Raw genomic sequence first — 57,671 nt, 5'->3', positions numbered from 1 at the left:
CTCATCGATCTGGTTGTTGTTGTCATCTTTACCTTCATTGATTGGAATCGAGAAAGTACCACAAGGTGACTTAAGTGCGTAAGAAAGTAGTGCAGTCTTCTGACCTTTGATGTCGAAGTAACGAACTTCTTCAAAACCAAATACGCCTTTATAGAAGTTTGCCCATGTTTCCATTGTACCTTTGTAAACATTGTTAGTTAAATGGTCGATACGAATGAAACCTTTGTCTTCAACAATGTTTTGCTCAGCTAGGTCTTCAAAATCATTTTCGAAGATAGAACCTTTATCACCGAATACATCGATGAAGTAAATTAGGCTGTCACCAATACCGTAAATAGCAGGGTATGGTAGGTCTTTGTTTGCAGAATCAGTTGCAGGTTTTGCACCACGCTCTACGGCAATTTCAAACGCTTTTTGTGCGTCTTCTACACGCCAGCCCATTGAGCAAATAGCCGGACCGTGTGACTTAGCAAACTCAGCAGAGAAGCCGCCACGCTCGTTATTTAGTAAGAAGTGGATCTCGTTCTGGTTGTAATGAACGATGTCTTTACCTTTAAACTTTTTAAGTTTAGAGAAACCAAAATCAGCAAAGATTTTGTCCATGTAATCTGCGTCTGGGGTTGCGTATTCAGTAAATTCGATACCTACAAGGCCAAGAGGATTATTTACTTCACTCATTGTCATTCTCCTGCATTAAGCACTGGATTGCTTGTTGTAATTTATGCAGTGGATAATTAATCAAAATGACCTAAAGTGAAAGGTTTTCACCGCAATTCACTGTTAGCCGTTTTGTAAATTTGACTGCACATTTGGTGCTGTTTTAAGACAAAATGGAAATCGACAATTTTTTTAGATTGAAATGCAGTAATTGAACAGAAAATCGGGTTAGTGTTTTGTCTAGTTTATGAGTTTTATTTTTTATAACTTTATGGTTTATATTGAATTTAACTTTTTTGACACATTTTTCAATACACGGATCTGTTGCTGCAGGTCTTGGTCGTGTGTGCTGCATATCACAAAATGATGTAAATTTATCTTTACGTTTTGAAGCTGTGAAATGAAAAAGCCGCACTATAAAGTGCGGCTTTTAGTAAATTTTATTTGCGGTTTATTGTCTTTCACCGCTCACTTCAAGCTCTTTTTCGAGGTAGTGTGCTTGTGTGTGTGGTTCGTTGTCGCCTTCTGCACCGTGCATCCAATCAACCAACTTATTGCTTAAAAGGTACATTGCCAAAGCTGAGATCAGTGCTGTTGCACCTAGGCCGATGAAAATACCCATTGCGTTATTCATAGCCTCTTGGCCTTCGCCAATGAACGAACCGACAAATCCAGCGATTTTGTTAGCCACGGCGGTACACAGGAACCAAATACCCATAAGTAAAGATGCGAGGCGAAGTGGCGCTAGTTTACTCACCATTGATAGACCGATAGGAGACAAGCACAATTCACCGAGCGTATGGAATAAATAGAAAAGTACTAACCACATCATGCTGATCTGCAGAGTTCCACCTGGTGCCGCGCTTTCTGTCATCAAAGCAAACATCATGGTTAGGAAGCCCAGAGCCAAAAACACCAAGCCTATGGCAAACTTAACTGGCGAATTGGGCTCGCGTTTATCTAGCTTTAACCAGATCATCGCGACAATAGGTGCAAAGATGATGATGAATATTGAGTTCAAAGATTGGAACCAAGATGCTGGGATTTCAAAGCCCATTAATACTCGGTTAGTGTAATCATTGGCGAACAGGTTCATTAGACCACCTGCTTGTTCAAAGCCCATCCAAAAGATGATACTAAATACAGACATAGTAAAGATCACGCGGATACGGTCTTTCTCAATTTTTGTTAGAGGCTCTTTAGTACCAGACTCTGACTGTTGCTGAGATAATTTAGCGGATGGTACAACACCAATGTCGCCTAAGTATTTTTTGCTCAGTAGCATTTGCATAACCACAGAAATGACCATGCCGACACCAGCTGCAACAAAGCCTGCTTGCCAGTTGATCTCTGACGCAACATAACCCGCAACGATAGGGCCTAATGCACCCCCTAAGTTGATACCCATATAGAAGATAGTGAAAGCACCATCACGACGTTTGTCGCCTTCCTCGTATAAATCACCTACCATGGTGGAAATGTTAGGCTTGAATAAGCCATTACCGATACACAGTAGTGTTAGGCCAATATAAAAGACGTTTTCTTCTTGACCGGCCACAACACTGTGCGGAATACCCATAATAAAGTGGCCTGCGGCCATTAAGATGCCACCAATAATGATGGCTTTGCGTTGTCCAAGTACGTTATCTGCTAGCCAGCCACCAAACAGGGGCGTTAAGTATACGGCCATTGTAAAAGTACCGTATAAACTCAATGCATCGGCATTGGTCCAACCAAAGCCACCGTTTTGTACCTGAGCTACTAGATAAAGTACTAAAATTGCACGCATGCCGTAGTAGCCAAATCGCTCCCACATTTCCGTGCCGAACAGTAAGAATAGGCCTTTAGGATGGCCTAAAAACTCACCTCGATTAGGTAATGAATTCATGTTTTGTTCCCAAACTTAGTCATAATGTGTTATTTGGCCTTTAATTATTAGCGGTCATTTATCGTTATTTCCAACAAAAAATCACACTTGCTTTGAAAGGGAGGCCAGTCCCCAAAAGCTCTACGCATGTAGTCAGTAATGACTAACTATGCAATAAAAACGCGTCAGTATACCCAGCGTAATGGCATTGGGGAAGCCTTACCAGATGGCATTAGTTGACTTAAGGCATAAAAAAACCAGCCAACAGGCTGGTTTTGAGAACCGATAAATATTAGCGGCAGTAATTATCAACGAAGGTCAAGTCATTAATATGGGCAGGGCCTTGCATAAGCTCGGTGGCAACCGCTGTGTTTGGATTGAGCGAGTAAATTTTCGCATTTTGTCCATTTTGTCGGCCTGCAACATACAAGGTACCGTCGTCAGAAATTGCCAAACCAGATGCCCAGTTTACGCCATGCTCGCCGATCTTACTTAAGCTCATATCTGCGGTATCAAGGGTATATAGTGCTTTACCTGTCAATACATACAAAATGTTGTTGTCAGCAGAATAGGCAATATCACCGTGGCTGAAGTCATCACCTGCATATTTCAATTTTCCAAGTACTGTTTTTGCACCCGTTTCTAGATTGTAATCATACATGTAGGTTTTGCTGGTCGCGCGCAGATGCATGCCGTCATCGCTGATCGCCGAGCGGTATATTGGCCATGAAGTGGCATTTGCAACGGCAGTTTCTACATTGCCATCTAGATCGAGTGACCATAAAGTAGAAGCTTTGGTTTGTTTGTCATTTTGTTCCATGAAATACAGCACGCCATCTTTACTGGCGATATTAGACGCTGTGTGTGAAACGCCAGCCACTTTGCTATAAGTCATGGTATCTAAATTGAAGTTGAAAATGTAACCGTCGCCTGCGCTACCATAGTTGTTTATACCAAATAAACCTGTGACACAATCAGCGGTCACTGACACATTATCAATTAATGCGCCATAAGAGTCAGACTTACCACTACCAGAAAATGCCAGCACACTTTGAGCACTGTTAGCAGTTACAGTGACAGTCACATGCTGCCAGCCGCGACTAGTGCCATTTAAACTTGCAACAACTTGTCCATCCCAAGAAACAGTAGCTTGGTTTGTTTGGCTATTGTTGCTCACCCGGGGTGAATAGTAAAAGCTTACAACGTAGCGTTTTCCAGCTTCTGTTGCGATGGACTGGTACGCTGTATAGTTGCTCGTTGAGTCGAGCTCGAGATATTGTGAGCCATTTTGTGGTGCAATTAATCCGAGGCGGTCAGTTTGGATCTCAAAGCGAGCACCAGCACGTTGCCAGCCAGGTAGATTATTGAAGAGTTTCCAAGTCCCTGAAATATTTCCTGATTGTTCGAATGAACCATTGGTAATTAAATTCGTGTCAGCCAGCGCACTCTGGCTTGATGTCAATGCAGCAATAAATAATACAGATGACGAGGATAGCTTCATACTTTACTCCCAACTTACTTACCAAACATCCATTGTTAGTAAAATGTTAAATTCAATTCATTTCTTCTAATCTTATTTTCTTAGTTTTATACCCTCAGGTCAATTAAAATACAAAAAATGACTGGAATTTATTATTCCTTAAATTTAATTTTAGTCTAATTTAATGTAAAAGTATTAGTTTTTACTTCCGGTGAACTTTTTACGTTTCTGTTGCAGGGCCAACCAACCCGGTTTTTGGCTGCGGTTAAGTGCAGCTAAAACTGCAATGGCTTTTTCCAAAGTAATTCGCTGTGAAGCTATGTCTTTATATACCTGTTGCGCAGTTTTTTTGCGTTTAACCGCTGCGCCAGCATCTAAAAAGGATTCGACGACTTGCAAGACAAAACGGGTCACTCTATTTTGCTTAATATCTTCGACCTCTTTGTTTGACTGAGTGTCTTTTGTTTGTAATCGCTCTTTAAGGTGGGCTATTTCTGCCTGACTAAATTCATTTTGTGCATGAGGCAATTTACTTAGCTTGGCCAGAAATGCATTGAAATAGTCGTGTTCTATAACGCCGATGCGCGATGTCTGGGATAATTTGAGCAGTCCTTGGCGAAATTGAGCTTGGCTAATATGATGGCTGAGTAATTGGTCGCAAGTTTGGTGAAGATGATGCCACTTTTGCCAGGCGTATACATAATTTAGTCCGGCACCTTTGATATTTTGCATGCCTACTATGAGTTGGTGTTGGCCGTCTATTCCAAGCTGTGCAATTTTTTGCGTCAGTTCATCAGCACTGATGTAGGGGTTTTCAATTAAATGTGTACGTTCTAACAGGAGTTGAATTAGCTTGTCGCTAAACGCTTTTTCGTTTTGACTCAGATCTTCTATGGCAATTAATTCTTGAGCCATGTACCAGCTATCTAAGAGGGCTTTAAAGTGCTGACGCTGACGCTCGCAGCTTACATGTTGTTCTAGAAAAGCGATAACTTGCGCTTTATCTTGCAATGTTTGGATTGTGGATTGGCTGTTGGGCAGCAGGGCTGCGAATTTTTCACACAGTGTGTGTTCTGATACTAAACACTTAAACTGCTCTAAAAGTTTAGTTAAATCTTCTTTATCATTGTTTGTGATAATGCGAGTGATGCGCGAGTGCACAGCTTGTTTGAAGTATGCGAGAAAACCATCAACATTAGTGCCAATCACCACGATATGGTCAAAGGTTAAATCTTCAACCAGTATCTGAGCGAAGACTTTGGTTCGAGCGATGCGATCATTTCGATTATTGATCAACGCGACGGTTTGTACCGTTGGCTGTTGACTCAGGGTAAACAAATTTAGGCGTCGCCAGTTCTCTATGGTCGCGAGCCGCTCATTGGCAGACATACTGTTGACGAAGGACTGCGTGATGTTACCTATTGGTGCCTGTTCAAAATGCTGTAAAACGCCAATGTCAGGGACAATCCTCTCCGCTGTTTCTTTAAACACATAATCCTTGTTGATGCCAATATATTGGGCCATTTTACAGACCAATGCGATGTTATCGGGGTGCTCTTCATAGGGGTACAAAGCGCGAATATCATCGGTAATTTGAAAGCCATCCCCCCAATGCACTTGAATTAGAGTGGAGTTTTTTTGTTCCGCCGATTTGTTGAGAATTGGGAACATGCATTGTTCGGCAGTAAATACTTGTGTATTTGAGCCGATAAATGCAGACATTTCATTGGCTACGTCGATACCTGTGGGGCCTAAAATATCTTCGTGGTCTGGATAGGCATTGGTGATAGTGGCAAAGTTGTCATTCATCCAGCGCCTTAAAATTCTGACGTATCTTGGCGTAAGCCCCATGCATTCCCATAAAAACACATCAGCTTTGACTGATTTGGCAAATGCCAATACATCGCTTTGCTCCCAAATACTGGCCTTATCGAATGGTCTAAACAATGGCAGCTCGTGTTGCTCCCCATTGCTGGTTGTATAAATCATCATGGCTTCACAGCCCGTGGTTTTGGTGATCACCTTTAGCGCTATGCTGCTAAAAAGCGCGGATTTTAGGCGCTCAGTCCCTGATTTTCCTCTGGTTCCCCAGCCACCAATTGAGATTGGAATGTGTTTTCGGTTGCGCTGAATATCCTGGCTTACTTTTATATGGCGAGACCAAAAATAAGCCATAAAGGCACAGACAAAAAATACCAGCTGGCCAATGCTGTTTTGGTAAATTGAATATAAGTACTCTTTGAAGCCCAAGCTAATATTAATCAGCGCAGTGGTGATTGAGGAGCGTGCAAATAGTTGGCGAATACCGCTTTCAACTGGAAACTCAGCATTGAGCGTAGAGCCATATTCATTAAACTCAATTTTAAAACCAAGCTGCCGAATCGTTTCAATGTAATTTTGCTGTTCAATTTCTCCGCCTTTTCTCAGTTGATCGAATGACGCAAATTTGAGTGAAATATGCCAGTATGCGCGCAGCCTTTTGAGCAAAGAATCTGGACGAGTGATCGTCAAAATACCATCTGGTGTGTAACTTTTTGCTTGCGTTGGTAAGTGGTCTTGACTCAGTATCGAGAGCAAGTAATCAGGCAGTGGTAAGTAAGGACGCGCGGAATGCTCGTTTAAATGGTAGAGCGCTTCCCCTGGCACATTGGTTTCACTGATCTCAGCTGTGGTGCAACTAGGAACATGTAACTCAGCAGAGGGCTTTTTAGCTTTAGTATGACTATAGCTTTGCCTTTTGTCCGTGCTAGGTGTAAAAAACTCATGCCATATTCGCCAAAACCTGCGGCCCTTCATGGTACCTTCATGGATCTGCCATGATTGGCCTTGTTTGTAACCATTAAAACCGAGCTCTGACTGCGCTATAAAACTCAATGCGCGGCCAATCTCATCCAATCCGGCGTCGCTATGTAGCGAGATCGTTTGTTTAGCGGCTAATTGGTCCTCAATATCTACGATAAGTTCCTGAATATAAAAACTATTGAGTTGCTCGCGCGTCCGCGAAATAAAACGCCTTACCGCGAGATTTGGCTCCCGCTCTAATTGCGTGTTGAGGACATCGATAAAGCGCTCAAATATCGCATCTGGTTGCTCAGTCTCAAGTTGCATATTGAGCATGAGTCGAGCACTTTGCTCCAATATAATACGTTTGATCTCAAAGCTTTCTTCACTTTGCAAGCAGTGCTGCCAATGGCTAAATGCAAAGTTGTTTTCGCTAAATCGCGCCGCGGTTAATTGTTTGATAAGCGTAAACCGAATGGCGTCAGCAGTTTCATCGGCAAATCTTTGTTCTAACAGTTGAATTGCAAAACTGTCTTCATAATAGGGGATGAATTCGATTGTTGCTTGTCTTACTCTAGGGTAGGGGTGGGTGGCGAGTTGCTGCAAAAGCTTTAAGTCTGAATTTGTCAAAGTGCGTTGCTGAACCAATACTTTTGGCAGGGCTATCAGAATGAATAGCTGATCATTACTTTTGGGCTTTTCAGGAAAGTCATTAACAGACTCAGCCACTTTAGACCACATAAAGCTGCGAATAAATGTAGGGCGCTGGTGTATAAGAATTTCTAAAATATCTATGACAGCAAGGTAAGGCGTGTTTTCAGCCTCTAACAATTCTATAAGCTGTGCGACTAAATCCGCATCCAGCTCAGGATCGGCGCTAAATTCGTGGATCAGGGAAACTTGATTCACTAGCGCACGGATCATGCCGTGACGAATATGAAAGCTGTTGCTATGCGCGAGCAAATGAATGAAAAATGGCTGCAAATCTAATTTCTGCCAAGCTGTGTTTAAATCATCTTTACTCGAACGAAGGTAACGATTCGTCAATGCCCCTAACTTGGCTATCAAAAACTTTAAATCCTGTTCTATTTCAGAAACCTTGGATTGATAGCGGGAAATGACCGCTCCCTCATCGAACCAGCGAGCAAAGGCTAACTTATCTTTTTGTAACTGTAAGCGTGTTGCCCCTAGCTGCTCCGCATATTTTAAAATATGCAGTTCTTTCTCCGCTTTTAATTCCGCTTTATTAAGCCTTTCAATGAAGCTCTTGTAATCGGCATCAATCGCCTGAAGTTTGCTGTGGTAATTTTCAATTTTATGACGTAAAAAAGCGATGGTTTGTAAAAGCTGCCAATAAGATGTTTGTTCTTGCTCAGGCTTGTTTTTAACCAGCTCCCATTCAGCTAGTTCATCGACAAGAGTTTGGTATTTGTGCTGATACAGGTTGAGCCAAAATCGCTCTGTATCGGCAAATAAGAGGTCTTGTAATTGTCGTTTTAAGGTTTTATCTGCCATTAATGTCTTGCTCTAGGAAATGGGTTAGTTGCAGAGATTCAAATATAATTTCGTCGTGAGCAAACGGCGCGAAGCCGGTATTTTGTAAATTGCCTAAGGTGACTTCAAAGCGCACGTTGTGGTTGTTTCTAAACCAGTCCTGCGTCCAGTTTAAACTTATCCACCCAGCCGTTTCTTCGCTAAAATCGAAAAGCGTCTGCCAACTGATTGAAGTTAAGTACTGCCACGTTGCATTGGGACGATGTTGATCGGCAAAGACATAACTGCTGCTTAATCCAACGCTGAAAATATGACCTTCATAATATTGTTGCCAGTTGCCACTGAGTGTTGCGGTATCTAAGCTAGTCCAGTCTTCGTTAGAAACGGTGCTAATTTGGGCACTGAATTGGCTATCAACCCAAGGTTGATATCGGATCCGGTAGCCCCCCTGCCAGCCGTGCATGTGCTGAGCACGGTAAAAGTTATACATATCTTGGCTGATAAGTGGGTCATCCAAGTATTCTTGTTTTTCGATACTGGTGTAATAAAAATAGGGTTGCCACCACCACTGATGCCGAACAGAAACATCATCTCGCCAAATCTGACCGATTGTTGCATCAATATGTGAAGTTAAGTGACTTTCATTGTTGAGTTCAGCCTCTTGCCAGCGGTTGTACATGCCTGCTTCTACGAACCAAGGGGTGTCGTCATCCAGCCAGTTATAAATGCCGTTTAGAGCGAAAGATTCGTAGCGTAAATTGTTTAGGCGGTATGCGCCTTCTAGCCTGTACCAATTTTGCCGATAACGATTGCGCAATCTGATCCCGAAATCGAGACGGTGTGCAGTGTCTATTGGCTCGCTTGTTTGAAAAATGCCATCTCTGTCATAACTCATAAAGCCTTCAATATGGGTCTTATTGCCATTAGCATTGATCAGGGGTGTATTAAAATGTTTTGCTAACTGTTCAAAGTGCAAAGTTGGGCGCGTTAATTTAAGCGGCGTAACCGGCGGGGCCACTGCAAGCTTTTGGCGATTTGCATTGAGTTGCCATGCAAACAGGCGGGCTAGATTTGCGTAGTGGTGGGGGATTTTAATGGTGCCCGCAGGATAAAACCCGATTTCTTCTTGTCGCTGTTTGTCTTTGAACTGTTCTATCTTAACCAAAGCGTCATGGTCAAGTTTAGCGATGATTGGCTGCTCGCTGGTGGCATAGTAAAACAGCTGTCTTTGATCCAGTTCAACACTCTGCCACTGTGTTCCTTTGAGCACCTGAACTTCAACCTGCAAAACTTGTGATAAGTAAGGGTTAAGCCAACGGATTTTGACTATCCCATCGCGCAGCTCAGCTTGCTCTAGGCCAAATGGACTTTGCGTGTTTGAAACAGGCCATACAGTATTGTCATTGGCTGTTTCTATCGCGACTAATGTGGCGGCATTGGAAATTAACTCAGCATCAGAAAAATAGAACATTAATCGTATTTGCATGGCTGATAATGCGCTGAAATCTAGAGAAAGCGTGTGATAAGGGCGAATGGTGATCCCCTTTGTTTCTGCATTTGTGGCAGTGTGACGACTCAGTTGCTCAGCAATACTACGTGTTTCAATGGGCGTTAGGTCAACAAGTTGTGTTCCGGCATAATTGAGATATTTTTGCACCGGCACCCAGTGACCATAACTGTGCACCCGATCGTGAAGTTGAGAGAGTGAGGGTGGCACATTGAGCTTGTTTAGTTTGGAAAATAGCGCTGTAAATTCGTGATCCTTTAACGAATTTTGCTCTAGTCGATACAGACTATTATTAAGTAGCTTGGTAAACGCTGCCGAATTGTAAGTGTTGGTAGTGTGCAACAGTTCCAAAAAAGGCGTGCCAAACGCAAACTCGCTAAGTTGCTGCGATGAATATGGATTAAAGTAAGTCGAGTCAAATATTTGCAATTGGACAAAGGTTGTTTCTTTGCTGCTCAATGTGAGGGTTTCGCCTGCGCGCAAAGAAATTACACTATTGGATGCCACTGACAAAGGCGCTTCTATAGGTGTATGGACGGATGTTGTGGATAACACGTCACTATATATTGGCATAAAGTGCAGCTTGGAACCTTTGTCTGCGTGTAGCCAGCTAATGGCGTGTTCACCTGACTTTAATCCATAAGTGCGTGCACTAACGTTTACATTAATATCAGAGTGAGCCGTGATGGTTAGAGGTTGCTGCTCCAAACGGTACGCTTTGTATTCCGCTGTTTCGGCAGTCAATTGCACATGTTGAGCGTGTGTAATGTCATACCTAGGCTGTATATCCAACAATTGTCCCCCATATGAAGCATAACCGAGTCGATCATAGAGAGTGCTATCGTTTGAGTTAGTTTGGCGTTTGTCGTGATCCAACCATAGTGTTTCTAACAGTTTTCCCTGTGCCAACAATGTGCTTGTTACCAGCTTTGCACAGCCTTTGAGCTGTTGCTTCAATGCACATAAGCCTTGAATATTAAATATTTGGTTGGTTTGTTGGTATCTACTTAGCAGTCTTTGCGCGGCGAAATCACTTAATGCTCTATTGTCTTGTTGCAGTAGTGCTGCTAAATAACGCAACACGGCGTTTTGACGGTTGAGGCTGGTGAGAATGTCCAACCTCAATTGCCATGCACGCAGTTGCACATTAGGGAAAGGGCTATCCAATAAAGCTCTTAACTTTGGCAGTGCCTTTGTTGGGGATTGTTTCGCCAGATATTCAACTTCCCCTAATTGATACATCCAGTGGCTTTGACTGTGTGCAAGTGCGAGCAAAGGAGGGGGTTGTGCTGTTGTTTGCAATTTAAAGTTAGATAGACTGTTTAAAAAGCTCTTTGCTTTATCTGCTTGAATATGTTGCATGAGTGTCGCAATAGTGGGGCTTTTAAGTGTCAAAGGGCCAGGCTGAGCGTAAAGGAGCTCGTTATTGGGTAAAGGCAGCAGTGTGCGCACTTGTATGGCGATATCGACCTTGGCGTCACTGGCAGAAAATACAGTGACTTCTGTTGCGCTCATATCAATATGTAGATTAAGCGGTACAAAGCCTTGTTTGGGGAGCACTTTAATTTTATGACGTACTTTTTTAATATCAATAACAAGCTCAGTCGGTCTGTTTGACCTGACGTAAAAAATGGTATTTTCGCTGACTCGCGGTTCATCGCTAATGTTATACGTCAAAGATTTTACAAGGCGGTTATATTGCAGCATTCCTGTTGTATGGCTTTGCATTAGCCGCTGCTTTGCTTCGCGCGGCGCTTGATAAATCGCCACGAGCCTACGGTGAGTGGTCAATGGTTTATTGGTATTGCTTTGAGGTGTTAAAAACGTGCCAGTAGAGATAGTACTAATGAAGTCTTGGTGGCGTCTGAGTGCCAAAGCGCTTGCATGTTCAGGGTTAAATTGCGTGATACTCGAAATGTCATGGTCAAAATAAATTTGGTGAAGCGCGCTATCTAAGTTATTGACCCAATATGGATTGAGCAGTTTCTCTTGCTGTTTTATACCCGCACCTTGATCATATATTCCACGGTGCATTTGTTCGAGCTTGACCCAAGTACTCGAGCTACTATGTAAAGTTAAATAGCTGTTTGCGGGGACTGCGATATAATCCACATTCGCTACCCCTAATTTATGGTGGATAAACTCCTGAGCCTGTGCTTCAGAAACGTTTATGATGCTTGCTGGAATTCCATTGATCAAGGCCTGCACTTTACCTCCTTGACTTAAGTCATGGAGGTTTCGATGCACTGTCAGTTTTAGCTTTTTTGCTTGCTCAAAATACACCTTAATACTTTGCGATTTATTCAACGGGTAAATAGTCGTATATTCTTGTGCTAATGCGATGGTTTTTCCTGGTAAAGGCAGAGCCACAGCACGACGAAAGGGGTCTCTGTGAGCATGTTGAAAGCCACGCCATAATTCAAACTGACCATCTTGTTGTTGGTTGATGACTTTTATCACTCGCGGTCGCAAAGAGGCATTTAGCTGACACATGTTTTGTTGGCAGATCCACTGTTGCTTGTTTATTTGCATGAGCGCACTGAAGGTTTGACCCTGCCAAAAAGACAGAGAATCCAACGTCTCTAGTGTGGTCGAAAGCCATTGCCCTGCAGGCAAAAATAGATATTTGGCCTGCTCATGATTAAGGCTGATGTCTGCTGCGCTTCGCGTGAGTTGATAGGTGCCAGCGTCATACCATCGTACATCGGCTTGCAAGTTTGCATTTTTTCCGAATGCCTGAGTGATAAATAACCCGCAAACTAATATCAGCGTGAGTAAGAGAGGCATAAATTAAATTGCTCCATACTGGCTGATTGAGAGATAAGTTTTGAGCGCATGGGTTTGCTGATTTCAATATGGATAAACCGGTGCGGAGCGAGCCCTATTTTGTGTAATACATTTTTGGTTCCACCGAGTTCAAAGACGTCTTTTTGATAAACAAAGGTCTGTTCACTTAGTCCCAATAAACATGTTTGTAACTTAGCGAGTTTTGCGTTGTAGCTTCTGCCTTGACTCAATATAAAGTCGGCTTTTTTTCCTTGTGCGGATTTACGCTTTTTTTGATTAAATCCATGCAATTGAAATATAGAAGCATTAGGGTGCATAGAGTGAAAAGCTTGAACGGCCGCGACATGAAGCCCGCGTTGTCGTTTTGAGTAGTCCATGGGTTGACTGTCCATGCTTTCGCTATATCTGTGGTAGGTATTGTAAACCATCATATTACATGTGGACTCAAACAGTGTCTGACCAATTTGAAGCGTGTGTTTGTCGTGAAACTGATGGGGAATCGAAACAAAACAGGGTTTGCCCGCTGGCTGGTACACCAATGCACCCCCTCCATTGACAGCAGTTGGCGATATTAGTGCATGTACGGGGCGTTGTTGCGACCCCTGTTGATGATATTCCCAAGGCGCGATTGTATGGGGCTGAGAGAGCCAATTGCTTATTTGTTGCCACTGTATCTCTGCCGTGGCAAAACAATGCAAGCTGGCGCTGCCAAGCAGTACTGTGACGATTTTATGTATTTTCATTCTGCCACCATTGGGGGGTAAGTGGTTGTGCGCTATGTTCTTCTAAAATACTTATCCACATCTCATCTTCAGCCGATATCGCAAATTTTTCAAGTGTTTGCATGTCTGTTCCGATTTTGATTGTAATGGGCGGGTAACTGACAATATCGGTCGATTGCGGGTGAAGCATAAATGCCTGTTTGTTTGTGGGGATAAGTGCATACCTTTTTGTCGCAACAGTGTACTCATTGGTGATACCTGCATGGTATTGCCCACTGAGTTGTGTATTGATAACTAACGGAGACCGCTCAACTCGATCAGCTGGATATGTGAATGGTTTAATAACGATCGAAAGAGGCTTATCTTTGCCCTGATAGTCCATAGAAAAGGTATCACCACGATTAATTTTATATAGACGTGATTTAATAAAGTGGCGGTTGCTGCCCTGATTTGTAAACAGCATAGTTGTTTTATTCGTGTTGGAAACTAACTCATTGCTCAACGTACTCGCAGTGGCATCAAATTCAACATATTTGGGTTTTTTATCGGTTAGGGCAATCACCTTTGGTGTTTTTAACTGCGTATCGTTGTTGAGAGTTATGGCATCGATGCCGTCAATTTGACTAAAATGCACTGGAGTTGGCTCGCTGCTAGGTTCAAAGTAGTTAGGCGGGCTGAAAATGAGCGCAGTGTTTGAAATAGGGTGTTGGTCAAACAGTGCTTCTGAAGCGTAATCAGTATCTTTAACAACAGGCAGAGGCGGTGCTTCAAATAAACGCACTTTTAAGATCTGCTGCAATTCAGTGAAGACAAATTCATTGCTGGCTTTTTGCGCGAACCAGGCACCAATTTCGGTAAAGTTGCTCAATGGGTTCTCACACAGTTGCTCGCATACAACATTTTGATAATGAAATTCTCGGCGTCGGCTTTGCAGTTTAACCGCTAAACTACCTTGGCTTGAGATACTGATTTTTGCGGTGTTGTCAGGCAGTCGCAGATAGTACTTTTCACTTTCGTTGACAATGAGTCGCAAGGTTTCAGGAGTTATCAAGCGATCGAATTGGGAAACTCGGGACTCCAAGTCAATTTTATGGCGAGCGAATACTTGGCCCTTTTCGTCATACAATGAGAGCAAGGCTTGTGTATCTTGTGCGTTTAGCGCACGTATATCCATCACCACATCGCTGCCCCCTGCGACGGTGTAATTAGCAGGGGTATCTGGTGTCAATATGTAATAATAGCTATGCAAAGCTGCAACGGATTGCTCTGACTGATACCAATGTGTGAGTGCTGGTAGACTGGACTGAATGGTTATCAAACCGGGACGAATGTCGTCAATTTGAAAGGTGTTATCGAAGATTAACCTTGCTTGCAATTCGTAAGGGGCGACTTGCTGACTTAAGTCATGCCAAGTTAGGCGCAGAGTGCTCAGCGGCACGGTACTATTAAATTGCAGCGGTTCGTTGTTTTTCACTCGAAATGTTGCGGTTAAATTGGGGGCAGAATAAAAGCTATCTAGATCCCATTGCTGTGCGGAAAAGTCATAGGTAATCACATTATAGGGTAGCGTTTCGTACAAGATGTCGCTGACAAAATCAATATTGGGGATCCCTTGCGGTGCAAGTTTCGTCCAGTCATAACTAACTGCGTTGGTAAGCTCATCTGTGGTGAGAGCATTGCCACCTAGGGTGTGGTAATTCAACATTCGCTCACGCCAATCTACAGGCAGCTTCAACCATATTTGTTGGCTGTCATCTATATCTGTGGGAGTTTGCGCATGTAACCTAACAACGACACCTCGCAATGTATCCTCTTCAGGGATCAGTTTTAATTTGATTTGGCTAGCGTCAGGATAATTTGATACATCGATATAAAAAGACTGCCCCGACGCGACAGACAAAGCTTTTCGGTCTTCAATGATTTGCTTGACTTGCTGTTCTTGCGCTGCCAGCACCAATTTTGATGCGTGATGGTATGTGTGTTCATCTAATAGTCCCCCTTGGCTATTAAATAGTTGATATTGGACAGCGTAATTGACAGGTTCGTCAAAAGCTTGTTGACCATCAAAAATAGCATTAGAAAGTAATCGTATGGATCGAGTTCTAGATGAAGAAAAGTTGAATGAAATATATTTGTCGTTTGGTAACCAATGAACCACAGAGCGTGTTTCGTCTTCGCTGCGCTCCTCCAGCTGCTCAGCAGAGGTTAACCACAAAACCCCATTAAAGCTAACCCACAACATGATAATCAGAAGTACTAAAGTAATGACCAAGTGCAGTATTTTTTTAATCCAATACATGCTGTAGCCTCCCTGACGCATAGTTAAAGTCGTTGATGGTCAGCACTTTATTGCTTGTGGGGGTGTATATTGCCAATAACTTATTGCGCAACTTAATGGTGAGTGCGAGTTGCTGTGTTTGCTCTATTCGAACGGCCTGCAAGTGACAATCTGAGTGCCTTTTGCAAAACTCAAAGAGCAGAGGCAGGTGCTGATCCTGCGAGTATTGCTCGGCGAGCGTACGAATATCATGGGTGATAGAAGTTGCAGACTCTAACAGCCAATCATTTGGGCTCAGTACGACTGTGTTGAGCGGCTTAATATAAGGCTGCGCGGATACTGCGAGCAAACGTTGTAGTAGCGCTTGTTCAGAAATAGCGAAGTGCTGTTTAAAGTCTGACGCTAACCACAGTGTGGCAAGCTCACTAACTGGGCTAAATAGCCGATAACCGGATTGCGGTGAAGTACCAATTTCAAGCCCGCGTGTTTCTACTTGTCCAGCAACAATTTGGGTGTTGACTCCCAAATTTTTCAACGTGTGCTGTAACTCCTTGAGGGTGTTGTTTTGTTGCTCATCGGGATGAGTAAATTGGAATGCAATTGCGCTGGGCCTGATATATGAGGGGGCGCTATGGCTACGCACTTGCAGACTAAGAATTGGCTGGGCGGAAAAATAACGAAGCGTACCTTGATGAATTACGTTGAATAAGCTTCTGACATTCGCTGGAGCCATAACATTTGCTTGTTCGTTGGCATAAGGGTGAGCACCTGCGATGAGCAGGGACTTAGCATTGGTGCTGGCAAATAGCTTACCAGAAAACTTGAGGGTGTTACTTTCAAACAAGGGCCTAGGTACTTGGATATTTAACATTGCATCTGGGTGCATGTTAATGACATAAAGTCCTTGCCCTTGTTGGTAGCTTTGCGGTGTATTCAAAGGAGCAAGTACAATGTATTGCGCTTGCTCATTGTCAAGAATTTGGATTTGATAGCCCATCATATTGGCAATATGGTTGATGCGAGCTAAGCGGTTCAACTCATTTTGATCAAATTCTCTATCTGATTGCTGCTCAACAAGATCATATAATGGGCCGAGGATTTCAAATTCCCAAAGGGCCGCCTCATTGTTGGTCAATTCTTGATATTGGTTACTGCCTTTGGCACTGATGTGCGGAGCAAAAGCGTCGATGATTTCATCAAGTTCTGAGTCAATAAATGTGACGGCGACATCTGTGCCAGTACTGGCACTTAGCACCACTTCAGACAAGAGGTTTGAGTAACTCGGCCCGTCAATATAGGCTTCGACCATTTTGCCATTAAAATCGGGAGTTGGCAGGCTGCTACTATGCAGCATCCCAAATTGGCCGCGCTCGAAGCCCATCAAATTAGTTAGCTGACGCTGAGACAGTGATGTTGGTAGTTGATTAAAAATCCAAAACTGGCTTTGCACTCCAAATGGACTCAATTGCAGTTGAGTTCGGGTATATTGATTAACCGACCGTATTTGCAGTACTTCAGGCTCGTCAATCACCGTAAAGAATGCATTGTAAAAGGGACTTTGCTGAGACACTTGTTGTGTTGCAATAGAAGGGGTGAATTGTGTACCCAATACTAGAGCGTTACTTTCTAACAATTGAAACAACAGTCCTGCGGCATCGCTGGCTACGCGCTCACTTGAGGGATATGGCACACTGATAACATGAGATTTGCTCGGTGTTTTTGAGAGCACATAAAAGCCTCTAACCATGTTTGTATTGGTATCTCTGATATATAAATATTGTTGGTCTTCAAATAGAGAGAACTGGGCCTGTGAGAGCAGGCGCCTCGCTAGGCGAATATTCTCCTGCTCTTGCCTATCGCGATTGAGTACTCTGATAGCGCTAATGAAGCTTTGAATAGACTGCGCTTGTTGGTATTGACTGATCGAAACATGTTCGCTTTGCTGTGTGTATAAATAGCTTTTATATGCGCTAATTTGTTGACTCAAAGCAACTTCAGTATCGCCATTGGCATTTAATTGTTCTGCTGGTGTTGTAAAAATAGCAGGGATAAACATTATTAAAAAGCCGGTCGTAATGGCAACTAACCCTCCGACAATTGATGTTTGAAAAGTGGCACGTATAACTAAACCTAGAGCATTTTTTTGATATATTTTTAAAGCGAGCAAGGTTGAAAGCATGTAACCAAATGCAAATGTGTCGGTGACTTTTAATGTTGGGTAATAATTTACCACAACATAATTTAAGACGATTTTGTATAAGAATCCGATATTAAAAAAGAACAGTAGTAACCTTGCACCTTCAAAATTTGCATGGCGCAATTTTGTGAAGGTCAATATTGACCCGCCCAATATCAAGATCACAGCTGTTTCGGCGAAAGACGTAAGTAATTTAGTTGGTTGCATCAATTGCAGAGCAAGCAGCGCGGGCAGCATGATACCATTAAATTCCCAGCCATATTTGATATTGGCCCGGGACGCAATAAAGGCGGTTATCACCAAAATAATATAGGCTTTAGGTGCTGCCACGATGGATGCTGCTACTGCTTCGTACATAATAGCAAGGTTGGCAATACTAAAGTTTGTAAATGGCATCAAAATAAAACGAACTAGCAAATAGGTTACAAAGAGCTGGATCAAGGTAACTCGCATGCCATATTTGAACCCTCCATTCCACATGACATTGGCGGTCAATGCAATGATGACCAAGCCGAGACTGTATAGCTGGCTTGAGTAATCAAACGTGATATCCCACTGAGCCAGATACATTGCTACCAGTGGCCACAGCAAGGTATCCATAACCACCCTAACTAAAATACTAATAAGAATGATGGCGAAAAAACGGTCTCGACCAAACATTTCGCCAAAACCAAACCTTTCCATCAAGGTTTTGGCACTAAAAAGCATCACGGCGTAAACTACGATGGCCTCAATAATGATGACCACGGCAGATACAGGTGTAACTATGAATAGGGGGACGAGATAACCCGGTACGACAAGCCCGGTAAGGGGAAAACCAAAACGCAAATTAAGCATACAAACGACAGCAATACCAACCCACACAGTGGTAATGACGGACTGTCCTAAACCACTACCATTGGGAAATAGCTGTAGTACCCAATCCATTAAGGTTGCGCCTTAATATCGTGGCTTTCTAGCTCACTGATAGGTTGGATCATTTCGAGCTGTTTTATCAGCTGAGCAGGGTCTTCCAGTTGCTTAATTAAAAAAGAAATATCAATAAATTCAAACAATATACCACCAACTTCGAAAGGCTCGCCAATACTGCTGGTGGTACGTGCCGCGCGCAAAGATCGTATGCTTAAGATGAAAGTTGCCTGACCGAGTTGTGCGGGCATGTATAGTTCACCTTGTTGTAAAGTGATGTAGCGTAGTTTTCCTTTGGCTTTTTCACTGTCGAGATGAGTTACGCGCTCTAGTAAATCTAGCGCCGTCATTTCAAATAGCGACATCTCATTGTGTTTTGCGATTTCCTCAATTCTTTGATTCGTTTGTACGACTTGGCCAAAAAGATTAAACATGATGGCTGCTGTATGGATCTGATTGAAAACGTGTTCAAGTGTCGAGAGCTTTTGCTCCATGTCACCGATAGATGACTTAACTTGCTGGCTTAACGGCTTTTGAAGCGCTAACGTTAGCGCTTTTGTAAGCGCACTGGTATTGGCTTTTTGTTGATTTTCAAAGATGCGAAAGTGGAAAAGTAGCTCTCCGATTTGATTGGCAAAGCGGTTCACGTTTTGAATAAATCGTTCTTCGTCAAAATACTCGTTGGGTTCTACCGTCATGGCCCAAAAACCACGTATATCTCCTGCATACATTAACGGCACCACATACTGAGCTTCAGACTCAGTTAACTCATTGAAAAAGGGGCGTGTAATATGTAATGCGCCAAAAGCTTTAATGGCATCAGAGTAAGGAGGGCGCTCATAATCTCGACGCATTTCGTGAATATCAGATAAACTACAATTGATAGCGCGGATCTCGTGAAGCCTGTGATCCCCCTCGGTACGCGCTAGAAAAATTGAGCGTTTCAATGCCAATTGTTGGTTTACCAAGGTGATAATGGCATCCCAAGGGCTGCTTTGTGCACTAAATGCCTGCGGTAGATACCTGCCCATCATTCGCTGCTGAACATTGCCAATGATGTCGTTCAATTCAATCTCTTCGGCCCACTTTCGAGAGAAAAAGACCCAGAGCAAAGTCACCAAATTGGTAAATATAATTTGCCCGCTCGGTAAAAAATAATTGAAGAATCTGACACATACATAGGCTGATAGAATACAGCACACGATCACCACGCAGGCAATCATCAGTCCTGTACTAAAGCTACACCTCTGGTAGGTGATGAGCAAGATGGCCAAAATGAGCAATTGCATCACAGCTGCATATGTGGTCGGTGTCAACGTGACTAAGGTTTGCTCTAAAAAATTATCTGCGATATAAGCGTGAAGATAAACCGGATCTCTGAATGTATCAATTTTTGGCGCCCTTACAGGCAGCGCAAAGTTCAATTGGTATTGGGAAACCAAAACGACTTTATCTTGCAGTTGGGTTAAGAAAACATCATCAGATAGCAGCCTGTCTGAGCTGAATTTGGTTAAAGCTTGTGGAGCAAGTGAAAAATCAAGCAACTGGCCTCGCGCCCGATATTGCTCGCCAAGTATAGCTTGCCAAACACTTTTACAATGGCTGGGAGCTTGTTGAATGATAATTTCATACCCCAGCCAAGATTCCAGTGTTGGCAGGCAGTATCTTGGATCTGCGTAGGGGAAGTAGACATTGTCAAAAGACAATTGTTGGTTTCCGCCAACGTGGCTAAATATGACAATTGCTTTTGCTTGTTGCTCCCTGAGCTTAGAAATGAGTGCTGTTTGCTCCGCCAGCAAGTTATTGGACTCGATCACCACAACTTGTGTATTTTGCCTGTTCAGGTTTTGGCTAAATTCAAGGTAAATAAGCGCATTTAATTTGTCTAACGTACCGGTAAACGTGATCAGTAACGTCAGTGCGCACAGCAGCATAGTAGACCAAAAAGTCTTTTGTCGTTTGATTATAAAAAACTGCTGCTTTATCGACATATTGAGCAACCTAGTCAAGTGTCGAAAATTCGAGAGATAACGTGACTTCTTGTTGCGTTGATACTCGTAAAAAGTCTAGGCCATGTATCTCATTGGCCTGCCAGATATTATTATCTAAAAGGAGATCTTTTTGCCATGAGATAAGAGCTAGGTCGTCTAAAATGAGGGTGGCTTCTCCGTTTTGTGGTGGTGTGTGCAAAAACGCAAGTTTTACGGCGCGTGCTGGGAGCTGTTCGGGTCCTAAAGTATTGTTGTCGCTCGGTAAGGAAAAGCTGTGTTCAAACATTTGCCAGTTGTATTCTCCCGGCTCCGATATGCGAATTGTTTGCTCAGAGAATAATAAATTGTCTTCTGAGGTGGTAATAGACAACTCAGCATCAAGCGCGCCTGCATTGAGCCCTTTGTTGTAACCTATCAAAGTCATGTCATGATAGGCTTCAATGGTTGTCTCACTTGGGGTAATAGGCATAGTTCTAATGGTGTGCTTAAACGGCATACGTAAAGGGCGGTTGTCAAATTGCGTTCGTACCATACACATGCCTTGTTTACCATTACGTGCTCCAGTTAGACACGGGGTAATATTCTCACTGTCATTTTCCCAGCGTGATACTTCACCAAATGTGTCATCATTATCCCAGTCCTCAAAGTCTCCAAATAACATCAAATCTCTACCTAGTTTTAGTGTTACGGACCCTGAAGAGGATACCTTAGTTAAAAAGGCCTTACTCGGTACAAATTCTCTTAAATCAACGGTATGCAGTCCAGGTTCAAGGGTGATTTGAGCTGTTTCAGATGGCTTTGGTGCAACACTGTTGTAGAAGTCGATATCAGCGTAGCCTTGTCGGGGGACGACAGATACACCACCTTGTGAGAATTCACCCAACCTCCTCATTAAATAATCACTTAAAAAACCCGTGACTAACTTGGGCTGGTAGTCTTCGAGATAGATAGCGTAAGCCCGAGCTCTGGTGGTCTTTGGCTGAGCCTGAGGGGATACCTCTAACGTGACGGCGACACCAAGTAAGGTTTCAATACGGTTTTGTTCAAAAACAAAATTACCAAGACCAAGTAATACAGGCGTGTTATTAAGTAAACTAAAACCCTGTGCTACGTGGGGGTGATGAGCAATCAAGAGGTCTGGCTGAACTTCGCTAAGTAAATTGAATCGGTTAGTGATGTATCGTGTGGGTGCATAGGAGTACTCGTCGCCACCATGTAGTTGTGCAATAGCAAAATCACTTTTTTCAATGGCTTGCTCGACAGCTGCAACGGCTTGACTGCTGTCAGTGAGATCTGCAGCCCCCCCTTTTTGTACTTCAGCAACATAATTAATTGGATTGTCATCGCCTGTGATTGAAGTGGCAGAAACGAGCCCCAAAGACATGCCTTTAACGGATGTGATGAGTGGTGCAAATGCCTCGGTGCTGTTATTTCCTACACCGCTAAATAGCAAACCAGCTTGTGAAACGTATTCTACGGTATCTTCAAGACCTGATTGCAAATAATCATAGACGTGGTTATTACCCAGTGCGACATAATCTACACCGATTTCAGTTAACCCCTGAAGTGTTTCCGGTAAGGAGAAAAATGCAAATTCTTTGGTTGGGTGCACGCTTATAGGGGTGCTCAATATTGGGGTTTCTAAATTAACAGATGAAAAGTCAGCTTGCTCAACTAATGGCTTAATATACTTTGTAATTGCTACTGCGTCTTGGGCGGCTGTTTGCGCCCTAATTAGTGCCCCTTCGACGTCTGGAAGGGAGTTTCCCATGGTGACTAAGGATGGATCCATATATCGTCTACCAAACATGGTATCACCCGCAAAAAACAATGTTATGGCATCTGTAGGTTTAGTTTTTAGTTGTAATGTGAGCTGTTGATCTGACGATAAAAGCTGCTGAGTGATTAGTAACGGTTCGAAACCTGCCTTAGTAACTGCGATACTGTAGTTACCCGGTTTAAATGAAGGCAGAGAAACCTGACCATTATCGTCACTCAGATAGGACACACCTGCAACTACAATTGATGCGCTATTCACAGCAGTTCCGTTGGTGTCTGCAATCGTGATTTGCCATTGCGCAGTTTGGCTTTCTTGTTTGTCTTGTTCTTCTTGCTCAGCCTGCTGTGATTCGGTTGGCCCAGTTTCGTATGGGTCTTCAACAGAACATGCACTAATGAAAATGGTTGTTAGAACTAAGGCTATTATTTTTGCTTTCATCGCTTCTCCCACCATTTAATTTAACATTGTTTAGTTATTTAGTATTATAAAATGTAAGGCAAACGGCATGCAATCATTTATCATCAATTAAATGCTATGTTTATCATGTAGTTATTATAGGTCATTATTATTAATTCTGATCAGGAAAATATCTGTCCAAAAATGTTTACAATTTGCTAGGCTGATGACTATTCTTAGAGTATGATCCGCTCAGAGGTAAAAAACCGTTTTGAGGAACAGATGCGTTTAGAGATTCATTGCGCCGACCGTATTGGTATTGCACAAGAAATACTCAATATATTGGTGAACTATCGAGTAGATTTAAAGGGGATTGAAGTCGACTCGGTAAATTGCCGTATGTATGTTAGCTTTCCACCCATTGAATTTGAGCAATTTCAGAAAATCATGCCTGAAATTAGATTGATCGATGGCGTTGAAGATGTGCGAACAACGGCCTTTTTGCCGTCTGAGCGTGAGCATAATGAGCTAAATACGCTACTGAGTGCATTGCCTGATGGTGTTATTTCAATCGATGCTAAAGGTGGAGTTAGGCATTGTAATGACGCAGCTTGTAGAGATTTAAACTTATCACTCGATGAAGTGATTGGCAGCAGTATTAATGTGCTATTGAAAGGGTTTAATTTTACAAGGTGGTTGGAAGGCAATGAAGTGCTTGGTCAAACGACCCGTGTTGAAGTTGCCGGTGAAGATTACATCGCCGATATCTTACCTATTTCTGTTCCCCAAGGCACGGAGAGCGATGTACTCGCTGGTGCCGTGATCAATATAAAATCTCAAAGTCGTTTAGGTCAACAAGTCAGTGCTTTTAGACGATATGGGCAAGAAAGCTTCGCGACTATTCACAACCAAAGCACAGCGATGAGACGAGTGGTGCGAGAAGCGAGAAAGATGGCCCAGTTGGAAGCGCCTATTTTGATTACTGGCGAAACGGGTACAGGTAAAGAGCTGCTTGCAAGGGCTTGCCACTATGCCTCAAACCGTTCGTTAAAGCCGTTTATTGCGTTATCTTGTGCGTCATTGCCAGATGATGTTGCAGAGTCTGAACTATTTGGTTTTGCCAGTTTTGACGATCAAGTTCCCTCAAAACGTGGTGTGTTAGAGCAGGCTGATGGCGGCACTGTATTTCTCGACGAAGTTGGAGAGATGTCTGAGCAATTACAAACTAAATTGCTTCGCTTTTTACAAGACGGCACGTTTAGAAAGGTTGGTGATGAAAATGAAGTTAAAGTGAATGTTCGGATCATTGCTGCAACTCAGAAAGATTTACCGGCTATGGTGCAAGAAGGCGGCTTTAGAGAAGATCTCTATTATCGAATCAACGTATTGACGCTAGAGATTGCGCCATTAAGAGACCGTAAAGCGGACGTTAAGCCTTTGGCTGAGCACTTTATTCAAAAATATGCGCAGCAAAATGGTCAAGCAGTGCCTTCTTTACACCCAGAGTGCTTAGAATTTTTAGAGCAGTACCCTTGGCCGGGTAATGTTCGTCAACTCGAAAATGCCATTTATCGTGCCGTATCTTTATTGGATGACAAAGAGTTACGCATTGAAAATATGCAACTGCCGACATTTACACACGACTTAGGTTATTTAGAGTCAGATTTTGAAGGGACGTTAGAGCAGGCGGTGAAACGTTTTGAAGCAACTTTACTGAGAAAGTTGTATCCTGCTTACCCAAGTTCTAGGCAGTTAGCCAAAAGGTTAGGACTTAGCCACACAGCAGTTGCTAACAAACTGCGAGAGTATGGCATTAATCGAAAAACTGTGAAGGTATAAACTGTATGTGGGTACTTACTTTTTAGTACCCATATTTCTAGTCACGCCGTCCAACCTGACATATTTAACACCGGATTCCTCAAAATACACATCGATGCTCACATTGTTTCTACTTAAAAAGTAATCCACTTTATTGAGTGTCAAAATGTAGTTCCCCTTTACTGGGGAGTTGAAAGATCTCTTAGCCAACTTGAGTGTATTATCCCCGATTTTCCATTCAAATGACTCGATGTAACCCGCATTGAATTCTTGTATCCACACTCTTGTTTCATCTTTACTGAGAGTGAGTGCAATCGAATAGGACTCAGGTAGTTGAGACATTGAATAGGCTTTTTTCCCGATGCGAAACTTTTTATTCGTTGCTTGCCACCCGAAACCAAAATCAAAGTTTTTTGATATGCCAGTTGGGTATGTGACTACGCCTTTTCCAGTCAAATCAAAGTTAGCCAAAACACTGCTGCTAAAGCTAAACGTAGTTAAAAAAAGACCAAGTTTGAATATATTATTCATAAATAAATACTTATCTTAAAGATAATTAAAACTTAATTCAGTTTGTTAAATATAGCAAATTGCTATGAATTTAACATATTGTCGAAAATATCACTGAACATGCTTGTTGCTAATAAGTGCTATGATACACTGGCGCTACAAATTACTGGTTAGACCAATTGAAGCATGAATTTATATTTTCGGTTACTCCTATTGTTTTGGAAAATTAGACAAAACAAAAGCCACGAAGGCATGTTAGAACCTACAACAATTGATTTTAGGGCTTTACCAAGTGACTGTGACATCAATTTACACCTTACTAATTCGCGATATTTAGCGATGATGGATCTTGCTCGAACATGGATGACAGAGCGATTAGGTTTGCTGGGAAAACTGCTAAAAAGGAAGTGGTTTCCAATTGTGAATGCCACTGCAATAACCTATATCCGAGATATAAAGCCGTTGCAAAAATTTTCAGTAACGACACAAGTTGTTGGCTGGGATCACAAATACTTTTATATAGAACAAAAGTTTCACTCAGAAAGAGGGCTGCATGCTATCGCATACGTACGGGGTGTATTTAAGAGTAAAAAAGGCATCGTTTCTGTTGAGGATTTACTTGAAGTCGCTGAATTCAATGGAGAGCAGCCTGAGCTTCCCAACGAAATAGTGCATTGGAAAGAGATGTTAGAGCAAAAAAAAGTGAACAATAAAAAGGCCACTTAAGTGGCCCAAGATTGAGAATTTATACCTGTTCACAATTAAAATTTGTACTTTGCGCCAATCATTGCGACAAATGGGTCGATTTCGACATCTGATGTTAACGCTTGTTTGCCGTCAGCATAGACAGTAGCATCTGTGTCTATGTCCATTTTCGATACCATGACATGTAAGCCCCATTTTTCATTGATTTCGTAGTTTAAACCAAGCTGTAATGCCAATCCGAAAGAGCTGTCTAAGTCTACTTTTACATTGTCAGTACCAAGTGTCTGTTTTAATGCTGCTGTTGGTTCTTCATCAAAAAAGACAGTGTAGTTTAAACCTGCGCCAATGAACGGGCGCAGTTTCGCGCTGCTGTCAAAAAAGTGATACTGGGCTAGCAGGGTGGGTGGCAATTGTTTAATTTTTGCGATGTCATTCCCAGCTAAGCCGCCAGCACCTTCAACAGTGTGAGAAAATGGCGTAGCAGCAACTAACTCAAATACAATATTGTCGTTATAGTGATAGTCGAAAGTAATACCTAACTGAGTATCTGAATCCGCTGCAAGTCCAAGCGCTCTGTTTTCATTGATAGCCGATGCTGAGTCAATAGGGTTAACATGAATAGCACCAACGTTGACGCTAAACTGAGCGTGAGCTAAAGGTGCTGTTACTAATAAAGTTGAAATCAAAGCAGCTGTTAGTTTATTCATTTTCATCTCCTGAACCTATACAAGGTGGCTCTTGTTTAATGGCTTCATAGTAAGGGCTTTGGAGGAAAAAAAGCTGTTCTAGATCAAGTTTGACTTTTCATATTTCAGAAGGTTTTGAAAGTTTGATTTGGATTAAGTTTTCTAGCTGAATTACCTTGAAAATTAGCAATAAAGTATCGCCCAATAGGCTATGAGTCCCTATTTTTCTCTGTTTTTAGTAATAAATATGCAATTAACTCGACATAATCTGGACACTTTGAGCACGTTTAATGGAGCAAACAGTCGATTGGTTATTCAATATGCCTCAAGTTCTTCAAGACAGTCAGCAAGCTCATTTTCCCGTTGTAGATATATTGCAACAATTGATCCGAGCTCGATCAGTAACCCCAAACGATGCAGGAACCTTGGCTTACCTTTCACAACAATTGTCAAAGCTGGAGTTTGAGGTCGTTGTTATTGAATCCAACGGCGTTAAAAACTTGATTGCGCATAGACGTTTTGGAGAGGGCCCTACATTAGCGTATTCGGGCCATGTTGATGTTGTCCCAGCGACTACTGATGGTTGGATTGTCGACCCGTTTTCCGGGGAAATTGTCGACGGTATCGTATATGGTCGCGGTGCGGCCGATATGAAAGGCTCGATTGCCGCGATGCTCAATGCGACGAGGTCTTTATGTGAGTCTGAACTAAATTTCAGTGGCACATTGTATTGGCTGATCACATCTGACGAAGAAGGTGAAGCGACGGATGGCTCAGCGTTAATCGCGGAGTATTTAAGACGCCAAGGTGTTGCACTGGATGCCTGCTTGGTTGGTGAACCTACATCTCATAAGCTGGTGGGGGATACCATTAAAAATGGCCGGCGCGGCGCTATTTCTGGCAGATTTATCGTGAAAGGGAAGGCTGGACATGTGGCTTACCCCGAATTAGCCAAAAATGCAGCGCATATTGCGGGAGAATTGGTGACGAAATTAGCCCAATTGAATTGGCCAAAGGATGTGGCTGGGTCAAAAACGACACTGCAAGTAACTGGACTTACCGTACCAAATATTGTTGATAATCTCGTTCCTGCAAGTTGTGAAATTACATTCAATGTTCGTTATAGTCATAGTTATAAAAGCGATGAAATATGCCAAAGGTTGGCAGCAGTAAGCGACACTGTAAACGCGGAAGTAAGTGTTGCTTGGGAACGTCCATGTGAGTCATATTATACGGGTAAACAAGCGCACAATTGTTTTTTGTCTTTGATTGAAACTGTTATCTCTGAAGAGCTGGGTAACTATCCGACATTGAGTACTGCTGGTGGTACATCTGATGGCCGTTTTTTTGCCAATGAAAATACTCAGGTAGTTGAGTGTGGCGTCAAGAATGAATCAATCCATCAAGTGAATGAGCACGTGCCTATCACAGATCTTGTGACGATTGAACGGATCTATGAGCGAATATTGACAGCATACCTATCACAAAAGCAAAGTGATGGCGAGTTAGTTGTCGACTCTAACTGAATCTAACTCCTTGATTAGTTGAGCCTTCATTGTTTTAAGAGCGGCTATTTTATCTCTGGCTTCTTGTAGCTGCTCGCTAGGTAGATTTGCTTGGATCCCTCGCTCAAGCAAGTTATTAATTCTTGCAACTTTTTTATCTACAGCTGCGATAAACTCATGTTTTAGCTCATGCTCCTTTGCCAATAAATACGCGTTGTAACTTTGATGATCGTCTAAGTCACCACTGTAGGAGGTATTGCTCTGTGGTGGTGATTGAACAATGGGGGGGATATATACGTCACCTTCGGTAATGTCAGATATGGCAGGCCCTCTGGGTGAGCTACTCAAAGGTGAGTCTTTACTACTTAGGTGAATTAGGGAGAGGTCTGTTTCGTTAACCATTGGTGTTTTAGTTTGGGCTGAGTGAGCAGCCGGTAAGGCCTTCGTTGAAGGGGGGCTTGCAATGATGGTAACTTGAAGCGCTGATATCAGCGCCCAAGTTCCGATAAGGATTACGAACAGTAAAAGGCCGCATAAGATCAATTGTATCTGTTTCATGTTTTAGTCTTTTCTGAGTGTAACCACTGATAAAAAAGGTGTGTATATGCGGTTTTGGCTTTGTGCTGAGTGATATGTTGCAATGCGCGGTAGCGGACCGTTTCACTGTCTTTTACATGATACGCGAAGCTTGGTTTCGTGGTATATATCAATGCCCATTTACCCTGAGGTGTGCGGATAGGTCTGGACAATTCATCTACCTGATTATTAAATGCCACTTGTGCCAACCACTTTTTCGGGTGGTGGCGACTGATCTGCACAAGATGCTGAACGTTTTTGGATGTACTAAAGTGGTTGCGTAGGCCACTATTTAACAATATCTGCCGAGTGTTGTTTCGACTTGCATTGCTGTATGTCGCCATTGCGTCTTGTTGATTCTCAAAAATTGCTGCGAATGCAGAAATATGCTGTAAGTATTTAAACTCTTTTTTATGAGTGATATAAAATTGAGCTATTTCGTGATCAGAAACATCTGATCTGATATTGTCAACGTAATCGCTTCGCTCGCCGTGCAGTTGAGATTTAACGCCTAAATAAGCTTGGATCGACGGCCTCAGCAACTCACCAAGTGCGAGCAGGTTAAGTCGAGTGAGAGACAATTTTTGCTCAGCGAGCAGAGGTGCAGCCTTATTCTTCAATTGATGAAAGCTGATAAGATCTTCAACGTCTTTGCTTAGCAGCCCAATATCCCCTTCATGCAATGAAAATCTACCTTGCATAGATTGACTTGCCAATATGTCATCAAGGGTGATTTTTGGTTGTTTACTCATTGATATCTGACGCCACTTTTGTCTTTGCTGTTCAGTATATTGTCCATTATTAGGGTATGGGCCCAATAGTGATTTTAGTTCTTCAGCTGACAATGATATTTGAAGTGCTTTTCGTTTCGTATGTGTAAGCTGTGGAAATTTATGCAATAACATAGAGCTTATATATCTACGTACATGATATGCATTGTCAAAACCTACGGATGCATGCCTATCTAACAAAGATAAGTTTAGTTTACGTGCGTGTGATAGGAGAAACTGGTTTTCTAATAGCCTAGTCTTAAGGCTTGTTTTAGATATTTGCCTGTCTTGTGCTTGGTACAAGCTGTGCATTAATGCAAGCTCTGCTTCAGTAATGTGGTCGAGTGCTGAGAAGCAGGGTAAGCTAACAAAGCTTACCCATAAAAAGATAGCAAAACGCATTAACGTGCCACCATCGCATGATTAAGTAGGTGGACTACCATCGCGATTGAATGGGGGATCACCATTTTGGCAGTATTTAACCTGTCATAATGATCTTTGGAATTGAGCACTATGCCACCTTGCGCGTATGAAAAAGCGCCGCCTTCGGTCAGTAGTGGACGAATATCGGTATCTTTTGCATTTAATGCTGTGAAACTTTGCATTGCTTGCTTAACTAATGCCATATCGTTCAGGTTTTCTTGGTCGTAATAATCTTTTACCCATGACTCCCAATCTGAATGGTTGAGATCTGAGGTAGTCCATGTATGGTGAGGCTGTAGTAGATCCGTTGTGTGGAAAACAAAACCTAAAATTTGCGGGTTGCCAGTTTTTAGATAGCTCTGATACCAATATTGCCCAAGATTATCGATTGGCTGAAAAGGCATTTCTTCAAAGTCGTCATACATGTTGTAATGTGAGTGTCCGTCGATACGGTAATTTTTTTCAGTGATCCCGTAGCTGTTGTATTCGCTGTCGTCGGCACTGAACCACCCAGTTTCTCCACCTGGGCCGTCATCGAGGTAATCTCCCTTCAGCCAGGTTGCTGCCATATTATCGATGGCTCCCCAAACAGTGAGTTTATCGTAGTTGTAACCGCCAAAGTCATTACCATGTTGGTCAGCGCCTTGGGTGTGGTTTTGAAAGTGCCAGTAACTGGTGTATTTGACGATACTTTCTGCTACCCCCCAGATCGGAGCTTGGACACAGTCTCCTGTGATCGCGCCGCATAAAAACGTGTCTTCAAAGTCGTCGACGTCATAAGCAGCCTGTCCCATCAATTCGCCAAGTTGAGTAATACTCATCCCTTTTGATTGGGCGAATGATAGCAGCTTGCGATATTCTGTCGTTTGTGGATTTTGTGCCATATAATTAACAGCATCAATAACAATCCGTTTATGTGTTTCTTGGCTAAACCCATAAGCATTTCCGGCACTAGCCATAAGTAAAGAAACTAAAAGGAGTTTTTTCATTTTATTTCCGTATTGAATAATTACTCGATTGTGAGAGTGCGCATTTAAAAATGTGAAGATGACAATATGATTAAAAAAATGTTAATTGCTGGGTTTTAAATTGTTTTCTTGTTGTATGAGAAGTGCTCAGGTATGATCTGGTACTGAATTTAGGCACAAATGCTAAATAAAGATAATAAGTAATGAATAATATAATTTCTGTGTTCCTTGCACTTTGCATGGTGATTATGGGGAAAGCACATGCTGAGCCTTGGTATGATGAAGATGACTTTGAATGGCAATTGAGTTTAGGCGCATTCTATGTCAATACCAAGCTACCAAAGCTTATTGGCTCCAAGCATGAATTCTCTTCTCTTGCACCGTTAATCGATGCCAAGCTTCAATATAAAAAGTTTTACTTGAATACACATTCAGGCGATTTTTTTGGGGGTTCTGACCTTGGGTATCAATTGGTTCAGGAGGAAGAATGGGGGCTGGATGCCATATTTGGTAACTATCAGATCCCGTTTTCTGAAACTGGTTATTACTCTAATGAAGACGATGTTGTTGAAGAGTTAAGGGGCGTAAAATCACGTAAAGTCGATCAGTCTATTGGCCTTGCCTATTATCGAAATATTGGCAACTTTTTAGCTGTTGCGGAGTTGGTGTACGATGTACTTGGTGAATCCAATGGCTGGGTTTTTCATGTCGAGGCGACGCGTAACTTTGAGTTAAGAAACTGGGACTTGTGGCTGAATTTTGGTGCCAATTATTACTCTCAGAATTTCAACAACTATTTTTACGGTGTATCTCCTTCTGAAGTAAATGATTACCTGCATGGGTTTACGGCTGGAGACGGCGCAACAGTATTTGTCCAGACGCAAATTAACTACCCAATTGCACAAGATTGGGTATACAGCGCGGGCGCTTCAGTGTTAATAGGATCTGGCGGGGTAAAAAGTAGCCCCCTAGTTGACTCAAACTATGCACGGGTTTTCTTTACTGGAGTGAAGTATGTATTCTAGATTCACTTGGGTAATTTGGGCATCGCTGGCTACATTGACGACTGAGTCAATAGCCAACGACAAACGTAAAGGGATATTGCATGCTTCACCAACAAAATGTGTTGCGCTAAACCAAGGACGTACCTGTTATGCTGATGTTGTATTTGATATATCAGCGCCTGAAGCAGGGGATTATTGCCTTAGAGAGAGTGAATCTAAACGCATTTTACAGTGTTGGGCTAATACAGATAGTTTCAGTTATACGCTAAATTTTGGATCTGTTGAAAGTGTCAGTTATGAACTTATTGCTAAAGCTCAAAGAGACGTGCTGGCAGTAACCACCATTGAGGTCAATTGGGTTCATAAAGTGCGGACTAAAAAGCGTCGATGGCGTTTATTCTAGTTGGATGCAACAAGGTCATGCTTTAGATAAAGCATGACCTTAGTAAATTAATTACATTGCTCAATCAAGCCACGCAAATGTGTGCCAATGTCTTCGCTTTTGGTCTGACCTTGCTCTAGTAAAGTACTAAACTGAGTTTGTAGTTCAGCCAAATCGTATGTACTTAACAGTGTTTTCAAGTAGGTCACAGTTTCCGCGCCTGCTTTTAGCAATTCAGGGATACTTTCTAAGCTGATTTCTTGCTCAGTTAAACTCGCGATAGAATTTGCAAGCTCCGCCACGCTTGCACCATCTTGCAAGGCGCCTTCAACTTCCACAAGTGCGCCCATTGGATCGCCATCAAGTTTGCTGGCAACACAGCTGGCCATTGTTCCTGCTTGAGCGCTGTGCGCCATTGCTTCCAATCCATGTTCACGGATCTGCTCAATAACGGCTTGCAACTCTTGGTTTTCTGCTAAGTATTGCGCTTCAATTTGGGCTTTAGAGTCTTCAAATACATCACAGCCTGTGGTTAACAATGCACTCAAACCCAATAAAATAGCGATACGTTTCATAAACTCACCTAAATTAACCTAAATTAGGGTCAGTCTACTGATTCCAAGTTTGATTGTCACCTTCACATCAAGAATGACTAATTTGTCTTTTTTGCCGAACTTGATCTAAGTAAACAATATTTGACATGCCAAATAGTTCCGATTTGAGTACGTTGGCGATAATATGCAGTGCTCGCTTCCAAGCATTTCTCACTGCAAGTGTAAATTGTTTGCCTAAATGGACCTTTAACGTGTCTAAAAAGCAATTGCACAAAATTCTAATGTCACAGGCCGATGGGTGAAGGGACTTAATGGTGGCAATATTGCCGACAATGTAACTACAGAGCTCCTTTTGATTCGCCATACGGATAAGACTTTGCTGAATAAATGCCCTAAGCTGATATTCAATGGCTAAAATTTGTGACTCAGCACTAGGAATGACCATTGACATTGGATGCATTTTTAAGCGGTGGTTAAAGCTCACGCAAAAACAGTGAAAATTTGGTTTGATAGTCGCAAATGACTGACTTAAAAGCTGATATTGATAAGGTGAAATACTCATAATCGCTCCAATTACGATTAGAGCGGATCCGTGCTCAAGTTTTTAATCAACTCTGTTTCGCTATCACTCAAACTGATACAGCAAACAAAACAAAATAAACTTGGGTGACTACCTATGATGCGTGTTTTGTGTTGTACGAAAAAACCGCATTTGATTTGAGTATAGCCAGTAGACTTTTATGATTGCAAACTTATTTATCAATAATGCAGAAATACAAATATTGTAGTTCTGCATATCATCTAATGCTTATTTGATAGTTGATAGTAACTTAGGATCGGTTACCAGCTGTCTGACACCGTGTGCATGATCTTCTTCAAAGACGTTGTCTTCACACCACTCGGCGAGACTATTGATGTCGATTTTGGCACAAGCTGGACGAACACTCCAAGTAACTTGTAAAGGAGAGCATTGTTTATCGTTGTAACTTGGTCCCGTTGTAGACCCTAAAAACTCAACAGGTTTACCGGTCGTATTTGGGATATGTTTAGGCTGATGATAACCATCAACAATATTACCGTCGTAGCTCAAGTCATTGAAGTCTAGTGCATCTTCATCATTTACAACTAGGAAAACTTGTGTTTCTACGCGTAAGTCAGGGTTTGCACATTGATCATTAAGGCAAGAGCCCAGTCCTTTACCTGGTTTGACATCACATGAACTGTGTACCCAATGTACTTCGATGGTATCTCCAGGTTTTACGTTTTTACAAACTTTTCCTTTTGGCGCTTTTAACTCTGCGGCTGTTAGGCTTGATGTAGCATTACACTGGTAACCACCATATTTACCGTCACCTGCAAATACAGAGAAGTCTTTTGCTTTGTGCTCTGCATTTTTGTGGAAATGAATATTACACAGGTTCATTTGTGAAGAAGGAGGCGCGAGGCTAAAGATGCGTTTGTTTTCCCCGTAAAGGTTGTCGATGTCCCGTGGTGTTTGTGGACCGGCGCTAGCGCATGTGTTTGCAGTTGCAATACCACTGAAAAACAAAGTTGATAACGCTGTCAAAGTTATCTGGAATGACCTTTTATTCATTTAATTGTCTCCGGATTGTAAGAAAAGTGAAGTATAGAGCAAACTAAAACGGGTACAAGTGATGTATGTTAATGATTGTTAAAGAAGTACTTAATCAATTCTGAAGATGTTTAGGTGTGTCTAATTTATCTAGTTAGTGGTTGCGTATTAATGGAACAATCTCTATAATACACGCCAATTGAGCAGCATATCGCTGCATGTGGACGCGGGATGGAGCAGCTTGGTAGCTCGTCGGGCTCATAACCCGAAGGTCGTCGGTTCAAATCCGGCTCCCGCAACCAATATTAAGAAATTTGATTATTTCTTATTAGGTCGCGCATTCATGGTAATGCGCGTTTTGCGTTTAAGCGCAAGCTTAATTTAGGCTGGTACAGCCCGCAACCAAGCACGGCCTTTGGCCACACAGTTTGTTTTTGGTGTGACGCCCCGCTTGGTTCGGGGCGTTGTTGTGTCTAGTGCTAGATAATAGCAATTTAGGCCCAAGAGCATGCAGCTGAATTGATGGGGCCATGAGCCCTTTTTTTGTTTGTATGGAGGTAATTTGTGTCAAAACTCGAGCAAGATTTAACCGTTATGCTAGAGCCTGCTGTTGAAGCGTGTGGTTTTGAGCTGCTCGGTTTAGAGTTTGTGCAAGCTGGTCGTCATTCTACACTGAGAGTGTACATCGAACATGAGAATGGTATTAATGTTGACGATTGTGCAGAAGTAAGTCGCCAAATTAGTGCGATTATGGATGTAGAAGATCCCATTACAAATGAATACAACTTAGAAGTGTCTTCACCGGGTGTGGATAGACCATTATTCAAACAAGCTCATTATGAGGACGCGCAAGGTGAAGAAGTGCGTTTGCGCACTAAACTTCCACAAGATGGTCGCCGCAACTTTAAAGGCGATCTAATAGCAGTTAAAGGCGACATGATCACGCTGACTGTCGACGGGCAAGAGCATCACATTATGCTAAGCAATGTCGAAAGAGCTAATATCATCGCCAAATTTTAAGATTAAGTGCGAAGGACCAGGGCAAGCGAGGCAAAACCTATGGCAAAAGAGATCTTGTTGGTTGCAGAAGCTGTATCCAATGAAAAAGCAGTCCCAAGAGAGAAAATTTTTGAGGCGTTAGAGTTCGCACTGGCGACTGCTACAAAGAAAAAACATGACGGTGAAATTGAAGTACGTGTTTCTATTGATAGAAAAACGGGTGAATATGATACATTCCGTCGTTGGCAAGTAGCTGAGCCATTAGAAGATGGCTCACTAGAGCATCCATACTCTGAAATCACCCTTGAAGCTGCTCAGGTCGAAGAGCCAGAGTTGCAACTAGGTGACTACGTTGAAGAGCAAATTGAATCAATTCAATTTGACCGAATTACTACCCAAATGGCTAAGCAAGTTATCGTGCAAAAAGTACGTGAAGCTGAGCGTGCATTAGTTGTTGATGCATACAAAGACCAAAAGGGTGAACTGGTAACCGGTGTTGTTAAAAAGGCATCGCGCGATACCGTTGTAATTGATTTAGGCAACAACGCTGAAGCGGTAATTTACCGTGAAGATATGCTACCTCGCGAAAGCTTCCGTCCTGGTGACCGCGTTCGTGGATTGCTATATGAAGTGAAGCCTGAAGCACGCGGCGCACAGTTGTTTGTAACTCGTTCTAAACCAGAGATGCTGATGGAGCTATTCCGCATTGAGGTGCCGGAAATCGGTGAAGAGATGATCGAGCTCAAAGGTGCAGCTCGTGATCCTGGTTCACGTGCCAAAATTGCGGTTAAATCAAATGACAAGCGTATTGACCCGGTAGGTGCATGTGTTGGTATGCGTGGTGCACGTGTACAAGCTGTTTCGACAGAATTAGGCGGCGAGCGTGTTGATATAGTATTATATGATGACAATCCAGCTCAGTTCGTTATTAATGCAATGGCACCTGCAGAAGTTGCGTCAATTGTGATGGATGAAGATTCACGCACGATGGAAATCGCGGTTGAAGCAGATAACCTAGCACAAGCGATTGGCCGTAATGGGCAGAACGTACGTTTAGCTAGCCAACTAACTGGTTGGGAACTAAACGTAATGACAGTTGAAGATATGGAGCGTAAAAACGCCGAAGAATCTGATAAACTTATTAGCCTATTTACAGACAACCTAGATATCGATGATGACTTTGCAGAGTTTTTGATTAACGAAGGTTTCTCAACTCTTGAAGAAGTCGCATACGTACCAGTTGCTGAATTCCTAGAAATTCAGGGACTAGACGAAGAAACTGTCGAAGAGTTACGTAAACGTGCAAAAGATGCATTGACGACTAAAGCACTTCGTGATGAAGAGTCTTTAGAAGGTGCTGAACCTGCTCAAGACTTACTAGACCTTGAAGGTCTTGATCGCCACTTAGCGTTTGTGATGGCGAGCAAAGGCGTAATCACCCTTGAAGATTTAGCAGAGCAAGGTATCGACGAATTAGTTGAGATCACTGAATTATCTGAACAGCAAGCGGGCGACTTTATTATGGCTGCACGCAACATTTGCTGGTTTAGTGAAGAGTAGTTTATTAACGGGAGGTAACGCATAACATGGCAGAAGTGAGCATAGAGAAACTAGCCGAGAACATTGGTACAACTGTTGATAAATTACTGCAGCAGTTAACAGATGCAGGGATCACCAAAGCCAAAGGCGATCAGGTAAGTGAATCTGAAAAAGCCAAGTTGCTAGACCATTTGAGTAAGCAGCATGGCGGTACAGGTTCAGATGGCCCTGAGCGTATGACTCTTCAGCGTAAAAGCAAGAGTACCTTAAGTGTTACTGGTTCTACTGGTAAAGCTAAATCGGTTCAGGTAGAAGTACGTAAAAAGCGCACTTACGTTAAAAAGAGCGCAATCGAGCAGCAAAAAGAGCAAGAACGCTTAGCTGCAGAGGAAGCTGCGCGCAAAGAAGCAGAATTGAAAGCTCAACAAGAAGCTGAGCAACAAGCGAAAGAAGAAGCTGAACGCAACGCCCAACAGGAGGCAGAGCGAAAAGCCAAAGAGGAAGCTGAGCGCAAAGCTAAAGAAGAAGCCAAACGTAAAGCAGAAGCAGAACGTCAAGCGAAAGAACAGCAGAGTAAAGAAGTGGATAGCGCCCAACAAGAGCAAGAGAAAATCGAAGCAGAACGTCTTCGTACCGAAGCAGAAGCAGCAGCTGTAAAAAAAGCTGAAGAAGAAGCAAATCGTCAAGCTGAAGAAGCTCGTCGTCTAGCAGAAGAGAATGAAGCACGTTGGAAAGCTGAAGAAGAAGAGCGCAAACGTCGCGAAGCTTCTGCAGATCACCATATGACTACTTCTACCTATGCACGTGAAGCAGAAGATGAGTCTGATGCACGTGAAGAGAAAAGTGCACGTCGTAAGAAAAAGAAAAAGCCACAAGCGAAAGGCGAAACTAACGCACAACAGTCACGTGGTAAAAAAGGCAAGCTTAAAGCGCCTACATCTCTTCAACATGGCTTCCAAAAGCCTGCGGCGGAAGTTAAGCAAGAAGTGCGCATTAGTGAAACAATTACAGTATCTGAGCTTGCATCACGCATGGCTGTGAAAGGTGCTGAAGTTGTTAAAACACTAATGAAGCTTGGTGAAATGGTAACAATCAACCAAGTTATTGACCAAGAAACTGCTCAGTATGTTGCAGAAGAAATGGGTCATAAAGTTGTTCTTGTTAAAGAGAACGAACTTGAAGAGAAAGTATTGAGTGACCGTAGCGACAACGAGAGCGTTGGTCCACGTGCACCAGTTGTTACTGTAATGGGTCACGTTGACCACGGTAAAACGTCAACGCTTGACTACATTCGTAAAGCGAAAGTAGCAGATGGTGAAGCCGGTGGTATTACGCAGCACATTGGTGCATACCACGTTGAAACTGATGGCAACATGATCACGTTCCTAGATACTCCAGGACACGCGGCGTTTACATCAATGCGTGCACGTGGTGCAAAAGCAACAGATATCGTTGTACTAGTTGTTGCTGCTGACGATGGCGTAATGCCACAGACGAAAGAAGCTGTACAGCACGCAAAAGCTGCTGAAGTACCGCTTATCATCGCTGTAAACAAAATGGATAAAGAGGGCATCGACCCTGATCGCGTTAAAAACGAGCTTGCTCAATTGGATGTTATTCCAGAAGAGTGGGGTGGTGACACGCAGTTTGTTCATATCTCAGCGAAAACTGGTCTAGGTATCGATGACCTTCTTGAAGCTATCTTGATGCAAGCTGAGCTATTAGAGCTGACAGCTCCTCAAGAAGGTATGGCACAAGGTGTTGTTATTGAATCTCGTCTTGATAAAGGCCGTGGTCCAGTTGCAACTGTACTTGTACAGGGCGGTACGCTTGAGCAAGGTAACATCGTTCTATGTGGTCTTGAGTACGGTCGTGTCCGTGCAATGAGAGACGAAAACGGTAAAGAAATTTCACAAGCTGGCCCATCAATTCCTGTAGAGATCCTAGGTCTTTCTGGTGTACCTGCGGCAGGTGATGAAGCAACAGTTGTTAAAGATGAGCGTAAAGCGCGTGAAGTTGCACTATACCGTCAAGGTAAGTTCCGTGAAGTGAAGCTTGCTCGTCAGCAGAAAGCGAAACTTGAGAACATGTTTACAAACATGACTGAAGGCGATATCTCTGAAGTTAATGTTGTTCTTAAAGCTGATGTACAAGGTTCAATTGAAGCAATCTCAGATTCACTTACTAAACTGTCGACTGACGAAGTTAAAGTGAAGATTGTAGGTAGTGGTGTAGGTGGTATCACTGAAACAGATGCAACACTTGCAGCAGCTTCAAATGCAATCATCGTTGGTTTCAACGTTCGTGCGGATGCGTCTGCGCGTAAAGTGATTGAAGCAGAAAACCTAGATCTACGTTACTACAGTGTTATCTATGACCTAATTGAAGAAGTGAAACAAGCAATGGCTGGTATGCTTGCGCCTGAGTTCAAACAAGAGATTATTGGTCTTGCTGAAGTACGTGACGTGTTCAAGTCGCCTAAGATCGGTGCAGTAGCAGGTTGTATGGTAACTGAAGGTATTGTGAAGCGCAGCGCGCCAATTCGTGTACTACGTGAAAACGTGGTTATTTACGAAGGTGAGCTTGAATCACTTCGTCGCTTTAAAGATGACGTTCAAGAAGTTCGTAACGGTATGGAATGTGGTATCGGTGTTAAGAACTACAATGACGTTAAAGTTGGCGATCAGATTGAGGTATTCGAAACTGTTGAAGTACAGCGTTCACTGTAATTCTAACAGGGTCTAAACCTTGAAATGGGGGCGTTAGCCCCCATTTGTGTTTGTGTTTTTTAGATTTTTATAACATAAAAATCAATAGCTTATTAAAAGTGGTGACAATGAGAGAATTTTCTCGTACGGATCGTGTTGCACAGCAAATTCAAAAAGAAATTGCGGTTATTTTGCAACGAGAAATAAAAGATCCAAGACTTGGTATGGTAACTGTATCTGCAGTTGAAGTATCTCGTGATTTATCTTATGCAAAGATCTTTGTAACTGTATTAAACAGTAAGAGTGATGAGGATACAAAACAAAACCTCGCTATTATGAACGATGCGACTGGATACATTCGTTCGATCTTAGGCAAGCGTATTCGTGCGCGTATTATGCCAGAGCTAAAGTTTGTCCTAGACAACTCACTGATGGAAGGTATGCGTATTTCCAATTTAGTTGATGAAGTGATTCGTTCAGATAAAGAAAAGCGTGGCGAAGATACTGACTCAGCAGAAGGTGGTGAAGAGTAATGGCCCGCCGTAGTAAAGGTCGCCCGGTTGATGGCATTGTACTTTTACACAAGCCTCAAGGGATCTCATCGAACAAAGCTCTGCAGCAGGCCAAAGGCATCTATTTTGCGCAAAAAGCCGGGCACACTGGTGCTTTGGATCCGCTTGCAACGGGCATGTTGCCAATCTGTTTTGGTGAAGCAACCAAGTTTACTCAGTTTTTATTAGATACGGATAAAACATATGTTGTTCGTGCTCAACTAGGTGAACGAACTACTACATCAGACTCCGATGGTGAAATTGTTGAGACTCGCTCAGTTGACATTACCCAAGCGCAATTGGAGCAGGAGGTCGCGAGCTTTTTAGGTGAATCAGACCAGTATCCTTCTATGTATTCTGCGTTGAAATATCAAGGTCAGCCACTATACAAGTATGCTCGTGAAGGAATTGAAGTACCGCGTAAATGTCGAAAAATCAACGTTTATAGCATTACGCTTGATGAATATGATGTTGAAAGCCAACAAATTCAAATGACTGTGCATGTATCAAAAGGTACTTATATTCGCACTATCGTTGATGATTTAGGCGAGAAACTGGGGTGTGGTGCACACGTTATTATGCTTCACCGTAGTGGCGTAGGTCATTATCCAGCTGAAAAGATGATCACCATTGAAGCTTTAGAAGAAAAGTTACAACAAGCTAAAGATGATGAGGTTGAGCCATCTACCTATATTGACGAGCTGTTACTGCCAATGGATACAGCACTTGTTGATCTACCAACGATCACTTTAACTAAAGAGCAAGGTGTTGCATTTAGCCATGGCCAAACCGTTGTTGTAGGCGAAGTACCTGAGGGCGTAATTAAGGTTATGGCCGAAGATACCTTTATTGGTATCGGTGAACGTAACAAACATGGCCACCTTAAAGCAAAAAGAGCGCTATCGAGTGCACAATAATTTTGTCAGCGGCATGAATTACTGATACAATGCCGCCGCTTTGTCGCTTTGGCTGAATTAGTGATCGGCTAAAGCATTAAATTTATTTAAATTGGAGTTTATTATGTCACTAAGCAACAAAGAAAAAGCAGAAATCGTAGCAAAATTCGCTCGCGCAGAAGGCGACACAGGTTCTCCTGAAGTTCAAGTAGCGCTTCTAACTGCTGATATCAACAAACTACAAGGCCACTTTGCTGACCACAAACACGACTTCCACTCTCGTCGTGGTCTACTACGTAAAGTTAGCCAACGTCGTAACCTTCTTGATTACCTAAAAGGTAAGAACGTTGAGCGTTACGCTGCGTTGATCAAAGAGCTTGGCCTACGTCGCTAAGAATTTGATGAATTGTTGGATTTTTATCCGACAATAAAAAAGGGGCGACTTCGCCCCTTTTTTTGTGCGTGTACTAGCAGTATACTTACCCTCGCTCAAGCATAGTGCTGAGCAAGCGCCGATACTTCTGCCAATTGTAGTGCTTAAGTAGATCTATATGAGTACCAAAGTTTTTTGGGTGTTCTATTTAAGACTGTAATTGGTTGTTGTTGGCGTTTTAATATATTTTTTAAGGAATATTTTTGTGCAAGCAATAATTAAAGAATTCCAATTAGGTCAACATACAGTGACCCTGGAAACTGGTGCTATCGCGCGTCAAGCTGACGGTGCGGTTTTAGCAAGCATTGGTGATACTTCAGTACTAGTTACTGTTGTTGGTAAGCGTGAAGCTGCGCCTGGTCAGGACTTCTTCCCTCTTACTGTAAACTATCAAGAAAAAATGTACGCAGCTGGCCGTATTCCAGGTGGTTTCTTAAAGCGTGAAGGTCGTCCTTCAGACTCAGAAACATTGACTGCACGTCTAATCGACCGTCCTATCCGCCCTCTATTTCCAGATGGTTTTGTAAACGAAGTTCAGGTAATTGCGACGGTTGTTTCATCGGACCCTGAAATTCAACCTGATATGGTTGCGTTGATCGGTACTTCTGCAGCACTAGCTATTTCTGGTGTGCCATTCAATGGCCCTATCGGTGCAGCTCGTGTTGGTTACATCGATGGTCAATATGTACTTAACCCAACTGTAAAAGAGCTTTCTGAAAGTAAGCTAGATCTAGTTGTAGCTGGTACTGAAAATGCAGTATTGATGGTTGAATCAGAAGCCGAAATCTTAACTGAAGAAGAGATGTTAGGTGCGGTTGTTTATGGTCACGATCAATCTCAAGCTATCATCAAAGCAATTGAAGAGTTTAAAGCTGAAGCTGGCAAACCAGCTTGGGAATGGACTGCACCTGAGAAAAACGTTGCACTTGCAGACAAAGTAGCTGCAATTGCAGAAGAGAAAGTTGGTTCGGCTTACCTTATTACTGACAAAGTAGCGCGTAAAGAGTCTCTATCTGAAGCAAAAGCTGAAGTAATTGAAAAGCTAACTGCTGAACTTGCTGAAGGCGAAGAGCTAGACGAGCAAGAAGTTGGTAAACTATTCAGCTCTTTAGAGAAGAAAATCGTACGTGGTCGCATCATCGCTGGTGAAAAGCGTATTGATGGCCGTGAACCGGATATGGTTCGTGCGCTTGACGTGATGACTGGTGTACTTCCGCGTACTCACGGTTCTTCAATCTTCACTCGTGGTGAAACTCAGGCACTAGTAACTGCTACTCTAGGTACTGAGCGTGACGCACAAATGATGGATGACCTAGTAGGTACTCACAAGCATCACTTCATGCTTCACTATAACTTCCCTCCATTCTGTGTAGGTGAAACAGGCTTCATTGGTTCTCCAAAACGTCGTGAAATCGGCCACGGTAACCTTGCAAAGCGTGGTGTTCAAGCGGTAATGCCAAGCCTTGAAGAATTCCCATATTCAGTACGTGTTGTATCTGAAATTACAGAATCTAATGGTTCATCTTCAATGGCATCTGTATGTGGTACTTCACTTGCTCTTATGGACGCAGGTGTACCTGTTAAAGCATCTGTTGCTGGTATTGCTATGGGTCTAGTTAAAGAAGGCGAAGACTTCGTTGTTCTTTCAGACATCCTTGGTGACGAAGATCACCTTGGTGATATGGACTTCAAAGTTGCAGGTAGCAGCGCGGGTGTTACTGCACTTCAGATGGATATCAAGATTGAAGGTATCACGAAAGAAATTATGCAGATTGCTCTACGTCAAGCGAAAGCAGCTCGTATGCACATCCTGAGCGTAATGGACCAAGCAATTGCAGCGCCTTCACAAGAGCTTTCTGAATTTGCTCCGCGTATTTATACAATGAATATTCCACCGAAGAAGATTGCTGATGTTATCGGTAAAGGTGGTGCTACAATTCGTCAGCTAACTGAAGAAACTGATACGACGATCGAAATCGAAGATGACGGTACAGTTAAGATCGCTGCAACTAACGGCAACAGCGCTAAAGAAGCGATTGCTCGCATTGAAGCGTTAACTGCTGAACTAGAAGTTGGCACTATCTACAACGGTAAAGTAAACCGTATCGTAGACTTCGGTGCGTTTGTAAATGTTTTACCAGGTAAAGATGGCCTAGTTCACATTTCTCAAATCAGCAAAGAGCGTGTTAACAATGTTTCTGATCACTTAAAAGTTGGTCAAGAAGTTAAAGTTAAAGTTCTGGAAGTTGACCGCCAAGGCCGTGTTCGCTTAAGTATCAAAGAAGCGCTAGAGCCATCAGAGCCTGCAGCAGAGCAAGCTCCAAAAGGTGAGTAATTTTCTGTAAAGAAACAATAAGTTTCGTTAAAAGGGGCTGAATGGCCCCTTTTTTTGTGCTTTAATGGCTGACATCATCAATTTTCTGGCCCATAGAGGGAAGTACCTTGAGATTTTTATTAATACCATTGTTAGGATTAAGCTTATTGGGCTGTCAGAGCACGCAAAAAGCTGGTGAGCATAGTGCCATGCTGCCATTGTTGCCAATCCCATTTACTGAGCCATTGCAACCAGACCCACGCGCTCAAATTGAAGTGGCTCGGTACAGTGAGTTACTCAATAGCCCAGAGTTGACGCGAACTCAAAGAGCAGAGTTATACCACATACGCGGTAAACTATACGATAGCTTGGGTTTACCTCAATTAGCACAAATCGACTTCAATCGGGCTTTGAAGCTTAAGCCAGATTTGGCAGAAACCTATAATTTTTTGGGAATACATCACACTTTACGTCAAGAGTTTACCCAAGCATATGAGCGTTTTGACTCCGTATTGGAGTTAGATGAAAGTTATGAATACGCATATTTAAACCGAGGTATTGCGCTTTATTACGGAGATAGGGCCGAACTTGCTGTAGACGATTTTACGCGATTTTTGGCAAGTGCAGACGACGATGCTTATAGAGTATTATGGTTGTTTTTAGCTCAAAATGACGTTGATCCGGTTGTTGCTAAAGAGCAATTGGCAATTAACAGCCAAAAGCTGAGCCCTTCTGCATGGTCAACGCAAATTGTTCAACTGTACTTAAATCAACTAAATGAAGAACAGTTTCTTGCAGGCGTTACCCAAGGCGTTCAGTCGCAGAAGGAATATGCTGAGCGACTTTGTGAAGCCTATTTCTATATAGCCAAGCGTCATCTTCGAGCAGGCAACGACTTGAAAGCTGCGGAGTATTTTAGGTTGACGTTGGCAACTAATGTATATGAGTTTGTAGAACACAAATATGCAAAACTAGAGTTGCAGTTGCTTAGGCAAGCGCTTTTACAAAAAAGCGCTGGTTAAATGATGTTTCGTCAGTATATTGCTGGCATCATTTTTATATTGTTGGCTGTGCCCAGTAGCAGCCAACAATTTACTTATATTAAAGACCTTACCCCACAGAAAATAGCCGCCTTTGTCGCGCAAGCCGAGTCAGATTTTAACTTAGGCAGTGTTGCTTACAAGCGAATAAAACAGACACCTGAGCGATTGAGCAATAGCCAAGTTTTGGCTCTTCGGCGCTCTGGATATGATTTTTTTGCGTTTGAGTGGGCAATTAGACTCATTGAAAAAGATCAGCATCAACAAGCGTTGCTAGTGCTTGAACAGCACTGGAGCCATGCACCGAGATCATCCCATATACGCTTATTAGAACTGCTGAGGCAGCAACAGCAGTTTTCTTATATGAACAGTGTGTTGAAGCGATTTGGAGAGATAGAGCCATATTCGACACTAAATGCAATGGTTCAAAGTAAACCTGTAGGCGAAATTGATATTGATAGCGCAGACACATTGGGCTTTTCTGTATTTGGCCGCCAAGAGCAAAGTATGCAGTGTGAGCACAAGGTTGTTTTACTTGCTGAGTCGTTACTAAGTGTTGAACGGCTTACATGGCTAAAATCTAAGTATATGAACAGCTCATTTGCCACAGCGTTACCGTATTGTTTCTCTGAACCCTATTATGTTGGTGATCTCGCAAAGTGCGAAGGAAAAGTAAAAGAGTTTATTCGTTGTGACTTACAACCCTTAATAGGGCAACGAATTACAAAACAAGCGCGGCACTTAGTGATCATGACAGATAAACCTGGCCTGGCCAATGTGCGCCACGGGGTTATGGCATTGAATAGTAAAAATGGATTTGAGTTATTTATTCATGAACTGATGCATTTTACCTACTTTGAAGACGAATACCCAGTTTCAGCAAGTAAAGCCAATTGGCTCTGTGCGACTGAGGGCCTAAAAGCGCCCAATTTATACGTGGGTGAAAACGCCCCAAAAGGTTGGTATCAGAGTGAAACATGCAAGTTTGGAAAGTTGCCATCACATAAACCTCAGCGCGCAGTATCAAAGATGGAATATCATGAGATCCACTTGTCAAACCAATATTTAGGATTATGGTTAAAGTCATTGGATAAAACTTTATTAGCACCTAGTGATTATCAAAATTATTTGAATGCGCTATCTGTAAACGACTAGTCAGGGTTAAATGGGGGCACCTTTTATGAACAGGATCTGAATTGTTTGTTAATCTTGCCTATTAATTGAACAGCTAGTATGTGAAACCCTAGACAAGTCAAACACTAATAAAGTATAACTGGTAGACGTTATGTGTGATAAAAATGCACGTAAAAAATAAACAGAACACGATCGCCATGACGTAATCATAACGTGCATTTAATAGTAATGAACGGCATCGAAGATATAAGGCTTCTTTATGACTTTGCTTTGGATACCCTTGATATCCTTGTTAGGCAGTTTACTCTCTTCATTTACAGGTAAACTCTCTCGCAATCAGTCGACTGCAATCACTTTGATTGCACCCACTGTGGCCCTTTTGTTGGCCATTGATTTAGCTCCCGCAGTGTTTGCTGGGGAAGCTGTTCGCGCAACGCTAGATTGGGTGCCTATACTCGATCTTGATGTGTCATTCAGATTGGATGGATTGGCACTTTTATTCGTATTTATGATCTTAGGTATCGGTATACTAGTGATTTTCTATGCTCGCTATTACCTAAGTGAAAATGACTCTATGCCCAAGCTATACGCATACTTAATGCTGTTTATGACAGCTATGCTGGGTATTGTGATGTCAAATAACGTACTTCAACTATGGGTTTTCTGGGAACTGACCAGCATTAGCTCATTTCTATTGATCAGTTATTGGTGGCATAAGTCAGAAGCACGTAAAGGTGCTAAAATGGCGCTGGCTATTACTGGTGGTGGTGGTCTAGCGTTACTGGCCGGCTTGCTACTCATTGGTAATATTGTTGGTAGCTATGACCTAGATATCATACTTGCTAGTCGAGAGCTTATTCAAGCTCATAACTTGTATGAAGTTGCACTAGTACTTGTGCTTTTGGGTGCCTTTACTAAGTCTGCCCAATTCCCTTTCCACTTCTGGCTACCTCACGCAATGGCTGCGCCTACGCCAGTGAGTGCTTACTTACATTCTGCAACTATGGTAAAAGCAGGAATATTTTTACTTGCGCGCTTTTACCCAGCATTAGCTGGCACCGAGATTTGGTTTATTTTGGTTGGATTAACCGGGTTAATAACCTTGCTTGTTGGCGCGTATATCGCATTGTTCAAGCATGATTTGAAAGGGCTCTTAGCATTTTCGACGATCAGTCATCTCGGTCTTATTACACTGTTACTTGGGCTGGATACTGAGTTGGCAACTGTGGCGGCTATCTTCCATATTATTAATCATGCCACCTTCAAGGCATCGTTGTTTATGGCCACAGGGATCATAGATCACGAGACAGGTACTCGTGATATGAGAAGATTAAACGGTATGTGGCGTTTTATGCCTTATACCGCGACTTTGGCCATGGTTGCGGCGGCCTCAATGGCGGGTGTGCCACTGCTTAATGGTTTCTTATCTAAAGAGATGTTTTTTGCAGAAACGCTACATCAGCAATTGCTTGGCTCTATGTCTTGGTTAATACCTATCTTGGCAACCATTGCTGCTGCATTTTCGGTGGCCTATTCAGCTAGGTTCATCCATGACGTATTCTTTAATGGTGATCCGGTAGATTTACCAAAAGAGCCGCACGAAGCGCCGCGCTATATGCGTGTGCCAATTGAAATCTTAGTAGCACTTTGCTTGATCGTAGGTATGTTCCCGAACTTTGTAGTAGACGGCATATTAAGATTGGCATCAGGCGCGGTATTGGGTGGTGAAGCTCCAGAGTTTTACATCGCAATTTGGCACGGACTAAACCTGCCACTATTAATGAGTGCCATAGCGGTATGTGGTGGTTTATTGATTTACACTCAGCGTAAGTATCTATTCCAATTTCAAGCATCTTTGCCACCTATCAATGCCAAAAAAGGTTTTGAAAAAACGATGTACTCAGTGGTTACTTGGAGTCAAAACAAAATTAGCGCAATCGAAAATGGTTCACTGCAACGCTATTTGATGCTGATGCTGTTGGTTGTACTCTTAAGTGCAGGTTGGCCATTGTTTGAAATGAGTCAACTTGTTGGTGAAAATGCGCTTACACCTGTAGACATTCACAATGGGATCGGTGCGGGTCTATTGATGATTGGTGCAATTGGTACTGTTATTTGGCATCGTACGCGTATGGTGGCACTGCTGATGATCTCAGTGGTTGGTTTAATGGTATCTGTCGCCTTTACACGTTTCTCAGCGCCCGATTTAGCCCTGACTCAGCTTACTGTTGAAGTAGTAACCATTATCTTGCTGATGTTAGCGTTATTCTTCCTGCCTCAAAAAACACCTAAAGAATCGAGCTCGATTAGAACATTAAGAGACTTAGGGGTTGCCTCTGCGATTGGTGTGATTGTTGGTAGTATTTGTTACGCACTCATTACCAGACCATTGTCGTCTATTTCAGACTTCTTTGTGGCAAATGCTAAAACAGGTGGTGGTGGCACAAATGTTGTAAACGTCATCTTAGTAGATTTTAGGGGCTTTGATACTTTGGGTGAAATAGTCGTATTGGGTATTGCTGCTCTGGGTATCTATAAGCTAATCATTCACCTTCCTCTGTTCATGCCGGGCAGTGATTCGGAAGGTCGTCCGTGGGCTAAAGAGCGCTATCCACTGTTGCTAGCGTCAATTTCGCAAAGCCTATTACCGCTGGCGTTATTAGTCTCTTTCTATATTTTCCTAAGAGGTCACAATCTACCGGGAGGAGGCTTCATCGCAGGTCTTGTCACTGCAATTGCGTTTATCTTGCAGTACATTGCCCATGGCTCAAACTGGATAGCAGAACGATTCACTTTGAATTACCGTAAAATCATTGCCTCTGGTATTGCAATAGCGATGTTATCTGGGTTGGGTAGCTGGGCCTTTGGCCGTCCATTCTTAACAACTTGGTTCGACTATTTTGATATTCCATTGATTGGTGAAATTGAGCTGGCCAGTGCGTTGGTATTTGATTTAGGCGTATATGTAACCGTTGTAGGAGCAACGTTAATGATATTGGCAAGCCTTGGTAAAGTGACTGCGAATGCGCCCAAAGAAGAGGTGAATATTTAATGGAGCTTTTGTATTCTTCATGCGTAGGTCTATTAGTGGCCTGCGGAGTGTTTTTGATTTTACGAGCGAGGACCTTTCCTGTGGTCCTAGGTTTGACCATGCTTTCGTACGCAGTAAACCTGTTTCTGTTTGCATCAGGTCGATTGTCAATGAATCAGGCCGCAGTGCTAGGTTACAGTGAAACATATGCGGATCCACTGCCGCAAGCATTGGTGCTTACGGCAATTGTTATCGGTTTTGCGATGACAGCTTTTGTGGTTATCTTAGCGATCCGTGGTCGTGCAGACTTAGGTAACGACCACGTAAATGGTGTAGTACCTGACAAAACCAAAACTAAAGGGCGTCAGGTCAAGGAGCAAGGTAAGGCATGAGTCAACATTTAACCTCTTTACCTGTATTACTGCCTATGTTGGCGGCAATTTTAATGTTAATGCCGCCGTGTGGGAAAAACTTAAAAATTAGACGTTATGTTTCAGTTTTTATGGGGTTGCTCACAACTGCCGTATCTGTTTCATTGTTAGCATTTGTCAAAGGCAATAGTACTCAGGTATATGCGATAGGTGATTGGTCGGCCCCTTTTGGCATCGTCCTCGTAGCTGATCCACTATCTACCTTATTGGTTTCATTGACATCGTTTTTGGGGCTTGTCTGTGCGTTGTATAGCTGTGCCGGAGATGATGAGCAAGGTAGTTTTTTCCATCCGCTATTACATTTCCTTGTGTTGGGTGTAAACGGCGCGTTTTTAACTGGCGACGCTTTTAACCTCTTTGTGTTCTTTGAAGTACTGTTGATTGCTTCATATTCGCTACTTATGCATGGCGGCGACAAGCGTAATACGCGAGCAGCACTGCAATATGTGATACTAAACTTAGTGGGGTCATCTGTATTCCTCATCGCGTTAGGTATTCTGTACGGTACCTTAGGTACGCTCAATATGGCCGATATGGCAACGCGCGTGATGGAGTTGCAAGGTGATGATGTTTACCTGGCAAAAATTGGTGGTCTACTGTTATTGGTTGTCTTTGCATTAAAAGGCGCGCTGTTACCATTACATTTGTGGTTACCTAATACATATTCAACAGCTATGCCTGTTGTGGCAGCTTTGTTTGCAATTATGACTAAAGTTGGCGTTTATTCCATGATGCGCGTGTACACGCTAATTTTTGGCGAACAGGCGGGTGAGTTAAGTCATATGGCACAGCATTGGCTGTGGTGGCTGGCATTGGCTACCATCGTTATGGGTGCCATTGGGGTTCTTGCGAGCCAAGATCTACGTAAAATGATTGCGAATCTTGTTGTGGTTTCGGTGGGTACCCTCGTTGCTTTAGTTGCTGCGCAAACAGTAGATAGCAGTGCAGCAGCAATTTATTATCTGGTGCATTCGACGCTGGTATCCGCAGCGCTATTTTTAATCGCAGATTTGGTAGGCAAACAAAGGGGCAAAGTAAGTGATCGTATTACAGCGGGTCGTCCAGTAGCACAGCCTCTATTTTTAGGTGGTGCGTTTATTTTTGCGGCGGTTACTGTGATTGGGATGCCACCACTTTCAGGGTTTATCGGAAAAGTTTGGATATTAGAGTCAACATTGGAATCTGCCCATGGACACTGGTTTTGGCCAATATACCTAATAGCAAGCCTAGCAGTATTGGTTTCAGTTTCAAAAGCGGGAAGCACCGTGTTTTGGCACCATACAGGTAAGGGTGAGGCAAATACCGAAGAAAAGGCACATCCAGTGCAAATTGTTGCAGTATTAATGCTCGTTGCGGCTTCGCCACTGATGGTGATTTTCGCTGGTCCGGTTACTGATTACGCACAATTTGCAGCAGTTGAATTACATAATTTTTACGGCCTTATCCAACATGTATTAGGGGGCAGGTAAATGAGACTTGAAGCTAAATATAAATGGCTACCAACGCCTTTTAGAAGCTTATTGCTATTTTCCGTTTGGTTACTGCTTAATAATACAGTGGCGCTAGGACATGTTATATTGGGAATAGTTTTAGCGATTGTAATACCGCTTATAACTCACCCTTTCAGAACTAAGCAGCCACTGGTCGTTAGGCCATTTAGGGCGTTAAGACATTTGATGTTGGTTCTTTACGATATTTTGACTGCAAATATTGAGGTTGCTATCAAAATTCTTGGGCCAACTAAAAAATTGAAACCAGGCTTTGTAAAAGTTCCTTTAGACTTACATGAGGCAATGCCAATCACCATTTTGGCAAGTACGGTTTCGTTAACGCCAGGTACAGTGAGTGCTGAAGTGTACCCTTGGCCAGAAACACTGGAAGGTGAGCAGGCGGATTGCCAAAAGTATTTATTGATCCATGTCTTAGATCTGGATGATGAGCAGACCTTGATTGAAACAATTAAATCCCGTTATGAAGCGCCACTGAAGGAGATCTTTGAATGTTAGATACGATCATCTTAATTGTTTTTGCCATGATAGGCTTGGCGTTGTTACTGAATTTATGGCGTCTAGTTGTAGGGCCATCAGTTCCAGATAGAATACTGGCATTGGATACTATGTACATTAATACCATTGCACTTATTATCCTATACGGCATGAATATGGGCACGTCATTGTATTTCGAAGCCGCATTATTAATTGCGTTACTCGGCTTTGTGAGTACCGTTGCTGTATGTAAATACTTATTACGCGGCGACATAATTGAATAGGGGCTGAGAAAGTGGACATAGTTATTTCGATTTTACTTTTAATGGGCGGTGTTTTAGTTTTAGTTGGGTCAATCGGGTTGGTAAAAATGCCTGACTTTTTCATGCGCTTGCATGGCCCGACAAAAGCAACGACACTGGGTATGGCTTGTTTATTATTTGCTGCAATGGCGCATTATAGTCAGTACGGTGACGGTTTGAGTTTAAAAGAAATTTTGATTTCTTTGTTTTTACTTATAACAGCTCCAATCAGTGGGTATATGTTGATAAAATCGGCTATCCATCACCGCATTGACTCTACAGACAAGACAACGGGAAAAGACAAAATAGAAGAAGATTAAAGCCTTCTTCGAGTTGGGTGTCTTTGGCACCCAACTGCTGATCGTCCACCAATTCTAATATTTAACTAATTATCGTTTTTTCCTGCCTCCACGCTTATCTCAATTTATTCTTGCAAAATTCAGCTCAAAAACTTACCTTCAATTATTCTTTAATATTTCTGTAGTAAAATAAACTATTATTATTTAGTCAGCTAACTTTAGTTGGTAGTTTTTAAAACGTTAAATACTCCTTGTTCCCAACGAAAATAGACGGAATTTCTTAAGGTCGCGTATGCAGCAAGTATCGATAAAAAATAAACTCATGCTCTTTGTAACAACATTAGTTATTGCGGTAATAGCGATTCTAGTGGTGACGACTTGGTTACATTTGCAAGAGGAAAATAACAGGCAAAGTGACGAGGTTCACTCTGCAATGCTGGAGGAAATAAATGCAAGACTGACAGCTCAGGGGCTATATTATGGACAGAGAATAGCCGGATTTTTAAATGCAGCTTATCGAGTGCCAAACACGCTGGCAGGATCATTTGAATCTACATATATCTCGCCACTGAGCAGAAGTGATATGCAATCCTTACTTAGAGGTGGACTTGAAAAAAGCGCAAACGTCTCTTCTATCTATGTGCACTACGAACCAAATGGCTACGATAAAAATGATACGGACTACATATCGGGAGCGTCACACTCTGTTGCCGGAAGTGGGGCGCTCGAAATGTACTTTACTAGAGATAGCGGCGGTGTCACGCAACACATTGTAGAGTCCTCTGACGCAAAATATGCTGAAGCGCGCAACCAATTTGGTATACGTGAAGCTGAGTGGTATCTGTGCGCGAGAGATATAAATGCGCCATGTATTATGGAACCCTATCTATATGAAATTTCGCCTGGTCGAGAAATGCTGATGACTTCTCTGACTGTGCCTATACGTGAGAACGGGCGCTTTAAAGGCATTATCGGAGTTGATGTCAATTTGCCTAGTTTGCAAAAACTGGTGGAAGAGCTTTCAAACAATTTATATCAGGGCAAAGGCAAAGTATTTTTATTGAGTGAGTTGGGGTTAATTGCCGGTGCGAGCCATAACGCAGATAAATTGGGTGAGCCTCTGAGTGATGTTTTAGATGTGTCATTGGCAAATAAGCTAGGTACATTGCACCAAAAAGGTGGCTATGCAGAAACGGAAAGTAAGGTGTTTTTTGCCAAATCAATTGAAATTGAATTGGCAAACAAGACATGGTCACTGGTGATCGAAGTTCCAAAGCAGCAAGTGCTTGCGTCAGCGTATAGGATTGAGCAACAACTGCATCAATCAACCAGCGATTTTGGACTTTGGTTGCTAATGCTCGGGTTTATTGTGATTTCAGTGGCTTTGGCCCTAAGCATCTTTTTGATAAACACCATAACGAAACCTCTGTCCCACATAGAAGCTAGAATTGTAAACCTCGCTTCTAGTGAAGGGGACTTAACGCATAGTTTAGAAGTCACACATCATGCCGAGCTTATTTCTTTAGCGAATGGTTTCAATGTTTTTACGAACAAATTGAGAGCTATGATAGCTGATTTAAAAGGTCTTGCTGAGCAGTCATATCAACAGTCATATGTAACGACAGAAGCTGCAATTAACATTAAAAATAAGGTATCTAATCAGCATATTGAAATTGATAATGTTGTCACGGCTATTAACGAGTTAAGTGCGACGGCAAGCGAAGTTGCTAGGGCATCTGAACAGGCAGCAACCACGACCGATGGTGCAGTCGGCACAGTGAGGGAGTGTGAACAGAGTATCGTTACGACAACCGAAACCGTCGAAGAAATAGCCACTCAAGTATCAACTGCGCAAGCTGCATTTCATAAAGTTGCAAAACGCAGTGGGGATATTTCGAAAATACTCGATGTAATTAGATCTATTGCAGAACAAACTAATTTATTGGCATTAAATGCGGCTATTGAAGCTGCGCGTGCTGGCGAGCAAGGAAGAGGGTTTGCGGTTGTAGCTGATGAAGTACGCGCACTTGCGTCAAAGACACAAGCTTCAACAGATGATATCAGTACCTTGATCGAAAATTTACAAAGCGAGATCCGCGGATCTGAGCAAATTATCGAGCAAACGGTAGAACAAGGCAATGAGGCAACGGTATTGTGTCGTGAAGCTGCCAAAATTATGGCGGGTTTAGTTACAGAGCTCCACGGTATTTCGCATGAAGTAACGCAAATAGCTACATCTGCTGAACAGCAAAGCATGGTTACAGAAGAGGTTAATGCCAATACCACTAATATTTCCGACGCTGCACGTGAATTAGCTAAGTACGCAGATGATGTAGAGCACGCGGCCAGTGCTATGACGCAACTAGTTGAACAGAAGCATAGCCAGCTGAGCTTATTAAAAACGTAAGGGGTGAAATTTTGAGTAGCTTGTTGTCAATTCAATTAGCACAATAAGCTACTCATCCTGATAAATTAAGAACACATCTAGATTTGTTGGATGGAGTTGGCTAGAATAACTGTAAAAATATACAGTTATTGGCGTTTATGAAGCTCTACATTGCAGAAAAACCTTCCCTTGGTCGAGCCATTGCCGACGTCCTTCCAAAACCGCATAAAAAGCAAGATGGTTTTATTGAACTCGGAAATGGCGATTGTGTTACATGGTGCATTGGGCATTTGTTAGAGCAAGCTGAGCCGGAAGACTATGATGAGCGTTATAAAAAATGGTTGATCCAAGATCTACCGATCGTACCCTCAGAGTGGAAGTTTAAAGCCAAACCAAAAACGAAAAAGCAATTATCGACAGTGAAGCGATTGATAAAGAAAGCTTCAATACTAGTTCATGCTGGCGACCCAGATAGGGAAGGTCAGTTGCTTGTTGATGAGGTTATCCAAGAAGCTAAACTTTCCAAAACGAAAAAAGCGACTGTTGAACGTGTGTTGATCAGTGATTTAAACCCAAGTGCGGTGAAAAAGGCACTTAGCCAGACAAAACTGAACGCAGACTTTGTTCCATTGAGTGTTTCAGCATTGGCGCGGGCCAGAGCTGACTGGTTATACGGTATGAATTTAACCCGCGCTTTTACTTTAGCTGGGCAAAAAGCGGGTATACAAGGAGTATTGTCAGTTGGGCGAGTTCAAACTCCAGTGCTTGGTTTGGTGGTACGTCGTGATGAGGAAATAAAACACTTTGTTTCTAAACCATTTTACGAAGTAACAGCTGTAATTCGCAAAACAGGTGGTGAGCAATTTGACGCTAAATGGGTGCCCAGTGATGCTTGCTTGCCGTATATGGATGAAGAAAAGCGAGTGTTAGTCAAATCGCTGGCAGAAAATGTTGCAGGTCGAATTAAAGACAAACCTGCAGATCTCATCGCTTTGGATAAAATACCAAAAAAGCAAAACCCGCCGTTACCTTATAATCTTTCATCATTGCAAATTGATGCAAATAAACGCTTTGCAATGTCAGCAAAGCAAGTGTTAGACATCTGCCAGTCTTTATATGAAAAGCACAAACTCATTACATATCCAAGATCTGATAATCGGTATCTACCAAATGACCACTATGCTGAGCGTAATGACATTCTCGCTGCAATATTGAACAATCAAGGTGAAGAAAAGCAACATATTGAGAACGCTGATCCAAATATCAAGGGGAAGTGTTGGAATGATAAAAAAGTAGAAGCGCACCACGCTATCATTCCCACCAAAAAAAACCTCAAAACGGCACAGTTGGGGCATCAAGAACAACAGGTATATGGATTGATTTGCAGGCAGTATCTGGCTCAGTTTTACCTGCCCTATGAATACTCGCAAACCAAAGCTCAGTTAAAGATTGCAGGAGGCACGTTTATCGCCAAAGCTGATACAGTTATCAACTTAGGATTCAAAGTTCTTTTTAAATCAAATAAGAAAGAGCAGAACGAAAAAAAGCAGTTGCCACATCTTGATGTTGGAGAGCCATTGCATTGTATCGATGGACTGATAATAGAAAAGCACACTCAGCCCCCCCAGTTTTATACTGAAGCTACGTTACTCAGTGCGATGACAGGTATAGCTCGATTTGTAAAGAATGGTGATATCAAAAAGGTTCTCAAAGAAACAGACGGTTTAGGTACGGAAGCAACAAGAGCTGGGATAATAGAGCTGCTTTTTAAAAGGCGATTTTTAACAAGAGAAGGTAAATTAATTAAATCGACGGATCTTGGAAGAGGCCTTATTAACACTATTCCAGTAGATTTGTCGCTACCAGATAGAACGGCATTGTGGGAATCTCAGCTAACTAATATCGCCGAAAAAGCTGCCTCTTATAATCAGTTTATGTTGCCATTGCAGAATGAATTGGCAGAGTTAGTCGGGTTGTCTCAGACGCTAAATACTGATCCACTCAAAGGTATTCAAACAGCAAGTCCCTTTAAAAAGAAAGGCGGTTATAGAAAAACACGTCGAAAGTCGACTAACAAAGGAAAAAGCAAATAGTTCTATATAATTACCTTGTAAACGAAAAACAAGTCACCATATAGCTAATAGAATTGCAACTAAGAATGCCCCATTATGGAAAACAAAATTACATTAACGCCAGAAAACATTCAGCAGGTACTTTCATCTTCATCTGCAGACCATTTAGTGTTGCTAAGCTTTTATAGTGCCCAGCATCCTGACTGCATTGCACAGGCAGCCATTTTAGATGAGTTGGCTACGCAATATAGTAGCAGCATCACTATTGCTACACTAGATTGCGATCTACAACAGGCTTTAGCAGGTCAACTTGCACAGCAAGTTGGGCTACAGGCGCTTCCAACTGTGGTGGTTTTAAAAGCAGGCTCCCCAGTTGATGTGTTAGCGGGTGCTAAAACAAAAGAAGAAATCACTAAAGTACTGACTGAACATTTACCTTCACCAGAGCTGATCTTATTGGATCAAGCTAAACAGGCGTTGACTTCTGGAGATCTCAATGGGGCCTACTCGCATGCAAAACAGGCTTATGATTTAGCTAAAGGGAATCCGAGAGTGAATTTGGTGTTTGCTGATATCTGTATTCAAATACAGAAAACAGATGATGCAGCGGCTTTGCTCGCAACGATCCCTGAGGATCAACATGATGCCTATTACCACAATTTACAAGCGAAGTTAGCTCAAGCACAAGAGGCACAAGAATCCCCTGAGGTGAAAAAGCTACTGCAAGCGGTAGAGCAAAATCCGAATGATTTATCGTTATTATGTGAGCTTGCACAGGCACAAGTAGATGCAGGCCAGAAAGAAGAAGCGCTAACGTCTTTGTTTAAGGTCCTGAGCAAAGACCTATCTTTTGGCGAAGCCAAAAAGGGGTTTTTAGATATTATCGCGTCTTTGCCTGATGGTGACGCGACAGCAGCAACCTTCCGTAGAAAATTATACAGCTTACTCTACTAGAGTCTTTTGTTCTCGGTGCGGTGAAGTCGCGCCGAGAAATTTCTTGCAACTTCTCAAATTTGTACAATACTTAAATTCCTTTTTCGAAAAGTCATGACATTTTGATTAAAAAATGATGACAAAGCTTGTGGTTTTGGTTGTTTTAGAATGATTTTTGCTCGTTTAAGTTGTTTTTATAAGTTTTCTCAAAAAAACACTTGATCAAAGTTTAGATCTCCCTATAATGCGCACCCACTGACACGGCGGGCTGCAACGAAAAACGCAAACCAAAGTGAAG

General features: G+C 42.5%; 41 protein-coding genes and 1 tRNA gene (1 of these 42 running past the window's edge). 24 read left to right on the top strand and 18 right to left on the bottom strand.

Annotation, left to right across the window (positions count from 1 at the left end):
- The 10 genes from hppD to N483_RS19545 all read right to left on the bottom strand — a co-directional run.
- Nucleotides 1-678, bottom strand: partial view of a 4-hydroxyphenylpyruvate dioxygenase gene (hppD, locus tag N483_RS19590; RefSeq protein ID WP_023397640.1) — the 5' portion only. It extends 369 nt beyond the left edge of the window; 678 of the gene's 1,047 nt are visible here — the first part of the coding sequence; the start codon lies at nt 676-678; its stop codon lies beyond the left edge, outside the window.
- A 430-nt stretch (nt 679-1,108) separates the two neighbouring features.
- A complete protein-coding gene (locus N483_RS19585; protein WP_023397641.1) occupies nt 1,109-2,545 on the bottom strand; it encodes a peptide MFS transporter in 1,437 nt (478 codons plus the stop codon).
- A 271-nt stretch (nt 2,546-2,816) separates the two neighbouring features.
- Nucleotides 2,817-4,025 (bottom strand): DUF642 domain-containing protein, encoded by a 1,209-nt coding sequence (locus tag N483_RS19580; RefSeq protein ID WP_023397642.1) that lies wholly within the window; start codon nt 4,023-4,025, stop codon nt 2,817-2,819.
- Between the two features lie 174 nt (nt 4,026-4,199).
- Complete coding sequence (locus tag N483_RS19575; RefSeq protein WP_023397643.1) at nt 4,200-8,300, bottom strand: hypothetical protein; 4,101 nt, start codon at nt 8,298-8,300, stop codon at nt 4,200-4,202.
- Entirely contained in the window at nt 8,290-12,573 is a 4,284-nt protein-coding gene (locus tag N483_RS19570) for a HEAT repeat domain-containing protein (protein WP_023397644.1), read from the bottom strand. The genes N483_RS19575 and N483_RS19570 overlap by 11 nt, the downstream gene beginning before the upstream one ends.
- Nucleotides 12,552-13,316 (bottom strand): hypothetical protein, encoded by a 765-nt coding sequence (locus tag N483_RS19565; RefSeq protein ID WP_023397645.1) that lies wholly within the window; start codon nt 13,314-13,316, stop codon nt 12,552-12,554. Before N483_RS19565 ends, N483_RS19570 begins: the two co-directional genes overlap by 22 nt.
- A complete protein-coding gene (locus N483_RS19560; RefSeq protein ID WP_023397646.1) occupies nt 13,303-15,594 on the bottom strand; it encodes a hypothetical protein in 2,292 nt (763 codons plus the stop codon). The genes N483_RS19565 and N483_RS19560 overlap by 14 nt, the downstream gene beginning before the upstream one ends.
- Complete coding sequence (locus tag N483_RS19555; RefSeq protein ID WP_023397647.1) at nt 15,581-18,697, bottom strand: poly-gamma-glutamate biosynthesis protein PgsC/CapC; 3,117 nt, start codon at nt 18,695-18,697, stop codon at nt 15,581-15,583. The genes N483_RS19560 and N483_RS19555 overlap by 14 nt, the downstream gene beginning before the upstream one ends.
- A complete protein-coding gene (locus N483_RS19550; protein ID WP_023397648.1) occupies nt 18,697-20,670 on the bottom strand; it encodes a hypothetical protein in 1,974 nt (657 codons plus the stop codon). The genes N483_RS19555 and N483_RS19550 overlap by 1 nt, the downstream gene beginning before the upstream one ends.
- 10 nt (nt 20,671-20,680) lie before the next feature.
- Nucleotides 20,681-22,888 (bottom strand): CapA family protein, encoded by a 2,208-nt coding sequence (locus N483_RS19545; protein ID WP_023397649.1) that lies wholly within the window; start codon nt 22,886-22,888, stop codon nt 20,681-20,683.
- A gap of 240 nt (nt 22,889-23,128) precedes the next feature.
- Between N483_RS19545 and tyrR the strand changes: the two genes are divergently transcribed.
- On the top strand, nt 23,129-24,685 hold the full coding sequence (gene tyrR, locus N483_RS19540) for a transcriptional regulator TyrR (RefSeq protein ID WP_023397650.1): 1,557 nt from the start codon (nt 23,129-23,131) through the stop codon (nt 24,683-24,685).
- 15 nt (nt 24,686-24,700) lie between these two features.
- Here tyrR and N483_RS19535 read toward each other — a convergent pair whose 3' ends face one another.
- Entirely contained in the window at nt 24,701-25,195 is a 495-nt protein-coding gene (locus tag N483_RS19535; RefSeq protein ID WP_023397651.1) for a hypothetical protein, read from the bottom strand.
- Between the two features lie 165 nt (nt 25,196-25,360).
- Here N483_RS19535 and N483_RS19530 point away from each other — a divergent pair, with 165 nt between their 5' ends.
- Nucleotides 25,361-25,900, top strand: coding sequence for a thioesterase family protein (locus tag N483_RS19530; RefSeq protein ID WP_023397652.1), 540 nt, complete (start codon nt 25,361-25,363; stop codon nt 25,898-25,900).
- Between the two features lie 35 nt (nt 25,901-25,935).
- Here N483_RS19530 and N483_RS19525 read toward each other — a convergent pair whose 3' ends face one another.
- Nucleotides 25,936-26,586 (bottom strand): OmpW/AlkL family protein, encoded by a 651-nt coding sequence (locus tag N483_RS19525; RefSeq protein ID WP_023397653.1) that lies wholly within the window; start codon nt 26,584-26,586, stop codon nt 25,936-25,938.
- Nucleotides 26,587-26,885: 299 nt separating this feature from the next.
- Here N483_RS19525 and dapE point away from each other — a divergent pair, with 299 nt between their 5' ends.
- A complete protein-coding gene (gene dapE, locus N483_RS19520; RefSeq protein WP_052027332.1) occupies nt 26,886-28,091 on the top strand; it encodes a succinyl-diaminopimelate desuccinylase in 1,206 nt (401 codons plus the stop codon).
- On the opposite strand, the gene N483_RS19515 is transcribed toward dapE, so the two are convergent.
- The 3 genes from N483_RS19515 to N483_RS19505 are packed head-to-tail and all read right to left on the bottom strand — an operon-like array spanning nt 28,071 to nt 30,828.
- A complete protein-coding gene (locus tag N483_RS19515) occupies nt 28,071-28,628 on the bottom strand; it encodes a hypothetical protein (RefSeq protein WP_023397655.1) in 558 nt (185 codons plus the stop codon). The two genes, dapE and N483_RS19515, sit on opposite strands and share 21 nt — an antisense overlap.
- Nucleotides 28,625-29,818 carry a hypothetical protein gene (locus tag N483_RS19510; RefSeq protein ID WP_023397656.1) on the bottom strand — a complete coding sequence of 398 codons (1,194 nt, stop codon included), beginning with the start codon at nt 29,816-29,818 and terminating at the stop codon, nt 28,625-28,627. The genes N483_RS19515 and N483_RS19510 overlap by 4 nt, the downstream gene beginning before the upstream one ends.
- Complete coding sequence (locus tag N483_RS19505; RefSeq protein WP_023397657.1) at nt 29,818-30,828, bottom strand: hypothetical protein; 1,011 nt, start codon at nt 30,826-30,828, stop codon at nt 29,818-29,820. The genes N483_RS19510 and N483_RS19505 overlap by 1 nt, the downstream gene beginning before the upstream one ends.
- A 182-nt stretch (nt 30,829-31,010) precedes the next feature.
- Between N483_RS19505 and N483_RS19500 the strand changes: the two genes are divergently transcribed.
- Nucleotides 31,011-31,832, top strand: a complete 822-nt coding sequence (locus N483_RS19500; RefSeq protein ID WP_023397658.1) for a MipA/OmpV family protein — start codon at nt 31,011-31,013, stop codon at nt 31,830-31,832.
- Complete coding sequence (locus tag N483_RS19495) at nt 31,822-32,214, top strand: DUF3019 domain-containing protein (RefSeq protein WP_023397659.1); 393 nt, start codon at nt 31,822-31,824, stop codon at nt 32,212-32,214. Before N483_RS19500 ends, N483_RS19495 begins: the two co-directional genes overlap by 11 nt.
- 47 nt (nt 32,215-32,261) lie before the next feature.
- On the opposite strand, the gene N483_RS19490 is transcribed toward N483_RS19495, so the two are convergent.
- The 3 genes from N483_RS19490 to N483_RS19480 all read right to left on the bottom strand — a co-directional run bounded on the left by N483_RS19490 (nt 32,262) and on the right by N483_RS19480 (nt 34,341).
- Nucleotides 32,262-32,768, bottom strand: coding sequence for a hypothetical protein (locus N483_RS19490; protein ID WP_023397660.1), 507 nt, complete (start codon nt 32,766-32,768; stop codon nt 32,262-32,264).
- 67 nt (nt 32,769-32,835) lie between these two features.
- Nucleotides 32,836-33,309, bottom strand: coding sequence for a globin (locus N483_RS19485; protein ID WP_023397661.1), 474 nt, complete (start codon nt 33,307-33,309; stop codon nt 32,836-32,838).
- Nucleotides 33,310-33,555: 246 nt separating this feature from the next.
- Nucleotides 33,556-34,341: a delta-class carbonic anhydrase gene (locus tag N483_RS19480; RefSeq protein ID WP_023397662.1), complete on the bottom strand. Its 786-nt coding sequence runs from the start codon at nt 34,339-34,341 to the stop codon at nt 33,556-33,558.
- A 204-nt stretch (nt 34,342-34,545) separates the two neighbouring features.
- On the opposite strand from N483_RS19480, the gene N483_RS19475 reads away from it, so the two are divergent.
- From N483_RS19475 to N483_RS19385, 19 genes are all read left to right on the top strand, one after another.
- Nucleotides 34,546-34,622, top strand: a tRNA-Met gene (locus N483_RS19475).
- Between the two features lie 262 nt (nt 34,623-34,884).
- Nucleotides 34,885-35,340 carry a ribosome maturation factor RimP gene (gene rimP / locus N483_RS19470; protein WP_023397663.1) on the top strand — a complete coding sequence of 152 codons (456 nt, stop codon included), beginning with the start codon at nt 34,885-34,887 and terminating at the stop codon, nt 35,338-35,340.
- Nucleotides 35,341-35,379: 39 nt separating this feature from the next.
- A complete protein-coding gene (gene nusA / locus N483_RS19465) occupies nt 35,380-36,879 on the top strand; it encodes a transcription termination factor NusA (protein WP_023397664.1) in 1,500 nt (499 codons plus the stop codon).
- Nucleotides 36,880-36,905: 26 nt separating this feature from the next.
- Nucleotides 36,906-39,587 carry a translation initiation factor IF-2 gene (infB, locus tag N483_RS19460; protein ID WP_023397665.1) on the top strand — a complete coding sequence of 894 codons (2,682 nt, stop codon included), beginning with the start codon at nt 36,906-36,908 and terminating at the stop codon, nt 39,585-39,587.
- 107 nt (nt 39,588-39,694) lie between these two features.
- A complete protein-coding gene (gene rbfA, locus N483_RS19455) occupies nt 39,695-40,099 on the top strand; it encodes a 30S ribosome-binding factor RbfA (protein ID WP_023397666.1) in 405 nt (134 codons plus the stop codon).
- The gene (gene truB, locus N483_RS19450) at nt 40,099-41,034 is read left to right on the top strand and encodes a tRNA pseudouridine(55) synthase TruB (protein WP_023397667.1); all 936 of its coding nucleotides are present in this window, start codon (nt 40,099-40,101) and stop codon (nt 41,032-41,034) included. The genes rbfA and truB overlap by 1 nt, the downstream gene beginning before the upstream one ends.
- A 103-nt stretch (nt 41,035-41,137) precedes the next feature.
- Nucleotides 41,138-41,407 carry a 30S ribosomal protein S15 gene (gene rpsO, locus N483_RS19445; protein WP_036975065.1) on the top strand — a complete coding sequence of 90 codons (270 nt, stop codon included), beginning with the start codon at nt 41,138-41,140 and terminating at the stop codon, nt 41,405-41,407.
- 244 nt (nt 41,408-41,651) lie between these two features.
- Complete coding sequence (pnp, locus tag N483_RS19440) at nt 41,652-43,781, top strand: polyribonucleotide nucleotidyltransferase (RefSeq protein ID WP_023397668.1); 2,130 nt, start codon at nt 41,652-41,654, stop codon at nt 43,779-43,781.
- 107 nt (nt 43,782-43,888) lie between these two features.
- The gene (gene nlpI, locus N483_RS19435) at nt 43,889-44,782 is read left to right on the top strand and encodes a lipoprotein NlpI (RefSeq protein ID WP_036975066.1); all 894 of its coding nucleotides are present in this window, start codon (nt 43,889-43,891) and stop codon (nt 44,780-44,782) included.
- On the top strand, nt 44,783-45,955 hold the full coding sequence (locus N483_RS19430) for a hypothetical protein (protein ID WP_023397670.1): 1,173 nt from the start codon (nt 44,783-44,785) through the stop codon (nt 45,953-45,955).
- A 238-nt stretch (nt 45,956-46,193) separates the two neighbouring features.
- Entirely contained in the window at nt 46,194-48,986 is a 2,793-nt protein-coding gene (locus tag N483_RS19425; RefSeq protein ID WP_023397671.1) for a monovalent cation/H+ antiporter subunit A, read from the top strand.
- Nucleotides 48,986-49,357 (top strand): Na+/H+ antiporter subunit C, encoded by a 372-nt coding sequence (locus N483_RS19420; RefSeq protein ID WP_023397672.1) that lies wholly within the window; start codon nt 48,986-48,988, stop codon nt 49,355-49,357. Before N483_RS19425 ends, N483_RS19420 begins: the two co-directional genes overlap by 1 nt.
- Nucleotides 49,354-50,865 (top strand): monovalent cation/H+ antiporter subunit D, encoded by a 1,512-nt coding sequence (locus N483_RS19415; RefSeq protein ID WP_023397673.1) that lies wholly within the window; start codon nt 49,354-49,356, stop codon nt 50,863-50,865. Before N483_RS19420 ends, N483_RS19415 begins: the two co-directional genes overlap by 4 nt.
- Nucleotides 50,866-51,402: a Na+/H+ antiporter subunit E gene (locus N483_RS19410; protein ID WP_023397674.1), complete on the top strand. Its 537-nt coding sequence runs from the start codon at nt 50,866-50,868 to the stop codon at nt 51,400-51,402. It begins immediately after the preceding gene.
- Nucleotides 51,396-51,665 (top strand): K+/H+ antiporter subunit F, encoded by a 270-nt coding sequence (locus N483_RS19405; RefSeq protein WP_023397675.1) that lies wholly within the window; start codon nt 51,396-51,398, stop codon nt 51,663-51,665. The genes N483_RS19410 and N483_RS19405 overlap by 7 nt, the downstream gene beginning before the upstream one ends.
- Nucleotides 51,666-51,676: 11 nt before the next feature.
- The gene (locus N483_RS19400) at nt 51,677-52,003 is read left to right on the top strand and encodes a Na+/H+ antiporter subunit G (RefSeq protein ID WP_023397676.1); all 327 of its coding nucleotides are present in this window, start codon (nt 51,677-51,679) and stop codon (nt 52,001-52,003) included.
- A 271-nt stretch (nt 52,004-52,274) separates the two neighbouring features.
- Nucleotides 52,275-54,389 (top strand): methyl-accepting chemotaxis protein, encoded by a 2,115-nt coding sequence (locus tag N483_RS19395; RefSeq protein WP_023397677.1) that lies wholly within the window; start codon nt 52,275-52,277, stop codon nt 54,387-54,389.
- Between the two features lie 137 nt (nt 54,390-54,526).
- Nucleotides 54,527-56,461 (top strand): DNA topoisomerase III, encoded by a 1,935-nt coding sequence (locus tag N483_RS19390; RefSeq protein ID WP_023397678.1) that lies wholly within the window; start codon nt 54,527-54,529, stop codon nt 56,459-56,461.
- Nucleotides 56,462-56,536: 75 nt separating this feature from the next.
- A complete protein-coding gene (locus tag N483_RS19385; protein ID WP_023397679.1) occupies nt 56,537-57,394 on the top strand; it encodes a tetratricopeptide repeat protein in 858 nt (285 codons plus the stop codon).
- The last annotated feature ends 277 nt before the right edge of the window (nt 57,395-57,671 follow it).

Origin of the sequence: Pseudoalteromonas luteoviolacea NCIMB 1944 (assembly GCF_001625565.1) — a bacterium.
GTDB lineage: Bacteria > Pseudomonadota > Gammaproteobacteria > Enterobacterales > Alteromonadaceae > Pseudoalteromonas > Pseudoalteromonas luteoviolacea_F.
This window is presented reverse-complemented; position numbering and strand designations above follow the sequence as displayed.

Bases quoted from the DNA above. Each gene is read 5' to 3' on its own strand.
- N483_RS19585 (WP_023397641.1), bottom strand. From the start codon at position 2,545: ATGAATTCATTACCTAATCGAGGTGAGTTTTTAGGCCATCCTAAAGGC.
- N483_RS19580 (WP_023397642.1), bottom strand. From the start codon at position 4,025: ATGAAGCTATCCTCGTCATCTGTATTATTTATTGCTGCATTGACATCA.
- N483_RS19575 (WP_023397643.1), bottom strand. From the start codon at position 8,300: ATGGCAGATAAAACCTTAAAACGACAATTACAAGACCTCTTATTTGCC.
- N483_RS19570 (WP_023397644.1), bottom strand. From the start codon at position 12,573: ATGCCTCTCTTACTCACGCTGATATTAGTTTGCGGGTTATTTATCACT.
- N483_RS19565 (WP_023397645.1), bottom strand. From the start codon at position 13,316: ATGAAAATACATAAAATCGTCACAGTACTGCTTGGCAGCGCCAGCTTG.
- N483_RS19560 (WP_023397646.1), bottom strand. From the start codon at position 15,594: ATGTATTGGATTAAAAAAATACTGCACTTGGTCATTACTTTAGTACTT.
- N483_RS19555 (WP_023397647.1), bottom strand. From the start codon at position 18,697: ATGGATTGGGTACTACAGCTATTTCCCAATGGTAGTGGTTTAGGACAG.
- N483_RS19550 (WP_023397648.1), bottom strand. From the start codon at position 20,670: ATGTCGATAAAGCAGCAGTTTTTTATAATCAAACGACAAAAGACTTTT.
- N483_RS19545 (WP_023397649.1), bottom strand. From the start codon at position 22,888: ATGAAAGCAAAAATAATAGCCTTAGTTCTAACAACCATTTTCATTAGT.
- tyrR (WP_023397650.1), top strand. From the start codon at position 23,129: ATGCGTTTAGAGATTCATTGCGCCGACCGTATTGGTATTGCACAAGAA.
- N483_RS19535 (WP_023397651.1), bottom strand. From the start codon at position 25,195: ATGAATAATATATTCAAACTTGGTCTTTTTTTAACTACGTTTAGCTTT.
- N483_RS19530 (WP_023397652.1), top strand. From the start codon at position 25,361: ATGAATTTATATTTTCGGTTACTCCTATTGTTTTGGAAAATTAGACAA.
- N483_RS19525 (WP_023397653.1), bottom strand. From the start codon at position 26,586: ATGAATAAACTAACAGCTGCTTTGATTTCAACTTTATTAGTAACAGCA.
- dapE (WP_052027332.1), top strand. From the start codon at position 26,886: ATGCCTCAAGTTCTTCAAGACAGTCAGCAAGCTCATTTTCCCGTTGTA.
- N483_RS19515 (WP_023397655.1), bottom strand. From the start codon at position 28,628: ATGAAACAGATACAATTGATCTTATGCGGCCTTTTACTGTTCGTAATC.
- N483_RS19510 (WP_023397656.1), bottom strand. From the start codon at position 29,818: ATGCGTTTTGCTATCTTTTTATGGGTAAGCTTTGTTAGCTTACCCTGC.
- N483_RS19505 (WP_023397657.1), bottom strand. From the start codon at position 30,828: ATGAAAAAACTCCTTTTAGTTTCTTTACTTATGGCTAGTGCCGGAAAT.
- N483_RS19500 (WP_023397658.1), top strand. From the start codon at position 31,011: ATGAATAATATAATTTCTGTGTTCCTTGCACTTTGCATGGTGATTATG.
- N483_RS19495 (WP_023397659.1), top strand. From the start codon at position 31,822: ATGTATTCTAGATTCACTTGGGTAATTTGGGCATCGCTGGCTACATTG.
- N483_RS19490 (WP_023397660.1), bottom strand. From the start codon at position 32,768: ATGAAACGTATCGCTATTTTATTGGGTTTGAGTGCATTGTTAACCACA.
- N483_RS19485 (WP_023397661.1), bottom strand. From the start codon at position 33,309: ATGAGTATTTCACCTTATCAATATCAGCTTTTAAGTCAGTCATTTGCG.
- N483_RS19480 (WP_023397662.1), bottom strand. From the start codon at position 34,341: ATGAATAAAAGGTCATTCCAGATAACTTTGACAGCGTTATCAACTTTG.
- nusA (WP_023397664.1), top strand. From the start codon at position 35,380: ATGGCAAAAGAGATCTTGTTGGTTGCAGAAGCTGTATCCAATGAAAAA.
- infB (WP_023397665.1), top strand. From the start codon at position 36,906: ATGGCAGAAGTGAGCATAGAGAAACTAGCCGAGAACATTGGTACAACT.
- rbfA (WP_023397666.1), top strand. From the start codon at position 39,695: ATGAGAGAATTTTCTCGTACGGATCGTGTTGCACAGCAAATTCAAAAA.
- truB (WP_023397667.1), top strand. From the start codon at position 40,099: ATGGCCCGCCGTAGTAAAGGTCGCCCGGTTGATGGCATTGTACTTTTA.
- rpsO (WP_036975065.1), top strand. From the start codon at position 41,138: ATGTCACTAAGCAACAAAGAAAAAGCAGAAATCGTAGCAAAATTCGCT.
- N483_RS19430 (WP_023397670.1), top strand. From the start codon at position 44,783: ATGATGTTTCGTCAGTATATTGCTGGCATCATTTTTATATTGTTGGCT.
- N483_RS19425 (WP_023397671.1), top strand. From the start codon at position 46,194: ATGACTTTGCTTTGGATACCCTTGATATCCTTGTTAGGCAGTTTACTC.
- N483_RS19420 (WP_023397672.1), top strand. From the start codon at position 48,986: ATGGAGCTTTTGTATTCTTCATGCGTAGGTCTATTAGTGGCCTGCGGA.
- N483_RS19415 (WP_023397673.1), top strand. From the start codon at position 49,354: ATGAGTCAACATTTAACCTCTTTACCTGTATTACTGCCTATGTTGGCG.
- N483_RS19410 (WP_023397674.1), top strand. From the start codon at position 50,866: ATGAGACTTGAAGCTAAATATAAATGGCTACCAACGCCTTTTAGAAGC.
- N483_RS19405 (WP_023397675.1), top strand. From the start codon at position 51,396: ATGTTAGATACGATCATCTTAATTGTTTTTGCCATGATAGGCTTGGCG.
- N483_RS19395 (WP_023397677.1), top strand. From the start codon at position 52,275: ATGCAGCAAGTATCGATAAAAAATAAACTCATGCTCTTTGTAACAACA.
- N483_RS19390 (WP_023397678.1), top strand. From the start codon at position 54,527: ATGAAGCTCTACATTGCAGAAAAACCTTCCCTTGGTCGAGCCATTGCC.
- N483_RS19385 (WP_023397679.1), top strand. From the start codon at position 56,537: ATGGAAAACAAAATTACATTAACGCCAGAAAACATTCAGCAGGTACTT.